At 57.0% G+C, this 57,671-nt stretch carries 44 protein-coding genes (2 of these 44 cut by a window edge); 15 read left to right on the top strand and 29 right to left on the bottom strand.

Features of this window, described 5'->3' with window-relative positions:
• Positions 1–1,084, top strand: partial view of a sulfatase-like hydrolase/transferase gene (locus ACFO5Q_RS06000; protein WP_068152911.1) — the 3' portion only. The gene continues 557 nt to the left of window position 1, outside the view; only the last 1,084 of its 1,641 coding nucleotides appear in the window; the start codon falls outside the window, past its left edge; the stop codon is at positions 1,082–1,084.
• Between the two features lie 47 nt (positions 1,085–1,131).
• Here the strand turns inward: ACFO5Q_RS06000 and ACFO5Q_RS05995 are convergent, their stop codons facing one another.
• The 10 genes from ACFO5Q_RS05995 to ACFO5Q_RS05950 form a co-directional block, all read right to left on the bottom strand.
• Positions 1,132–1,761: a TetR family transcriptional regulator C-terminal domain-containing protein gene (locus ACFO5Q_RS05995; protein ID WP_068152908.1), complete on the bottom strand. Its 630-nt coding sequence runs from the start codon at positions 1,759–1,761 to the stop codon at positions 1,132–1,134.
• A gap of 130 nt (positions 1,762–1,891) precedes the next feature.
• On the bottom strand, positions 1,892–5,035 hold the full coding sequence (locus ACFO5Q_RS05990) for a TonB-dependent receptor (RefSeq protein ID WP_082720104.1): 3,144 nt from the start codon (positions 5,033–5,035) through the stop codon (positions 1,892–1,894).
• A gap of 405 nt (positions 5,036–5,440) precedes the next feature.
• Positions 5,441–6,226 carry a S1/P1 nuclease gene (locus ACFO5Q_RS05985; RefSeq protein ID WP_197421328.1) on the bottom strand — a complete coding sequence of 262 codons (786 nt, stop codon included), beginning with the start codon at positions 6,224–6,226 and terminating at the stop codon, positions 5,441–5,443.
• A 25-nt stretch (positions 6,227–6,251) separates the two neighbouring features.
• A complete protein-coding gene (locus ACFO5Q_RS05980; protein WP_068152899.1) occupies positions 6,252–7,469 on the bottom strand; it encodes a phosphopentomutase in 1,218 nt (405 codons plus the stop codon).
• 4 nt (positions 7,470–7,473) lie between these two features.
• The gene (gene deoA, locus ACFO5Q_RS05975) at positions 7,474–8,811 is read right to left on the bottom strand and encodes a thymidine phosphorylase (RefSeq protein WP_068152894.1); all 1,338 of its coding nucleotides are present in this window, start codon (positions 8,809–8,811) and stop codon (positions 7,474–7,476) included.
• Positions 8,812–8,817: 6 nt separating this feature from the next.
• The gene (locus ACFO5Q_RS05970; protein WP_068152889.1) at positions 8,818–9,237 is read right to left on the bottom strand and encodes a cytidine deaminase; all 420 of its coding nucleotides are present in this window, start codon (positions 9,235–9,237) and stop codon (positions 8,818–8,820) included.
• Position 9,238: 1 nt separating this feature from the next.
• Positions 9,239–10,210, bottom strand: a complete 972-nt coding sequence (locus ACFO5Q_RS05965; protein WP_068152886.1) for an ABC transporter permease — start codon at positions 10,208–10,210, stop codon at positions 9,239–9,241.
• On the bottom strand, positions 10,210–11,316 hold the full coding sequence (locus tag ACFO5Q_RS05960; protein ID WP_068152882.1) for an ABC transporter permease: 1,107 nt from the start codon (positions 11,314–11,316) through the stop codon (positions 10,210–10,212). The genes ACFO5Q_RS05965 and ACFO5Q_RS05960 overlap by 1 nt, the downstream gene beginning before the upstream one ends.
• The gene (locus ACFO5Q_RS05955; protein WP_068152878.1) at positions 11,316–12,848 is read right to left on the bottom strand and encodes an ABC transporter ATP-binding protein; all 1,533 of its coding nucleotides are present in this window, start codon (positions 12,846–12,848) and stop codon (positions 11,316–11,318) included. The genes ACFO5Q_RS05960 and ACFO5Q_RS05955 overlap by 1 nt, the downstream gene beginning before the upstream one ends.
• Before the next feature lie 55 nt (positions 12,849–12,903).
• Positions 12,904–13,905 (bottom strand): BMP family lipoprotein, encoded by a 1,002-nt coding sequence (locus ACFO5Q_RS05950; protein WP_068152873.1) that lies wholly within the window; start codon positions 13,903–13,905, stop codon positions 12,904–12,906.
• Between the two features lie 187 nt (positions 13,906–14,092).
• Here ACFO5Q_RS05950 and upp point away from each other — a divergent pair, with 187 nt between their 5' ends.
• The 3 genes from upp to ACFO5Q_RS05935 are packed head-to-tail and all read left to right on the top strand — an operon-like array spanning position 14,093 to position 16,133.
• Positions 14,093–14,731 (top strand): uracil phosphoribosyltransferase, encoded by a 639-nt coding sequence (gene upp / locus ACFO5Q_RS05945; RefSeq protein ID WP_068153479.1) that lies wholly within the window; start codon positions 14,093–14,095, stop codon positions 14,729–14,731.
• Between the two features lie 5 nt (positions 14,732–14,736).
• Complete coding sequence (locus ACFO5Q_RS05940; RefSeq protein WP_068152872.1) at positions 14,737–15,291, top strand: phosphoribosyltransferase; 555 nt, start codon at positions 14,737–14,739, stop codon at positions 15,289–15,291.
• 23 nt (positions 15,292–15,314) lie between these two features.
• The gene (locus tag ACFO5Q_RS05935) at positions 15,315–16,133 is read left to right on the top strand and encodes a purine-nucleoside phosphorylase (protein WP_068152869.1); all 819 of its coding nucleotides are present in this window, start codon (positions 15,315–15,317) and stop codon (positions 16,131–16,133) included.
• Positions 16,134–16,229: 96 nt separating this feature from the next.
• Here the strand turns inward: ACFO5Q_RS05935 and ACFO5Q_RS05930 are convergent, their stop codons facing one another.
• The 7 genes from ACFO5Q_RS05930 to ACFO5Q_RS05900 form a co-directional block, all read right to left on the bottom strand.
• Positions 16,230–16,571 (bottom strand): helix-turn-helix domain-containing protein, encoded by a 342-nt coding sequence (locus tag ACFO5Q_RS05930; protein ID WP_068152866.1) that lies wholly within the window; start codon positions 16,569–16,571, stop codon positions 16,230–16,232.
• A gap of 114 nt (positions 16,572–16,685) precedes the next feature.
• Positions 16,686–17,570, bottom strand: a complete 885-nt coding sequence (locus ACFO5Q_RS05925) for an acyl-homoserine-lactone synthase (RefSeq protein ID WP_068152863.1) — start codon at positions 17,568–17,570, stop codon at positions 16,686–16,688.
• A 99-nt stretch (positions 17,571–17,669) separates the two neighbouring features.
• Positions 17,670–18,467 (bottom strand): helix-turn-helix transcriptional regulator, encoded by a 798-nt coding sequence (locus ACFO5Q_RS05920; protein WP_068152860.1) that lies wholly within the window; start codon positions 18,465–18,467, stop codon positions 17,670–17,672.
• Positions 18,468–18,702: 235 nt separating this feature from the next.
• Entirely contained in the window at positions 18,703–21,111 is a 2,409-nt protein-coding gene (locus ACFO5Q_RS05915; protein ID WP_068152858.1) for an aldehyde dehydrogenase family protein, read from the bottom strand.
• A gap of 12 nt (positions 21,112–21,123) precedes the next feature.
• Entirely contained in the window at positions 21,124–22,080 is a 957-nt protein-coding gene (gene deoC / locus ACFO5Q_RS05910; RefSeq protein ID WP_082720101.1) for a deoxyribose-phosphate aldolase, read from the bottom strand.
• A 69-nt stretch (positions 22,081–22,149) separates the two neighbouring features.
• Entirely contained in the window at positions 22,150–23,751 is a 1,602-nt protein-coding gene (locus ACFO5Q_RS05905; protein WP_068152856.1) for a SulP family inorganic anion transporter, read from the bottom strand.
• 66 nt (positions 23,752–23,817) lie between these two features.
• The gene (locus tag ACFO5Q_RS05900) at positions 23,818–25,410 is read right to left on the bottom strand and encodes an amidohydrolase family protein (protein WP_068152851.1); all 1,593 of its coding nucleotides are present in this window, start codon (positions 25,408–25,410) and stop codon (positions 23,818–23,820) included.
• Between the two features lie 112 nt (positions 25,411–25,522).
• On the opposite strand from ACFO5Q_RS05900, the gene ACFO5Q_RS05895 reads away from it, so the two are divergent.
• Complete coding sequence (locus ACFO5Q_RS05895; RefSeq protein ID WP_068152849.1) at positions 25,523–26,110, top strand: thymidine kinase; 588 nt, start codon at positions 25,523–25,525, stop codon at positions 26,108–26,110.
• Positions 26,111–26,488: 378 nt separating this feature from the next.
• Positions 26,489–29,374, top strand: coding sequence for a TonB-dependent receptor domain-containing protein (locus ACFO5Q_RS05890; protein WP_068152846.1), 2,886 nt, complete (start codon positions 26,489–26,491; stop codon positions 29,372–29,374).
• Between the two features lie 130 nt (positions 29,375–29,504).
• Here ACFO5Q_RS05890 and ACFO5Q_RS05885 read toward each other — a convergent pair whose 3' ends face one another.
• The 3 genes from ACFO5Q_RS05885 to ACFO5Q_RS05875 all read right to left on the bottom strand — a co-directional run bounded on the left by ACFO5Q_RS05885 (position 29,505) and on the right by ACFO5Q_RS05875 (position 32,762).
• A complete protein-coding gene (locus tag ACFO5Q_RS05885; protein WP_068152842.1) occupies positions 29,505–30,932 on the bottom strand; it encodes an aldehyde dehydrogenase family protein in 1,428 nt (475 codons plus the stop codon).
• An 84-nt stretch (positions 30,933–31,016) separates the two neighbouring features.
• Positions 31,017–31,847 (bottom strand): SDR family NAD(P)-dependent oxidoreductase, encoded by an 831-nt coding sequence (locus ACFO5Q_RS05880; protein WP_068152840.1) that lies wholly within the window; start codon positions 31,845–31,847, stop codon positions 31,017–31,019.
• A gap of 3 nt (positions 31,848–31,850) precedes the next feature.
• Complete coding sequence (locus tag ACFO5Q_RS05875; RefSeq protein WP_068152837.1) at positions 31,851–32,762, bottom strand: alpha/beta hydrolase; 912 nt, start codon at positions 32,760–32,762, stop codon at positions 31,851–31,853.
• Positions 32,763–33,060: 298 nt separating this feature from the next.
• Between ACFO5Q_RS05875 and ACFO5Q_RS05870 the strand changes: the two genes are divergently transcribed.
• Positions 33,061–33,687, top strand: coding sequence for a TetR/AcrR family transcriptional regulator (locus tag ACFO5Q_RS05870; RefSeq protein ID WP_068152834.1), 627 nt, complete (start codon positions 33,061–33,063; stop codon positions 33,685–33,687).
• A gap of 3 nt (positions 33,688–33,690) precedes the next feature.
• On the opposite strand, the gene ACFO5Q_RS05865 is transcribed toward ACFO5Q_RS05870, so the two are convergent.
• Positions 33,691–35,268, bottom strand: a complete 1,578-nt coding sequence (locus tag ACFO5Q_RS05865) for an EAL domain-containing protein (RefSeq protein ID WP_082720099.1) — start codon at positions 35,266–35,268, stop codon at positions 33,691–33,693.
• Positions 35,269–35,562: 294 nt separating this feature from the next.
• Here ACFO5Q_RS05865 and ACFO5Q_RS05860 point away from each other — a divergent pair, with 294 nt between their 5' ends.
• Entirely contained in the window at positions 35,563–37,419 is a 1,857-nt protein-coding gene (locus ACFO5Q_RS05860) for an alkaline phosphatase D family protein (RefSeq protein WP_156432076.1), read from the top strand.
• A 78-nt stretch (positions 37,420–37,497) separates the two neighbouring features.
• Here the strand turns inward: ACFO5Q_RS05860 and ACFO5Q_RS05855 are convergent, their stop codons facing one another.
• Both ACFO5Q_RS05855 and ACFO5Q_RS05850 read right to left on the bottom strand, forming a co-directional pair.
• Positions 37,498–39,273 carry a sodium:solute symporter family protein gene (locus ACFO5Q_RS05855; RefSeq protein WP_068152827.1) on the bottom strand — a complete coding sequence of 592 codons (1,776 nt, stop codon included), beginning with the start codon at positions 39,271–39,273 and terminating at the stop codon, positions 37,498–37,500.
• 4 nt (positions 39,274–39,277) lie between these two features.
• The gene (locus ACFO5Q_RS05850) at positions 39,278–39,553 is read right to left on the bottom strand and encodes a DUF4212 domain-containing protein (RefSeq protein WP_231727358.1); all 276 of its coding nucleotides are present in this window, start codon (positions 39,551–39,553) and stop codon (positions 39,278–39,280) included.
• 132 nt (positions 39,554–39,685) lie between these two features.
• Between ACFO5Q_RS05850 and ACFO5Q_RS05845 the strand changes: the two genes are divergently transcribed.
• The 3 genes from ACFO5Q_RS05845 to ACFO5Q_RS05835 all read left to right on the top strand — a co-directional run bounded on the left by ACFO5Q_RS05845 (position 39,686) and on the right by ACFO5Q_RS05835 (position 45,093).
• Positions 39,686–42,265, top strand: a complete 2,580-nt coding sequence (locus ACFO5Q_RS05845; RefSeq protein WP_068152823.1) for an ATP-binding protein — start codon at positions 39,686–39,688, stop codon at positions 42,263–42,265.
• A gap of 94 nt (positions 42,266–42,359) precedes the next feature.
• Complete coding sequence (locus tag ACFO5Q_RS05840) at positions 42,360–42,809, top strand: YiiD C-terminal domain-containing protein (protein ID WP_068152822.1); 450 nt, start codon at positions 42,360–42,362, stop codon at positions 42,807–42,809.
• A gap of 376 nt (positions 42,810–43,185) precedes the next feature.
• A complete protein-coding gene (locus ACFO5Q_RS05835; RefSeq protein ID WP_068152819.1) occupies positions 43,186–45,093 on the top strand; it encodes an endo alpha-1,4 polygalactosaminidase in 1,908 nt (635 codons plus the stop codon).
• Here the strand turns inward: ACFO5Q_RS05835 and ACFO5Q_RS05830 are convergent, their stop codons facing one another.
• The 4 genes from ACFO5Q_RS05830 to ACFO5Q_RS05815 form a co-directional block, all read right to left on the bottom strand.
• A complete protein-coding gene (locus tag ACFO5Q_RS05830; RefSeq protein ID WP_068152815.1) occupies positions 45,094–47,946 on the bottom strand; it encodes a TonB-dependent receptor in 2,853 nt (950 codons plus the stop codon).
• A 104-nt stretch (positions 47,947–48,050) separates the two neighbouring features.
• Positions 48,051–50,924 (bottom strand): TonB-dependent receptor, encoded by a 2,874-nt coding sequence (locus ACFO5Q_RS05825; protein ID WP_068152811.1) that lies wholly within the window; start codon positions 50,922–50,924, stop codon positions 48,051–48,053.
• A 112-nt stretch (positions 50,925–51,036) separates the two neighbouring features.
• Positions 51,037–52,179: a FecR family protein gene (locus ACFO5Q_RS05820; RefSeq protein ID WP_068152808.1), complete on the bottom strand. Its 1,143-nt coding sequence runs from the start codon at positions 52,177–52,179 to the stop codon at positions 51,037–51,039.
• A gap of 17 nt (positions 52,180–52,196) precedes the next feature.
• Positions 52,197–52,790, bottom strand: a complete 594-nt coding sequence (locus tag ACFO5Q_RS05815; RefSeq protein ID WP_068152805.1) for an RNA polymerase sigma factor — start codon at positions 52,788–52,790, stop codon at positions 52,197–52,199.
• A gap of 279 nt (positions 52,791–53,069) precedes the next feature.
• Between ACFO5Q_RS05815 and ACFO5Q_RS05810 the strand changes: the two genes are divergently transcribed.
• The 4 genes from ACFO5Q_RS05810 (at position 53,070) to ACFO5Q_RS05795 (ending at position 56,399) form a co-directional block, all read left to right on the top strand.
• Positions 53,070–54,671, top strand: a complete 1,602-nt coding sequence (locus ACFO5Q_RS05810) for a methyl-accepting chemotaxis protein (RefSeq protein ID WP_068152804.1) — start codon at positions 53,070–53,072, stop codon at positions 54,669–54,671.
• 99 nt (positions 54,672–54,770) lie between these two features.
• Positions 54,771–55,283, top strand: coding sequence for a hypothetical protein (locus ACFO5Q_RS05805; protein WP_156432075.1), 513 nt, complete (start codon positions 54,771–54,773; stop codon positions 55,281–55,283).
• A gap of 119 nt (positions 55,284–55,402) precedes the next feature.
• Positions 55,403–55,576, top strand: a complete 174-nt coding sequence (locus tag ACFO5Q_RS05800; protein ID WP_156432074.1) for a hypothetical protein — start codon at positions 55,403–55,405, stop codon at positions 55,574–55,576.
• Between the two features lie 91 nt (positions 55,577–55,667).
• The gene (locus tag ACFO5Q_RS05795; RefSeq protein ID WP_068152794.1) at positions 55,668–56,399 is read left to right on the top strand and encodes a nitroreductase; all 732 of its coding nucleotides are present in this window, start codon (positions 55,668–55,670) and stop codon (positions 56,397–56,399) included.
• Here ACFO5Q_RS05795 and fdhD read toward each other — a convergent pair.
• Positions 56,396–57,190, bottom strand: coding sequence for a formate dehydrogenase accessory sulfurtransferase FdhD (gene fdhD / locus ACFO5Q_RS05790; protein ID WP_068152785.1), 795 nt, complete (start codon positions 57,188–57,190; stop codon positions 56,396–56,398). The genes ACFO5Q_RS05795 and fdhD overlap by 4 nt on opposite strands.
• 3 nt (positions 57,191–57,193) lie before the next feature.
• Positions 57,194–57,671, bottom strand: the final stretch of a protein-coding gene (gene fdhF / locus ACFO5Q_RS05785; protein ID WP_068152782.1) for a formate dehydrogenase subunit alpha. 2,363 nt of this gene lie beyond the right edge of the window; the window shows 478 of its 2,841 coding nt (coding positions 2,364–2,841); its start codon lies beyond the right edge, outside the window; the stop codon is at positions 57,194–57,196.

Genomic DNA, 57,671 nt, shown 5'->3' with positions numbered 1-57,671 from the left:
AATATTCACACCTATTTTCGGCCCCCGTCCACCGAACCCATTCGCCCAAGCCTACGACGGGACAGCAAGGCCCAGAGCAGTCAGTGACACCTGGGAAGTAACCAGCCCTAGAAACCTGTTGCTGATCGTCATCGACAGCATGCGCGCCATGGACATGAAGGCTGATCCAACAGTCGCGCCCAACCTGCTACAACTAGGGCAGAAGGGCTATCTGTCCCTTGACCACAGCAGCGTCGCCAACTGCACCCACTTTGGCATGCACACGCTGTTCTCAGGCGATCTGGCCACCACATTCAGGCAAGCAAGGCACAGCGGCAAGGCCCAGGGCATCTTTGCCGCCCTTTCTGGTGCCGGATACAGGTTAAGCTCGGCTGAGGCGCAGTCACTGGACTGGTATGACCTGGCAGCCACCTATCTGCCCGGCACCGCGCGGGATATCGCGCCGGAAGGAACCAATGCCGCGCGGGACGATTTTGTGTCACGTTCAACGGTCGCGCGGCTTCAGGGTGATACCAGCATCCCATGGGCCCATCTGGCCTATTTCAGTGGGCCGCATTTCTCCTATGACGAAAACAAGAATATCACCACAGAGGTCTACCGCGAAATGATCCGCAAAACGGATCAGCGCATCGCCCGAATGGTTCAGGGCCTTGCGGCCAGCGGCTTGCTCCGTGATACGCTGGTGATCATCACTTCCGACCACGGCGAAGAAGTTTTCGAAAATGATACAGTCGGCCACGGTAGCACCCTCAATGACGCGCAGACGAAGGTACCGCTTTTGGTTCTCGGCGCCACGATGCCGACCGGCTGGATCAGAAGCCACCGGGACATCCTGCCGTTTGTCCGGGCGGAACTGGGGGCTGCACCCCTGAGGGCCTTCCCGAACCAGTTGGAAGTCCTGACAGGCTGCGACTATGAGTTCCCCAAAAGCTTCGCGGTTATCGACGAAGATGGCCGTGTGGATTTCCGGCTTCAGGACGGCCTTCTGGCACCAGCCCCATCACCGGGCAGCAGGCAGCCAAGCGATGACCAGATAAGGCGCGCCGGGCTCCGGCTCATCAGATTGTTGAATGAAAATAAATAAGGCGGCTGAATGGCCGCCTTTATTGGTCATGCTGGACGCGTCTGCCGTCAAAGGCCGATGCTTTTCAGAACAAGGGATGTCACGGTTTCCTTGGCGTCCTTGAACTGGCTATCGCTTAATGGCTCACCTTCATTCATCACATTGATCTGCGCCTCGAAATCCGCATAGTGCTGGGTCGTCGCCCAGATCATATAGAAAAGGTAGCGCGCTTTCACAGGCGCCAACTTGCCTTCCGCGATCCAGCGTTCCAGCACGGCCTCCCGACTTTCAAGCCACGGCTTCACCGTGCCGACCAGATAGTCCTGCAGGAATGGTGCGCCAGACGCCATTTCAATCGCCCACAGGCGCGAGCCGTGCGGCCTGTTGCGGGCCAGATCCATCTTGGAGGACACATAGGTGCGGATGGCCTCTGCCGGGTCTTCCGTCTCGTCGAAGGTGTCGGCGGCATGCAGCCAGATCGAACAAACTCCTTCGATTACCCGCTTGTAGAGGTCTTCCTTGGCACCGAAATAATAATAGACGTTCGGCTTTGGCACGCCCGCGCGCTCAGCAATCAGCCCGACGCTTGCGCCCTTGAAGCCCTTCTCCGCAAAAACCGTTTCGGCAGCTACCAGAATTTTGGCAACATTTTCTCTGCGGATGCCCGATTTGTGGCCGTTTTCTTCTTTTTTCGTCATTTTAACAGAGTCCCCCTTCGGCGCTCCCGTTTAAACCACAGCGATGAAAAAAGGTCTATGGGTAAAAAGGTTTAAAAAACAAACGCCCGGGGAGAGGCCCCCCGGGCGTAAAATTTGAGAGCAATCGCCCTTAGAACTTGTACTTAACGCCGAACTGAACGGTCCAGACAGAGTCTACGTCACGGAACGTCAGGAACGGTGCGTCTTCAACATTGGTGTACAGGAACTGGCCAGTGGACTGGTTAACCAGTGCATCAACCATTGCCTGTTGTGCGAAGTTTGATTCGTATACTTCACCCCAACCGTTGTTGATGAAGTTCAGCACGTTCTGCATATCCATCCACAGTTCGATCTTACCGTAGCGACCCACAGGAACTTCCTGGGAGATACGCAGGTCAAGGTCGTTGGTCCATGGAGCACGTTCGCCTTGCAGATCAACAGACTGGCCACGCTTCAGACCGAAGTTGTTCACGAGGTTGTTGAAGTCTGCCTGAACGTCAGAGTTCGCAAATACCACTTTCGCAGTATCAGCACCGGCAGTGCCAAGAACCGCTGTTTCGGTTTCAAGCGGAACGTAAACCAGGTGACCATCACCGCTGTCGATATTGCGATCACCGCCGAACTGCATGAATTCATCCAGGGTGATGCTGTATGGACGGCCGGAGCGGCCAGTATAGAACAGGCTCACAGTTGTGAAGTTGTCTTCCCAGAAGTCTTTACGCATGGTTGCGCCAAGCTTGATCTGGTGTGGGCGCTCGAACGGAGACGTGCCAACTGCACGGTTGTTCCGGTCAAGGTGAGCCGCGAAGTTAAAGTTGGACTGAGCCGTGGAGCTCGTGCCTTCGTTTGCAATGAACGCATCAGTGTAGGTGTAAGAACCCCAAACGCTGAAACCGTTATCCCAGGACTTGTCGAAGGAAACAGCATACACGTTCGAACCGCCACCAGTGTTGTTGGTCAGCATCAGGTCAAACCCGCCTGGTTGGTCGTAGATTGGTGAACCATCCGCGGCAGTGAGAGCTACGGAACGTCGCAGTTCTTTCCAGTCTACAGGGTTCTTGTTGCGGGACCAGATGGCTTCAGCCGTGAAGTGCCAGTCTTCGCCCAGGGCACCCAGGTCAAAGTAGCGCTCAACAGCAAGGTTCATCTTCCAGATCGATGGAATCTTGTAGTCAGGGTCGATAACAGACGTGTTACCGTTACCTGGCTCAAGCGCATCCTGGATCACCTGTGGAATGGAACGGAAGTCCAGGCCGTTAATGATGTCCGGGTCAGTTACGAACTCAGAGTCGATCGTCACGCCGTCCAGCGAGTAGGAGTTGGAAACCCAAACAAGTGGGTCACCACCACCGAAGCGACCTACACCACCACGAACAAGGGTCTTGTCGTCGATGTCATAAGTGAAGCTCAGACGTGGCTGGATCAGGGTTTTGTGGTTCAGCGAAGTCGCGTTTGAGAAACCGTGACGTGCGATGAAGTTCGGGTTCTCGTTTGGCGATTTTTGCTGCGAGTAAACGTCTGCACGCAGGCCATAGGTCAGCGTCAGCTTGTCGTTCACGTCCCAACGGTCCTGCAGATACATGGTGTGCGTCGTCAGGTTGAACTCAGCTGCGCCATCATCCGGATTGTTGGTGATTGCGTTCTGGTAGATCAGGAAGTCAGGCGTGCCGGCTTCGAACTCATCGATCGAACCAAAGCGCCACTCGCCGCGAGTTTCCTGGATAAACAGGTTGAACACGTCAACGCTGTCCAGCTCGTAACCGAAGGTCATAGTGTGGTCGCCAGCCAGCAACTCAGCTTTGAACTTGCCCTGCCACGTAGTGTTGTTCAGGGCGTTTGAGTGACGGCTGTCATCGATACCCAGGTACACGCGGCCACCGCCTTCAGTGTTGATCTGGATCTCACCGATGCCTTGGTCAAGCGCAAGGCCAACCTGGCCAGTTTCGTTCCGCTTGCGGCTGATTTTAACTTCTGTGGAGAAGTTGTCGGTCCAGTCGGAGAAGAGCTGGAAGTTATAAGCCTCAAGCTTTTCAGAGCGGTTATACCAGTGAGACTTGTAGGAGAAGCGGTTGCCGCCGTGGTCGGTCTGGCTCAGGCTGTTGCCGTCAGTCTTCTGGTAGGAAGCGAACGCACGGTGGTTATCGTTGATGTTCCAGTCGAGCTTGAGGAAGATCTTCTCGTCAGTCTCTGGAATACCGCCAGTGTCGCTGAACTGGTTGTCGATGCCGTAAACGCTGCTTGCGATCTGGTCGATACGCTCAACATCGGCTTGGGTTACACCCTGTACTTCAGAAGCGAAACCGGAACCTTCAGCACCAATTGTATTAGGTGTGGAGCCTTCGAACTTCTCGTAAGCTGCGAAGAAGAACAGCTTGTCCTTGATGATCGGGCCGCCAAGGGTCGCGCCGTAGAATTTGTTGGTGAAATCACCCAGATCTACGTCAAAGTCTTCACCTTCAAGGGTTACAGACTTGTCGCCAGCCGTGCTGTCGTTGCGGTACTGGTAGAAAGCGGTGCCATGGAATTCGTTGGTACCGGACTTGGTCACGACGTTGATCTGACCGCCGGTGAACTTACCGAATTCTACGTTGAAAGGCGCTGGAGATACACCAACCTGCTCAACAGTGTCGAGGGAGATTGGCGAACGCTGGGTTGGGTAACCGTTGCCGTTCAGGCCGAAATCGTCGTCCTGGCGAACACCGTCAACAGTCAGGCTGTTGAAACGGTTGTTGCCGCCACCGATGGAGATCGCAGCACCGGAACCAGTGCCGATATCAACAAACGGGTTCTGACGGATGGTGTCTTTAATGTCGCGGCCAATGGACGGCAGCTCAGCAATACGCTCTGAACCGTAGGAGGACGCACCACCTGCACGCATTGCCTGAATGCGGGCAGCCGTTACTTCGATTTCTTCGACGCCAGCGCCTGCACCAGCAACATAAAGCGTCAGTGGCAGAGGCTCACTCACATTCAGGATCAGGCCTTCATATTGAACGGTCTCGTTGCCGTTCACGATAGTAGCCACAGTGTAAGGACCACCTGGACGCAGACCGCGTGCCACGAAGGCGCCGGATGCGTTGGTAGAAAAAGTCGAGCGCGAACCGGTAGGTACGTGGATTACAACAACCTCAACACCAGACTGGGCGTTACCGGATGTATCAACCACCGAACCACGGATCGAAGACGTAATTTCCTGTGCAATAACAGGTACACTTGCTGCCATCGCGGCAAGTGCGACGCTGCTACAAAGAGCAGCTCTCATTTGGCGTTTCATTCCCTAAGCTCCATTTTGCATCCGCACTCCCTGCCGAGAGGCCCCTTTGAGGCGAATGCCTGAACAACTATTTCGCTGTTTAAAAGTTCCCACACAAAACTGCGCGACAGTAAACTTAATCCTGACCAAAAGGTCAACACCAGTCACAAAGCCGCGCAAACCGTGCGTCACGGGACCTTTTATGGGACGTTCATTTCAGTTTTTTGACGAAAGTGTCAAGAATCGCCGAAAGCTTAAAAAGGCATTAACTTTTTTAAATTTCAAAGCGTGGTTCAAAAGGCACAGGTGGTTCGAAAAACCCTTGATTTTCCTTGTGACAAAAAATGCAGGCCCCGGCACCTAGAACAAAGAAAGGAGGCAAAATTGCCTCCTTTCCAATCGATCCGATTATCCGATTCGTTTAGCTTATTCGCTGGCGAACATCTGGTTCAGGTATCCCGCCAGGCGAATCCCGCCCTTTGAAAGCTGCTGCTTGATCACCGGCGTATACTTATAGACATAGTCATAGCTCAGGATGCCGCTACCCACATTATAGACCTCGCCACGCATGGCGATCAGTTCACGCACCCAGTCAAGCGGTTCGCTGTCTTGCCACGTGGCTATATCGTCGGGCTTGATCTTCGGCTCAAGGAACCGCACCCATTCTGAGAATGAAAGAAGCTTGTAGTTGATCAGGTCCTCATCCCATACCTTGTGCAGGTTGCTCATTTCCTCGAACCAGACCACGTCAATCCGGTTACCACCCCAGTCTTCCGCACGGCCTGCATGCAGCGGCTGGTGCAAATCCCCCACAATATGAATGATGAAGCGCAGAGCTTTCTGGCGCTCAGCCAGCGGGGCGTCTTTGTCTTTGACAGTCGCTGTGAAGGCCGCCAGCGCGGTGACCGCATCACCCGCCGGGTTCTTCACGCTTTCCTCATAGGTCTCGCCGTCCGGCAGGTTGATATAATGAAAGGGTGAAGCCGTACGGCGCCAAAACTCGTCCGGGTTAGAGCGCATCTCATCCGGCCAGTTGGCAGCTTCCGCCATGAACTCGTCACCCAGCAGCTCCTTAACAGCCGCTGCCGCCTCCGGGCTCAAGTGCCGGGACGCCAGTTCGGCAATCACACGGTGGCCGGTCGGGCCGTATGCCTGGGCTGCCTGCCCCATCATCACAACAAGCGCGAAAAGCGCCACTAGAACTCGTACCATCATACTCCCCCTTAGAGCGTGTTGATCAGATCGCGCTGGTGCCTGCATCCAGCGGCGCGATCCCAAGATGTGAGGCCACAGTCTGGCCGATGTCTGCGAAACTTTTACGAACGCCCGCGCTGCCCGGTTTCAAGCTTGGGCCATAGGCCACAAAGGGCACATGTTCGCGCGTGTGGTCCGTGCCCGGCCAGGTCGGGTCGCAGCCATGGTCGGCCGTCAGCACCACCATGTCGCCCTCGCGCATACCTTTCAGGAACTCAGGCAGGCGCCTGTCGAAATACTCAAGCGCATTCGCATATCCCGCAACATTGCGGCGGTGCCCGAAGCTCTGGTCGAAATCCACAAAATTTACGAAGGTCAGCGACCCGTCAGGCGCGTTTTCAAGCTTTTCAAGTGACGCTTTGAAAAGTGCGTCAAGGCCGTTAGCCTTTACCTTCTGCGTCAGCCCCTTGTGGGCAAAGATGTCGGCAATCTTGCCAACGGAAATCACTTCGCGCCCGGCCTCTTCCAGTTTTTCCAGAAGCGTCGGCTTTGGCGGCGGAGTTGCCAGGTCTTTCCTGTTGCCCGTGCGCTCAAACTTGCCGTCCTTACCCACGAATGGGCGGGCGATTACCCGGCCGATGTTATACTCATCCACGAGCTCCCGCGCGACTTCACACACTTCATAAAGGCGCTCAAGGCCGAAGGTTTCCTCATGCGCCGCAATCTGAAGCACACTGTCGGCTGAGGTGTAAACGATCGGCTTGCCGCTCGCCATATGCTCGCCCCCGAGCTCATCCAAAATCACCGTGCCAGATGCCGCCTTGTTGCCCAGCACGCCAGGCAGGCCACAGCGTTCCACCAGATTGGCGATCAACTCGTCTGGGAAGCTTGGGAATTCAGGTGGGAAATAGCCCCAGTCGAACTTCACCGGCACACCCGCCATTTCCCAGTGGCCCGAAGGCGTGTCCTTGCCAAAGCTTTCTTCGGCGCAGGCCGCATACATGCCGGTGATCTCACCCGCATATTCCATGCCTTTGGGCTCGCGCCCGGTCGCCAGCTCCGCAGCCTTGCCGAGGCCCAGTTTGGTCATTGTGGGCAGCTTTATCGGCCCGGCGGTCGGGCGCTCCGGCGCCACGTTTCCTGCCGCGCACCAGTCAGCGATATGCCCGAGCGTGTCGGCATCCGCCTCGCCCCACCGGTCCGCGTCAGGGGCGGCGCCGATGCCAAAACTGTCCAGAACCAGAATGAAGGCTCGAGCCATGGTCTTACCCTCCAATTATTTTCGCGACAATCGGGGCCGTTTCAGGTGCCGTGTCACTCAGTGATACGGCGGCGCGCACTGCCTGGATTGCGGCGTCCGCCGCATCATCGCTTTGAGCATACACCACCGCTGCTGGCTGGTCTGCTTCCAGCCGGTCCCCAAGCTGGCAGATGCCCGTGAGGCCCACGCTGTGGTCCACGTCATGAGCCGGGTTGGTGCGCCCGCCCCCAAGCGCTACAACGGCCATGCCGATGGCACGCGTATCCATGCCGCAAACATAGCCTGCCTGCCCGAGCGTGACCGGTTTCACCACACTTGCTAACGGCATATGGTCAGCAGCGCGCTCGATAAAGTCTACCGGGCCGCCCTGCGCGATAACCATCTGGGCGAATATCTCTGCTGCTTCACCGTCTGTCAGCGCGACCTCGGCTTTCTTGCGGGCGGTCTTGAGGTCCGGCTGGGCGCCCGACAGGGCCAGCATGTGCGCCGCCAGCGCCAGCGTGATTTCCTTCAACCGGGCGTCTGCCTGACCCGGGTTCTTCAGGAATTCGATGGTCTCGAACACTTCAACCGCATTCCCGGCTGTTGTTCCCAACACCTGATTCATGTCCGTCAGAAGCGCAGTCGTGGGCGTACCTGCCGCCGATGCCACGCGCACGATACTGCCCGCTAGCTCTTCGGCCTTTTCCATGGAATCCATGAAGGCACCGTTACCGCATTTCACGTCCATCACCAGCGCGTTCAGCCCCGCCGACAGTTTCTTCGACAGGATCGAGGCGGTAATCAGCGGCACGCTTTCAACCGTCGCAGTCACATCGCGGATGCCATAAAAGCGCTTGTCCGCCGGAGCCAGATTGCCGGTCTGCCCGATGATGGAACAGCCAACATCGCGCACGATGCCCGCGAACAACTCGTTGTCCGGATACGGGTTATAGCCGGGGATGCTTTCCAGCTTGTCCAGCGTGCCGCCCGTGTGGCCAAGGCCGCGGCCGGAGATCATCGGCACAAAGCCGCCACAAGCCGCCACAATAGGCGCCAGCATCAGGCTGACCTTGTCGCCCACACCGCCGGTGGAATGCTTATCCACAATGGGCGCATCGGCGTCAAAGCCAAAGCTTTGCCAGTCCATCACGTCGCCGCTGTCGCGCATTGCCAATGTCAGTGCCGCGCCCTCTTCCGGGCTCATACCGTTGAAGAACACAGCCATCGCGAAGGCAGACACCTGCGCGTCAGTGACACTGCCGTCAGTGATGCCCGCAACGAACTTTTCAATGTCCGCGCTGGATATTGTTCCACCATCGCGCTTCTGGCGAATAACTTCCTGGGGAATGAAAACACTCATGACCGTCTACCCTTTGGCCTCGTCAATATTTTCGGGACCGAACGCGTGGGGCAATAGCTCGGCGCTTGTTGTCTCTATAAGGATGTTACCGTCCTTATCGCAAATCGTGATGGGCTTGCCGGATGGGCCGGCGAACTCTCGTATCTTCTGGCGGCAGCCACCGCAGGGCGTGCAAGCCACTTCGCCCGGACCCACAACAACCACATGAGCAATCTCGCGCTCACCCGCCAGCACCATGGCTGCAATCGCGCCCGCTTCGGCGCAAATGCCCAGCGGATAGGCCGCGTTCTCGACATTCGCGCCAGCGAATACATGGCCGTCAGCCGTCAGCACCGCAGCACCCACCGGATGGTTGGAATAAGGCGCATAGGCCGCGTCTCGCGCGCGCATGGCAGCGTCAATCAGCACTTTCAGGTCTGTCGCCATTCTAGTGATCCTTCTCATATGGGACGCCGCTCGCCTTCGGGGCGTCCATGCGGCCTGCGAAGCCCGCCAGGATTATAACAGTCAGAACGTATGGCAGCATCATGGTGAACTGCACTGGGATTTCGCCCAAAAGCGGCAGGTCGACACCCTGAAGGCGGCCCTGCAGCGCATCAACAAAGCCAAACAGCAGGCACGCCAGCAGCGTTGGCACCGGCTTCCAGCGGCCAAAGATCATCGCCGCCAGCGCCAGATAGCCCTTGCCCGCCGACATGTCGCGAATGAAGCCCCCGCCCAGGCCGGTAGACAGCACGCTGCCCGAAAGCCCGCACAGCACGCCTGCAATCACCATGGCCTGATAGCGAAGAAGTGTGACAGAAATACCGGCGGTATCCACCGCTTCGGGGTTTTCGCCCACAGCCCGCAGGCGAAGGCCAAAGCGCGTCTTATAGAGCATCCAGGCCACAGCCGGGATCAGCGCAGCCGCAAGATAGGTAATGAGATTATGGCCTGAGATCAGCTCCGAATACAGTCCCCCGATCACCGGGACGTCCGCGAGCATGTCCGCAAACGGCAGCGTGATGGTGCTGAAGCGCGCGTCATCGCCCAGAAGCGGCGTCTGGCCACCCTTCTGAAACCAGAAGTTCGCAAGCGTGGGCGCGAGCCCCGCCACGGCAATATTGATGGCCATACCGGAGACGATCTGGTTGCCACGCTGCGCGATGGATACCCAGCCATGAAGAAGCGCCAGGAAAACCGAAGCCCCAACGCCAGCCAGCATGCCCATCCACGGCGAGCCTGTAACAGCCGCAGCGGCCGCTGCCGCAAAGGCAGCCGCCAGCATCTTGCCCTCAAGGCCGATATCCACGATACCCGAGCGTTCAGCAACCAGCCCCGCAAGGGCCGCCAGCACCAGCGGTGTCGCGGTTCTGATTGTGCTGTCAGAAAGAAGGATCAGGTCAGCGAAGAATTCCATCACGCGGCCCTCCTTTCCCATACCATTCGGAAGGCGCGTTCCACAGGGTCACGGAACAGATGCTCCATTGCGCCCGCAAACAGGATCACCAAACCCTGGATAAGCACCACTGCGTCTTTTGTGATGGTCGAAATTTCGAACCCGATTTCGGCACCACCTTGATACAAAGCGCCAAACACGATTGAGGCGATGATGATACCCACAGGATGGTTGCGGCCCATGAAGGCCACAGCAATACCGACGAAGCCGTAGCCCAGCGTGAAGTTACCCAGAAGGCGGAGCTGTTCGCCCAGCAGTTCATTCAGCCCCATCATACCTGCGAGCGCGCCAGAGATCATCATCGCTATCACGGTCATGCGGGTCACGGAAATACCTGCAAAGCGCGCGGCATTCTGGTTCTGGCCGACAACGCGAAGCTCATACCCGAAGCGGGTGCGCCACAGCATAAACCACACACCAACCGCACATAGGACCGCGATCAAGGCGGAAAGGTTCAGTGGCCCGCTTTCATAAGTGAAGCCCATCATGGCGAACAGGTCCTGCAGGTGCATCAGCGACACGCCTTCTGGAAAATCAGAGCTTTCCGGCATCTGCCCGCCCGGACGCTGCAGCGGCCCGACCAGCAGGTAGGCGAGCAGCGCCGACGCGATGAAGTTGAACATGATGGTGGTGATCACAACATGGCTGCCGCGCTTGGCCTGCAGGTAGGCCGGGATAAACGCCCAGGCCCCGCCAAAGGCCGCCGCACCAAGAATGGCAAGGAAAACCGCCAGCACGGGCGACAAGTCCCCCACCAGGAACACCGCCAGCGTCAGCCCAAGGCCACCCAGCATCGCTTGCCCTTCCCCGCCAATATTAAAGAGCCCGGCGTGATAGGCGACCGATACCGCGAGGCCGGTGAACACAAAGTTGGTGGCATAATAGAAGGTGTAGCCCACGCCTTCTTCAAACCCGAAGGCGCCATCGATAAGGAGGCTGAGCACCTCCAGTGGGCTTTCGCCCAGTGCCCAAATCACCAAACCAGACACAAACAGTGCCGCCAGAAGATTCAAGCCCGGCAACAGGATGGCATCAGCCCAATAGGGAAGCTTCCTATGCGCAGCCATCAGCTTGCCTCCCGCTTGTCGCCGGCCATCATCAGGCCGAGCTTGGTTTCCGTGGCGTCTTCCACCTTCAAGGTGCCCACGATTTCACCTTCACACATCACGGCGATACGGTCAGAAATCGACAAGAGCTCATCAAGGTCTGCAGACACAACGAGGATCGCCTTCCCGGCGTTCCTGAGCTCTGTGACCTGGTCATGAATTTTGGTAACGGCGCCAATGTCCACGCCGCGCGTGGGTTGGCCGATCACCATCAGCGCTGGGTCGTGCGCCAGCTCGCGCACGATCACCAGTTTCTGTTGGTTCCCACCCGAGAATGACGCAATGGGCAGGTCCGGGTTGCGGGGCCGCACGTCCTGGCTTTCGAAATAGGCAGCCGCTTTCGCTGCAATTGCCTTCAGCTTCAGGATGCCGTGTGATGAAAATTCCGTTTCGCGCTGATAGCCAAGAATGGCGTTGTCGCGTGCGGACATGCTTTCCACCACACCGGTCTTAAGCCGGTCTTCAGCCACATGCGCCATGCCCATGCGCCTGAGCGCGATCGGGTTGGTGACAAGGCGGTCATCCGCGATGATCTCACCGCCCATATGGATCACACCGCTTTGGACTGGCCTGAGACCTGTGATGATCTCCAGCAGTTCCGTCTGGCCATTTCCGGCCACGCCCGCGATGCCCAATACTTCGCCGTCAAAGACTTCGAGATTGATATCTTTCAGCTCAAGCCCGTGGTCCCCCACCGCAGACACGCCGGTAAGCCTTAGGCGTGCGACCTCTGTCTCATGCTGCTTTCGGGCAGTCTTGCGCACCACTTTTGCGCCGACCATCAGTTCCGCAAGTTCCTCGGGGTTGGTGTCAGCCGTTTTGCATTCCGCCACTGTCTTGCCCGCGCGGATCACGGTGACATCGTCGGTGACGGTCATGATTTCATGCAGCTTGTGGGTAACGAACAGGATGGTCTTGCCCTGCTCCTTGAGTTGCCGCACCAGCGCGAAAAGCTGTTCGCATTCCTGCGGTGTCAGCACGGCTGTCGGCTCATCCAAAATCAGGATTTCCGCGCCGCGGTAGAGCGCCTTCAGGATTTCCGCGCGCTGGCGTACACCAACCGAAAGCTTCTCCACCGGGGTATCAAGCGGCAAGTTGAAGCCAAACTGCTCCTCCAGCATCAACAGCTTGGCGCGCGCCGCGTCCTTCGCCGCATCGAGGTTCGCGCTGCCTTCGGCCCCCAGGATAATATTTTCAAGAACCGTGAAGGGCTCCACCAGCATGAAGTGCTGGTGCACCATGCCGATGCCCGCGGCCATGGCGTCTGAAGGGTCGGTGAAATGCTGGATTTGCCCTGAAACAAAAATATCGCCGCTGTCCGCACGATAGAGGCCGAACAGCATTTTCAGAAGTGTCGATTTGCCGGCACCGTTTTCGCCAACGATGCCATGCACAGTGCCGGAAGGCACCTTGAGCGCAATCTGGTCATTGGCCTTCACGTCGCCGAAACTTTTCGACAGCGCCCTGGCCTCAATCGCGAATGCGTTGGTCATAGTTTCCAGCCCCAGTGCTATTCAGCCCCAGCGGGCGTCCCTCAAGAGAACCGGCCTAGTGGCCGCTATTGCTGCCTTCGACGTCAGCCACGACAATTTCGCCGCTGATGATTTTGGCGCGGGCTTCCTCAAGCTTTGCCTTCATTTCGTCGGTGAACAGGTCGGCGTTATGCTCATCCAGCGCGAAATCCACGCCGCCTTCGGCAAGCCCCATCACCGTATGGCCTGGCGCCCACTCGCCAGCTTCAGCCGCCGACATGGCGCCATATACCGCAAGGTCTACGCGCTTGAGCATGCTGGTAAGCACAAAGCCGGGAGCAACATGGTTCTGGTTGCTGTCCACACCGATGGCCAGGTTGCCCGTGTCCTTTGCTGCCTGGATTGAACCAAGGCCGCTTGGACCCGCGGCAGAGAAAATAATATCCGCGCCGCGGGCATATTGCGACCGCGCCATTTCAGATGCCTTGATCGGGTCATTCCATGCGCTTGGGGTCGTGCCCACGTAATTCTCAATGAAGGTCAGGTCACCCTTCACATATTCGGCACCCTGCCTGTACCCACGCTCGAAGCGTCGAATCAGCGGGATGTCCATGCCGCCCAGGAAACCGATGGTGTTTGATTCGGTTTTCATGGCAGCAACCATGCCCACCAGGAACGATCCTTCGTTTTCCTTGAAGGTGATGCTTTGCACGTTTGGCAGGTCAATGATGGCGTCAATCACGGTGAATTTCACATCGGGATATTTCGAGGCCACGTTTTTCACTGCCACCGAATAACCCACGCCCACGGCGATGATCAGGTCTGCCTTGCGGCGGGCGAAACGCCTAAGCGCTTGCTCATACTGGGTTTCGCTGTTGGGCTCGAAATCCTTGTAGCCATGGCCAGTCTCGTCCTTGAAGCGTTCGGCGCCCACATAGGCTGCCTCATTGAAGGACTTATCGAACTTGCCGCCGATGTCATAAAGAAGCACAGGCGTGAAATCAGCCGCCACTGCGGATGAAGCAATTGCAACACCAAGCGCGATCGTTGCGCCAATTTTCCTCAGAAATCCAGTCATGCCCGTTTTGCTCCCCGGCAACATAAATGTTCAATTCTTTTATGCCTTGTTTATGCTGAACGGCGCAAGGGAACCAGAGCGAAGGGACGTGGTCAACCATTTTTGACGATATGGTCAAGATTCGTTCGACATTTGCTTTCAGGTTCCCTATGAAATGGTCAGTTTCAGAAGATCTATGGAGTCAAAGATGGCCCAAAATGTAACCGTGGTCGACCACCCGCTGGTACAGCACAAGCTTACCCTGATGCGCCGGAAAGAAGCCAGCACAGCGGAATTCCGGAAGCTTCTGCGCGAAATCGGCCTTTTCCTTGGCTATGAGGCGCTGCGCGACCTGCCGCTTGGCAAGATCGATATAGAGACGCCCGTGTGCCCCATGGAAGCACCGGTACTGGCGGGCAAAAAACTGACCTTCATTTCGGTCTTACGCGCAGGCGACGGCCTTCTGGGCCCGATGCTGGATCTGGTTCCTTCGGCCCGCGTCGGCCAGATTGGCCTTGCGCGCGATGAAGAAACGCTTCAACCGACAAAATATTTCTTTAAAGTACCTCTCGATACGGCAAGCCGGTTGAACGTGGTTCTTGACCCTATGCTGGCAACGGGGCATTCAGCCGTCCGCGCCGTCCAGGAGATAAAGGACGTCGGTGCGAACGATCTTCGGTTTGTCTGCCTGCTGGCTGCACCCGAAGGTATCAAGACCTTCACCGAAGCCCATCCGGATGTGCCTTTGGTGACGGCCTCGATCGATGAAAAGCTGAACGAGAAAGCCTATATCGTTCCGGGGCTTGGCGACGCCGGCGACAGATTATTTGGAACCAAGGGGGCCTGAACTTAATGAGTGTTACCAAGAGATATGTAACTGCCCAGGAACTCCTCGACGATTCGTTCGAGCTGGGCCTCAAGATTCTTAAAAGCGACTTCCGCCCGAAATTCATCGTGGGGGTTTGGCGGGGCGGCACCCCGACCGGCATCGCCGTACAGGAAATCATGGATTATTATGGCGTTCACACAGACCACATCGCGATCCGCACCTCTTCCTACATCGGCATGCAGCAGCAGAAAGAAGTGAAGGTGCATGGCCTTGAATATATCGTGGCCAACATCAACGCCGAAGACAGCCTGCTGATCGTTGACGATGTGTTCGACAGCGGCCGTTCCATCGACGCCATCATTACCACGCTTAGGGAAAAATGCCGCCGTAACACGCCGGAAGTGATCAAGATCGCGACCGTTTTCTATAAGCCTGAGCGCAATGTGACCAAGCTGACGCCTGATTTTTACTGTCATGAGACCGATGACTGGCTGGTCTTCCCGCATGAACTATCGGACATGACCAAAGAAGAGATCAAGGAACACAAGGGCCTGGTCCTTCCTGAGATCGACGTTTAACCCAGAGCATCGGAGAAGCCGTCATGAGCTTTGAGGAAGTCCAGGAATGCGCGGCGTTTATCCGCAGCAAACACGCGGGCGACATGCCCAAGATCGCCATGGTGCTAGGAAGCGGGCTCAACAGCCTTGCTGATGCGCTTGAGGGCGCGACCGTCCTGTCATACGAAGACCTGCCCGGCTTTCCAGAGCCAACGGTTGAAGGCCATGCGGGCCGGATGCTGATTGGCACGCTGGGCGGCAAGCCGGTGATCTGCATGCAGGGCCGCGCGCACGCTTATGAAGGCCACCCGGCTGAAAAGCTGGCCTTTTCCACACGCGTTCTGTGGGCGCTTGGTGTTGAACTGCTTGTGCTTACAAACGCGGCCGGCAGCCTGCGCGAAGAAGCTGGACCGGGATCGCTGATGGCGATCACAGATCACATCAATTTCTCAGGCATCAACCCGCTGGTGGGTGTCAATGACGACCGGTTTGGCCCGCGCTTCCCGGATGTTTCCGAAGCCTGGGACCGCAAGCTGACAGCAGTGATGCATGCAGCAGCCGAAGAGCTCGGAATCACACTGCATAGCGGTGTCTATATCATGGCTAAGGGGCCGAACTTTGAGACGCCCGCTGAAATCCGGGCGTTCCGCACTATGGGCGCGGATGCTGTTGGCATGTCCACGGTGCCGGAATGCCTGGTGGCGCGCCACTGCGGTATGAAGGTTGTTGGCGTAAGCTCCATCACCAATCTGGCGGCCGGCATGCAAGGCGAGCTGACACACCATGAGACAATGGAATACGGTGCCATTGCCGCGGTTCATTTGGAGAAACTGTTGCGGGCGTTTCTTGCCAAAGCGTCCTAGGAAACAAGCCTCGACCTCTTCACAAAAAAGGCACCGCAATTTGCGGTGCCTTTTTCATTGGATGAACCTGGACCTTAATCCGGCAAGGTGCCCGCGTTAGTAGCTCGCGGTTGCGATAGACCGGATCATGCGCAGGAAATCCATACGGATATCTTCAGGCATATCGTCAAAGTGCTTCACCAGCGCTTTGATCTCATCAGGCTGTTCATTGTCCGTGACACCTTCACATCCCTCGAAGAAGGCGCCGACAGGAACCCTCAGCGCCTCTGCAAGCATTACCAGTTTGCTCGCGGAAATGCGATTGGTGCCCCGTTCGTATTTCTGGATCTGCTGGAACGTCAGTCCCAATGCTTCCCCAAGTTCAGTCTGAGTCATCCCGCGCTGACGGCGATAGGTTCTAACGCTTGCACCGACAGTCACGTCAATCGGATGAGGCATGATTTCCTCCCCACAAACTATCATTGGTAAAGAGATAGCGTAAAAGTTGCGATATCGCAATTAATCCTTAACGCTGCCCTACCTCAAGGTTGTGGGGAAGATGGTTCACCTGCTTTATTGCATGGTTAGCGAATAGCTTGTTGGCGCGACGACTTTTGAAAACGGCGCCTGGAAGCCTGCCATAGCCTCCTCCTGCGCAATTCCGTCGAACACATCAATGATCGCAGCGCGCCTTTCGCTTGGTGAGTCGATAATCATGCTGGACATCGCTGCGATTGTATTGGCGTGCTCTGGATGGTTCTCAAGGAAGTCGAGATACCGGAAGCAAACCTCTGGCGTGCAAGCGACTTGACGGGCAGGCCCCATGTCGCCAATTGGCAATGCCAAATAGGGTTTCTTTATACCCTTCAGGCGCTTGGTGATACGCAGCATCCGTTCGTTGACACCCACATGAACGGCTGCTCCTTTTCCTTTAGGTTCACCATTAATGCCGCCATAGGTCACCAAATTACCCAAGTATTCGACATCCCAAGGCAATGCGTTCAATCGTGGCAACGTGATTGCTTCCAGAAAGCCTGTAAGACTGGAGATACCCCGATCAACTGCATATTCCAGAATTGAGAAGAATAGCTCATAATGAACCGGGTACCCAGCTGGGCTACGGTACTTTTTATCCGCAATAAAATAGCGGGACCATTCGTGGGCATGCTTCCCTACCGGCGCGGGTTTGAAATCGCACCAATCTTTGAAGATTGTACCAAGTTGAGTGTCCACTGTTGTCGGAACAAGCCTCATCCCTCCCAGAATGTTGCTGTTCTCATCCAGTTTCAGGAAATAGGTCGTATCGTCTGTATCGAATTGATCTCTTTCGAGGCCATCGTCTTGAGCCAATTTATTCCAGCCTTTTTGCTCCACGAAAATTTTGTGTCGCAGCTGAAACATATTGTGCAACACATCGCTATAAAACTGTCGATTGTACTTGTTGATAATGTGGATCATGGGGAAGCTCCTCTTGCTCGCTAAGTCTATGCAAGAAGAATATCCACCGAAGAGACTGTTGGTCATTCCTCATAAAGAATGAGAGATACAATCATTGGTTTATATAAACACTTTATGGCGGTGAAGTGCCGTAATCATTTCAGTGGTGCTACCAAACCCGTACCGACGCTTAATGTTGCGCAGATGTGTAACCACTGTCGTACGCTTGATATCCAAGATATCAGCAACTTCGCTTGGCTGCTTTCCCTCAATGATCCATGCGAGGATTTCTCGCTCCCTTGCTGTGAGGGTCGAAAAGTCCATATTTGGGCCAACCTGAACGATATCCCGTGCAAAACCACCTTTTGCATCCTTGAGGTAAATCCGACGAGCAGTACGGTGTGCAGCGACAGACAATAGCCGAATAACATTTTCCAGTTCATCTGACCTATGTAGCTCTCCACCTGCGCTTACGTAGGCATACTCCAGCACTTCGTCTGTTTCGTCGTTCACGCGAACCGGCAGTGGAATGACCACGCCTTCCTTGAGGCCATACCGAAATGCTTCCTCAAATATCTTGCGCTGGGTTTTGGTAAGGTCCTGCGTTGCAACAAATTCAGACCACCAAAAGGGTTCACCCCAATCCTTGAGTTTCAAGGCGTGGTTTGGCAATGCGTCGTCCACATAATAGTGATTTTTCGCGTAATGCGTGATCCAGTCGTTGTGGAGAAACCCGAACATCAGCTTCCGGTCCTGGAGCGCAGGCATTCCGAAAGCTGAAATACAGAGCAAGTGCTTGACGCCCAGCAAGCTCAGCGGCTTTTTCAAGCTATCGCTGAGAACATTTATCGACGTTATTTTATCGACCTGGCCCATAAAAGCCGCAATGGCCCTATAAGCTTCTGGCGAAAAAGACATAGCTGACCCCGATCATACTGCTGACTGCATATAAATAGCTCTGGAGTAGCACTCTACAACCATTTATCTACAATTACTTAGTAAATAACAATATAGCTTCCGCTACATTCGGTGCATAGCCAGCCCAACAAATCTAAATGATAGATAAGTTGTAGTCGAAGGCCTTTCTGGGCACTATCAAAGCAAGCCCGCACCAAAAAGAGCGGACTTGCTTTTATTTGGAAATGCAAATGTATCAGTAAGACTTGCCGCCCTCGTTGGCGTCGCCGTATGGGACCCAGATGTTTTTCACTTCCGTGGCGCGTTCCATTAGGCCGCGGGCGCTCATCTGCTCTCGGCTCGTGAAGTCATAGGCCTTGCCATAGTTCAGCCAGACGCGCTTCATGTTGTCGGCCGCCGCTTGCTCGATTTCGGCGCAGCCCTCGCGGGAGCCAAAATACCAGATACCGTCAACGCCATAATGCTTGGCCATTGGCATGGCCATGGCATCGCGCGCGCCAGTGACGATATTGACCACACCCGCCGGCATGTCGGAGGTTTCCAGCACCTGATAGAAATCAGTCGCCAAAAGCGGATAGCGCTCACTTGGGATCATCACAGCCGTGTTGCCTGCCGCGACCGCATAGGCCATCAGCGTCACAAACGCCAGCAGCGGATGCTCATCCGGGCATACGATGCCCAGCACACCCACAGGTTCATTCATCGCCAGCGCCACACCGCGGATCGGTGGTGTATGAACACTGCCGTCATGCTTGTCAGCCATGGCAGCTGCACTAAAGAGCCGCTTGACCGAAAGCTCCACCTCGGCTTCCGCCGCCTTCTGGCTCGCGCCCGTCAGGTTTTTCAGCCGGTCGGTGAACTCTTCCGCGCGCGCACTCAGATTTTCGGCCACATAGTAAAGGATCTGTGCCCGAAGGTGCGGCGTGGACTTGCCCCAGCCTGCAGCCTTCGCAGCCGCCTCAACCGCGTTCCGGATGTCCTTATAGTTGCCCTCGCCCACAAGGCCCGCGAACGCGCCTTTTTTGTCGGCAATCGCCACACTGTCGCCGCCGTCTGGCCGGGCCTGCTTGCCGCCGATATACATTTTTGCGGTGCGGTCGATATGGTCGAGGCCGGAGCCTGCTTTCGGCATGGCCACCTCGGCTGGTGCCGGAATTGGCGCCCAATCCTTGAGCGCAGCCTCATACCGGGGCCGCATGTAGGCTAGCATGCCCTCGCGGCCGCCTTCGCGCCCGAACCCGCTTTCACGCCTGCCGCCGAAACCGGCGGCTGCATCGAACATGTTGGTGCCGTTGATCCACACAACACCCGCCACAAGGGCCGGTGCCACCTCAAGCGCGCGGCTCAGGCTTTCGGACCAGACAGTCGCGGCAAGGCCATAGCGCGTGTTGTTCGCCAGCGCCACGGCTTCAGATTGCGTGCGGAAGGTGATAGCCGTCAGCACAGGGCCGAAGATTTCCTCGCGGTACAGCGTATTGTCCGTGCCCACGCCGGTCACCAGTGTTGGCGGGAAGAAGACGCCCTCTTCCGGCATCTCGCACGGTGCTTTCCAGACCACGGCGCCCTGGCTTTCGCCGTCCGCCAGCAGGCGTTCGATGGTGTCTTTTTGGCTCTCATCAACCACGGCACCGATGTCGATGCATTTATCAAGGCTGGTACCCACACGCAGGGTTGCCATGCGCGCTTTCAGCTTCTCAAGGAACTTGTCGGCGATGCCTTCCTGCACGAGGAGGCGGGAGCCCGCGCAGCAAACCTGCCCCTGGTTGAACCAGATGGCGTCCACAAGGCCCTCAATCGCGCCGTCAATGTCGGCGTCCTCGAACACGATGTAGGGCGACTTGCCGCCGAGCTCGAGTGTCAGCTTCTTGCCTGAGCCCGCGATGGAGCGGCGGATGATCTTGCCAACTTCCGTAGAGCCAGTGAAAGCCACCTTATCCACGTCCGCGTTCACAACGGCAGCACCGGTTTCGCCCGCGCCAGTCACGATGTTCACGACACCCTTCGGCAGGCCTGCTTCAACGCACAGTTCCGCGAATTTCAGGGCTGTCAGCGACGTAAATTCGGCGGGTTTCAGCACCACTGTGTTCCCGGCCGCCAAGGCTGGCGCCACTTTCCACGCCAGCATCAGCATCGGGAAGTTCCACGGGATCACCTGCCCCGCAACACCCAGCGCTTCATGGTCGGGGAATTCCTCGTCCATCAGCTCTGCCCAACCGGCATGGTGATAGAAGTGCCGTGCCACGAGCGGGATGTCGATGTCCCGGCTTTCGCGGATCGGCTTGCCGTTATCCAGGCTCTCTAGCACCGCCAGCACGCGGCTGTGTTTCTGCACCAGCCGCGCCAGCGCGTATAGGTATTTCGCCCTGCCGTGGCCACCGATCAGCGCCCACTTGCCTTGCGCCTTACGCGCGGCGGCAACGGCTGCGTCCACATCATCCTCTGATGCTTCCGTGATGTCAGCCAGCTTTTCGCCCGTTGACGGCGCATAGGTCGCGAACTGTTTCGCGCCCTTCGGCTTCACCCACTCGCCATCAATGAACAGGCCGAAGGACCGGCCATTGGCATCCAGCCACTTGTCGGCGTTGGTACGGCTTTCAAGGGCTGGGCTATAATCCATGCTTTCAAACTTTTCTTTTACAGTCATGTCACACTCCCCTTAGCCCATCGCGTGGCGATAAGACGCCGAATAGCCACCAAAGGCATGATACTCGAGCTGGCGCTCAAGATCACCCAGAAGGCTTGAAGCCCCGAAGCGGAACAGCTCTGGCGAAAGCCAGTCGCGGCCCAACTCTTCCTTCAGGAGCGTCAGGTACGCTACAGCGTCCTTGGCCGTCTTGATGCCGCCCGCAGGCTTGTAGCCAACCTTCATGCCCGTCTCGCGGTAGAAATCGCGGATTTGCCGGATCATCACCAGGCTCACGGGAAGGGTCGCATTCACACCTTCCATGCCGGTGGAGGTTTTGATGAAATCGGAGCCCGCCATCATGGCGGTCATCGATGCCTTGGCAACTTGCGTCAGGTTACCATGTTCGCCAGTTGCCAGAATGGTTTTCATCAGCGCCGGCCCGCAAGCAGCCTTGAAGGCTTTAACTTCATCATAAAGCGCCTGCCAGTTGCCCGTCAGCACGTGGGCGCGGGTGACGACGATATCGATCTCGTTGGCGCCAGCCGCGACAGACCTTTGGATTTCCTCAAGCCGGGTTTCCATAGGCGCGAGGCCCGCGGGGAAACCGGTTGAAACCGCCGCGATCGGCACACGGCCTTTCAGGGTTTCAGCCGCCTCCGGCACCATGGAATGATACACGCACACAGCGCCGGTGGTCAGGCCCATGTCTTCCATACCGAACTGGGCCAGGATGTCCCTACGTACCGGATTCATGGCCTTCTGGCACAGCCGCCGCACACGGCCAGGCGTGTCGTCGCCCGCCAGCGTCGTCAGGTCAATGCAGCTAACGGCTTTAAGCATGAAAGCGATTTGGCTGTCTTTCTTTACAGCCCGGCGTCCGCCCAGAGAGGCGGTACGGCGCTCCACCGCACTTTTGTTGACACGAATACCGTCCAGCCAGTCGGCGTGGAAGCTCGTGCCCTGATTAACAAGTGGCTCAGGTGTCATTGCTCATTCCGAATTTAAAATAGTCCCGCCCTTAAAGCCAAATCCTGACCTTGCGGTCAAGATTTCTTTTCAGGAGGCAGGCTTATTTTTGATGAAGCCTGCCAGATACAACATGATTGCTGCCACCACATAACCGACAGCCAGGCGGTGAGGCAAGACCTCAAGGCCGCCCATTTCAGGGATGGCCCAAGGCAGATACATCTCAGATGTTGGCATTACCGAATGGATCACACCGAATTCTGTGAAGATGGCCGCAGCAAGCGCCGCCATGGCGGCCCGCACCATCTTGCGGTCGATAATCCAGACAATCAGCGCGCCCCAGATCAGGCTTGTCAGGATATAGCCGCGCGCCATGGCCCCAAGAAGCAGATAGCCCTGCATCCAATCGGAACTGATGGCGTCACCCGCCGTAGTGGCCACCCTGCCATAAAGGTCAGACACCTTCGTGTGGGCGTAATTCAGGATCGCAGGAACCGTGGCGAACAGAAGCGCGGGCGCGTGCCGAACGTCGCCACCAGAAAAAGCCAGGCGGAGGATATCACACGCCACGACAACAAGGATCGGTTTCAGGACCGCTTCCGGGATCATCTGTGACGCCAGCGCGATCACGCCCAGGAAACCGCCAACGGTGATCACACCCGCCGCGCCCAGGGCATAGCCCGTACGCGCGCCCATCCGCTTGTAGGTGGCGTGGCCGAAGTATGGCGTGGTTTGCACCACACCGCCAAAGAGCGCACTAATGGCCGTGGCGGCGGCGTCCAGGCGCACCACCTTGCCCGCGTCAAACTCATCGCCTGTGATGCGCGCACCTGCGGTTACGTTCACAGCACTCGCAGCAATCAAAAGCGCGAAGGGGAAGATAATCCCCAGGTAATTGGTCGCATCTCCAAAGATCGCCATGGCGCCGCCAAATGTCGGCACTGGAAGCGCTGGCACAAGGTCAGGCATCTCCTTGACCACATAGCCGTCGCCTGCGCCGCCAAACGCCAGGATATAATAAAGCACCGTGGCTGCCACGATGGCCAGAATAGCGCCAGGCATATTGAATGGCAGCCGGTGACCTGCGATCAGGGAGAAGCCCATGATCACAAGCGAGACGATACCCACTTCCGGCAGGGCAAACACGCCCAGGAGCGCTTCCGCGCCCAGCCAGACGGTAGCAATACCGGCCATGGCGCCCACAAGTGCCATCTGCGGCAACTGGTGCTGCATCGCGCGGCCAAAGAAGGACAGGCAGAATTTGATGGCCGCCATCCAGAAGGTGCAGGCCATGCCCAGAACCCACGCCTTGTCAGCGGCGGCATCCACGCCCATGGTGTCCACATTGGCCGCGTACGTCGGGCCGATGATAAAGAAACACATGCCGAACACCGACGGCAGGTCGAGCCCCAGCGGAATACTGGTAAGCCCTTCGTTACCCGTAGCCTCACGTGTCTTTTTCGTCAGCCAGAAGAAGGCCAGGTTACCCACCAATATGCCCGTAATGGCACCCGGGATGATCTTGCCGAACATATATTCCGCCGGATAGCCAAACGCGCCCATCAGCACGCCTGCCAGCACGAACATATTCACCACAACATCAAGGAAAAACGCCACACCCGCGTTCGTATCTGCCGCCAGTTGCGACGACGGCGCCGCAACACCGGCCAGCATCTTGTTGGTTTCAGCCATAGCCCCCCACACTTCCCTTCTAAATTACTTACTGCCGCCCTTTCGGACATTTCCCCTTCCCGGGGCTTATTTGAACGAAGTCCGCTTCCGCTCAGGGATTCGCCGCTCGTCCTCAAAAACGCGAAGCCGTTCCTCCAGTTCCCACTGCAGCTGCGCTTTTTCACTTGTCTTTAGAAACGCAGCGCATTCTGCCCCGGCTTCAGCCCCCGTTTCCACATCTTTTTTACATGCCTCAGATTCCCACAGGCTTCCGCCCGGCAGGAAGCTGTATGTTAGCGAATTGCGCGCGCTGTGCCGCAGCTCGAAATAAGGCACGCGGTGCTCCGTATAAAGTCGCATATACTCGTGTGTCAGGTCGATGCGCGAAACGCCTTCATCATCGGTCGAAAGCGCATAAGGCACCTGCATGTCACGGTACATAACCAGTGGATGGTCTTTGCCCTTCACACCCAGGATCGTGTCGTTGGAGGTCAGGTTGATCTCAACCATGATGCCCTCATCGGCCATCTTCTCCAGAAGGCCCTCGGAGTCGCGCTCATGCGCGATGGCGATGCCGTGGCCGATACGTTTGGCATGCCCAACCTCAATCGCCTCCCGGATATGGAAGGTCAATTGCTTAGGACGCACGAGGCCCATCGTCAGTTCGCCCGCATGCAGCGACACATTGCGTGGGCCCAGATTGTTATAAAGATGGTCGATCATGCGCATGTGCAAGCGGTAGTCCCTCAGCGCCACATGGCCGTCCTCTGGCGCCACAAGGTTCATGCCCAGAACCTTGGGCTCGTCCTTCATCAGCGCCCAGCCCAGAATGAATTGGCCATATACCATGGCCGGTTCAAACTCGCGGATCACCTGATGCAGGAAGCGGATCTTCACATCGCACCCCACATCCGCCCGGTCCGTGCCGCACCGAAGCAGCTGGTCCTTGCGTGCCATGGCCGCTGAAATCTGGGTGCGCGCAGACGCCACCAGTGTGGGCATCGCCTGCCCGAACGGGCCTGACATCAGCATCTGGTAATCAGCCGCCAGATCGCCTGAAAGCTGCACGCCCGAGAGGAGCGGAAACAATTCGGGCAGGATGATGGTTTCCATCAGTTCCAGATACTGGATATTCTGCCGCCCGGCGCGGGAGGCCACATTCGCCAGTTGGTCCCCCAATCGCTTAGGCGAAACATTGATGCGCGCGAATGTCGCAAAGAAATCATTATGGCCGGACCAGTTGAGCGTGGGCACATAGGACCGGTTCGAAAGCGAATTGATAAGCGCGCGGCGGTGCTCCTCATTCGCCTGCGCCTCTGCCGCGGTCAACCAGCCGGAGGCCGCGCAGCTTTCCTTCGCCTTGTGCTTCAGGGCCGGCACGCTCATGTCGGCGCACAGGCCGTCAGCGGCCGCCCATTCGATCCAGCTTTCGGCATAAATGGCGCCGCGCAAGTGGGTGTGAATGTCACCCCCTTTGGGGAACTCTTCCATGAATTGCCTGAGCCTGCCGTTTTCAGCTGCCCATGAAAGCGCCGTGCCCGCCATGCGGGCCTTCAGGGCGCGCTGGTCATCACCCTGCGCAGTCGCGGGTGTGGCCACCGCCAAAAGCATGCTGGCCAAAAGGCTGCCCTTCAAAAAGCGAACCACCTGCCCGGTCAGGGATTTTTTTCCATCACGCATTTTTTCCTCCCCAAAAGCTTGCCCAAAGTCGAACTACTCAATAGGCTCGCCAAAACTTTATCCCAATCAGGGATCAATGAACATAGGCACCCAGTGACAAGGTAGTCAGGCCATGGCCAAGCTGTATTTTTACTATTCCGCGATGAACGCAGGCAAATCCACAACCCTTTTGCAAAGCAGCTTCAACTACCGGGAACGCGGCATGAACACCATGCTGTTCACCGCCGCCATCGATAACCGTTTCGGCGAATGTGTCATTGCCTCGCGCATCGGCCTGGAAGCTGAAGCTCACATATTCGACACAAATCTTGACCTATTTGTCAAGATTACAAACCAGCTGAATGAAACCCCACTCCACTGTATTTTGGTGGACGAAGCCCAGTTCCTGACAAAGGACCAGGTGTTCCAACTGGCGAGCGTCGCCGACCGCCTGGGCATCCCTGTGCTTTGCTACGGTATTCGCACCGATTTTCAGGCCAATCTTTTTGAAGGCAGCCAATGGCTGCTGGCCATCGCGGACGAGCTTCATGAACTCAAGACCATTTGCAAGTGCGGCGCGAAAGCCACCATGAACATGCGGGTGGACGCAAAAGGCAATGCCGTGAAGGAAGGCGCTTCGATCGAGATTGGCGGCAACGACCGCTATATCGCGCTATGCCGCAAGCATTTTCACGAAAAACTGCGCGGCCCGCAACTTTGACATAACCCATAGTTGCAGCAATAACGCAGCATTCCTGCCATATTTTTTGCATCTGCAGTTAAACTTTTGTTCCAAAATATTGTAAAATACAGGATTCGAAAGCTAACAAAGTGTAATTGGCATACATTACTGACTAATATATCAATAAGGCTGCGGCTTTTCAGTCACACAACTGTAATATAGTTTTCAAAATTAACCTTATTTACGACTTTTCGTTACCCAGCAGCACCACCATCGGTTTTACTGCTGCTGTGGGGTCGAAATCACAAAAAAAATCGGCCCTATACCGGGGAGGATACACATATCTTCAGGCCTTAATCAGGCCTGCGTACGTTGCCGCCCCGGCCTTTGAGAGGAACAAATAAGGGAGATAAGGCAATGAAACAGTCAATTGCCCCTATGCGAAAGCTCCAGCTGCTTGCCGGCTGCGCTGCCGTCGCTGTAACTTTTTCTACACCAACCATCGCCCAAGACACGACAGTCGACGAATTTGAAGAAGTCGTGGTAACTGGTTCGCGCATTCGCCAGAACCCGCTTGAGGCACAAAACCCGGTTCAGATCCTGTCCGCTGCGGATATGGATGCATCCGGTCAGGTTTCCGTTGCAGATTTCCTGCAGCGCCTGCCGATTGCTGGTTCGGCCATCAACCGCACCAACAACTCGTCGGGTAACCTTGGCTTCCCGCCAGACGGTTCCGGCATCGGCGCCGGCGCCAGCCAGATTGACCTTCGCTACCTGACATCCAAGCGCGTTCTTGTGCTTGTTGATGGCAAGCGCTGGGTTCGCGGCTCCTCTGCCTCGGGTGTTTCGGGCGCAGTTGACCTGAACACCATTCCTGCAGGCATCATCAAGTCGATCGAAGTGCTGCAAGACGGTGCATCCACCATTTACGGTTCAGATGCCATCGCCGGCGTTGTCAACATCAAGACACGCGACGACTATGAAGGTATCAAGGGCTCGGCATATTACGGCCTTTATGATGAAGGTGACGGAAAGACACAGGAATATGACGTTTCCTGGGGGGCCCAGAATGACCGCGGGCGTGTCCTTATCGACGTAAGCTACACCAACCAGGGTGCGGTTGAAGCAGCAGACCGTGACATTTCGGCCTATGCTATTCCGTTTGAAAACCTGGGTGCATCTTCAGGCACGCCGCAAGCGCGCCTCGTGTTTGCCAACGACTGGGGCGATATTACCCTGAATGACGGCGTAACCGGCCTTCCAAACTTCGACCCGAACGATCCGACCGGTGCGGGCTCAGACTATCACGCCTTCACCCTGCAGGACCGTTTCAACTATTCGCCTTATAACAAGCTGTCCACGCCGAACGAGCGTGTGAACATCTTCGCCAAAGCCGAATACGACCTTACGGACACCATTACCCTGCGCACGACGGCGGCCTACAACAACCGTCAGTCCGTCAGCCAGGCAGCGCCAGAACCGCTGTTCTTCGGCCCTGGCGCAGGCGCGGGTTTCTGGATGGACAATATGGTTATCTCCGCAGATAACCCATACAACCCGTTCGGTGTTGATATTGACGAAACAAACTTTGTCTTTGGCGGCCGCCGTCCGATTGAGGCTGGCCCGCGTATCTTCCGCCAGAATGTTGATACTTGGTATGTGTCCTCCACGCTCGACGGTGACCTGAATGTCGGTGACCGGACCTGGTTCTGGGATATCAACGCCACCTGGTCGCAAAGCCAGGCAAACCAGCAGAAAACCGGTGCATTCAACGCCCGCAAACTGCAGGATGCCCTTGGTGATCCGGACGCATGCGCAGCCATTCCGGGCTGTGTGCCGTTCAACATCTTTGGCGGTCAGGGCGACGGCAGCGGCACGATCACACAAGCCATGCTTGACTATGTGACATTCGTCCAGAAGGACGAAAGCCGCCAGAAGCTGATCAACTATTCCGCCAACATCGGCGGTGATGTGGTTGACCTGCCTGCAGGCCCACTGGGTATGGCATTTGGTTGGGAATACCGCGAAGAAAAAGGCAGCTTCATTCCGGACAGCGTGGTTTCAAGCGGTGAAACCGCTGGTGTACCAGCAAGCCCGACTGAAGGCGAAATCCACGTGAAAGAATTCTACGGCGAGATCAACGTGCCGCTCCTTTCTGACGTGGCAATGGCCAAGAACCTGAGCCTAAACGGCGCTTTCCGCACCAGCGATTACAGCACCTCCGGCAGCAACACGGTGTTCAAAATCGGCACGGCATGGCAGGTGAATGACGACCTGACCGTCCGCGCCAACTGGTCTGAAGGTTTCCGCGCACCAAACATTGGTGAATTGTTCAACACCGGCTCACGGTTCGACAGCTCGATTACCGATCCATGTGACGTTGTTGCAAATGGCGGCACGCAGCACCCGAATTGTGCCGCACTTGGCGTTCCTGCAGACCACCAGCAGCCTAACGCGCAAATCAGCGTAACAACTGGCGGCAACCCGAACCTGACGCCTGAAACGGCTGAAACCTGGACCGCCGGCGTGACCTACAGCCCATCAGCGCTTGCTGACAGCATGGGCCTTGCGGGTATCACGTTTGAGGCCAACTATTACAACATCTCCATGGAAAATGTGATCCAGGCGCCAAACGCGGCTGACGTTCTCCAGGGCTGCGTTGAAACGCTGGCTGACGTGTTCTGTAACAATGTTCAGCGGACATCCACTGGTATCGTGACCCGGATCGATGGCATCCTGACGAACATTGCAGCCATCGACACCGACGGCTTCGACTGGTCGATCACCGCCGAAACCGAAGCTGCAGACTGGGGTCAGTTGCGCTTCAAATGGATGAACAGCCACCTGTTCAAGTTTGAAGAGTCTGTACCGAACGCGTCTGGCGGCATTGATGTCGTTGACCGCGCGGGCACCGAGCTGGGCTCGCCAGAGCGGGCTTACATCAAGTTCAAGTCTTCGCTGTTCATTGACTGGACCAAAGACCAGTGGACTGTGGGCACGACGTTCCGCTACCTCGGCAGCGTGGATGAAGGCTGTGGCGGTACTATCGGCGGCTTCGGCTTCACCCAGTACTGCACGAACGGCGCTGACGGTAACGAGCTCGGCAGCACCTTCTACACCGACCTGCAGGTTACTTACCGCCCAGAGTGGTTCGAAGGTGAAACTTCGATCACGCTTGGTGTTCAGAACCTCCTGGATCAGGACCCACCACTGTGTACAACATGTGACCTGAACAACTTCGACGGTACAGTGCATGCGCTGCCAGGCCGCTTCTTCTACGGCCGTGTAGCCTTCCAGTTCTAGGAACCGGAAAAGCCAAATAAAAAGGCGTCACCCTTCGGGGTGGCGCCTTTCTTTATTGTCTCACTGAAGCCGGTGTGTCAGACCTAGCCCTGTTCCCTTTGGTGTGTGGCTCAGTCCATCATCCTGCCTTTTAAGCGTTGTAGCCCAGGATCGATTTGACCTCGAGGAAGTCAGCAAAAGCATGATCACCCCACTCGCGCCCGTTGCCAGATTGCTTGTACCCGCCAAAGGGTGCCGAAATATCGCCGGCCGCACCGTTGATGTAAACCATGCCAGTGCGCATCCGCGCTGCCACTTTGCGGGCTCGCTCCACATCGGCGGAATAAACCGCGCCCGAAAGACCATAGATGCTGTCGTTCGCAATACGGATGGCGTCTTCTTCCGTGTCGTACCCAATGATCGAAAGCACAGGGCCGAACACTTCTTCGCGCGCGATCATCATGTCAGGTGTCACATCCGCGAACACGGTTGGCTTGACGAAGAAGCCTTCCTCACAGCCTTCCGGGCGGCCAGGGCCGCCAACTACAAGGCGCGCACCTTCATCAATCGCTTCCTGCATCATGACGCCAACCTTTTCGAACTGCTGGCCGTGGGCGATTGGGCCCATTGTGGTTTCTTCCTTGGTGGGGTCACCCGTAACCACGCTTGACGCAGCCTGATGCGCAATTGCAGCCGCTTCATCCATGCGGTCTTTCGGTACCAGCATGCGCGACAGCAGCGTGCAGGTCTGGCCGGTGTTGCGCATGGCCGAAAGCGTCTCGCGCGCCACTACCTCTTCAAGGTTTGCATCGTCCAGAATAATGTTCGCGGACTTGCCGCCCAGTTCTTGCGCAACCCGCTTGATGGTGGGCGCACTTGCCGCCTGCACAGCCGCCCCCATGCGGGTGGAACCGGTGACCGACATCATATCAATGCCCGGATGGGCCGACATGGCTTCGCCCACGCTTGGGCCTTCGCCGTATACAAGGTTATAGACACCCTTCGGTACGCCTGCGGCGTCCATGATTTCGGTAAACAGCTGTGCGCTATAAGGCGCCACTTCGCTTGGCTTCAGCACCATAGTGCAGCCGGTAGCGATAGCAGGCGCCACCTTGCAGGTAATCTGGTTGATCGGCCAGTTCCACGGCGTGATCATGCCCACCACGCCAATGGGTTCCTTGGCGATGCGGGTTGGGCCACGGTCTTCGTGAAATTCATAATTTTCCAGAACCCTGGCCGCCGTCATCAAATGGCCGAGGCCGCTTGGGGCATGCGCGCGTTCCGCAAGTGTCTTGGGCGCGCCCATCTCAAGCGTGATCACTTCGGCCATGTCGGCCATGCGTTTCTTATATTCCGCGATGATGGCGTTAAGGAGCTCCAGCCGCTCCTCACGGCTGGAGAATGCGAAGCTCTCGAATGCTTCACGCGCTGCGGCAACAGCCTTGTCCACGTCGGCGGCGTTCCCGAGGATCATCTCACCCGACTTTTTCGCTGTCGCCGGATTGATGAGGTCCCGTGTCCCAAATTCCGTGGGCTCTACCCACTGTCCACCGATATAATGTTTGTAAAGCTGGCGCATATCGCGTCTCCCTCATCTGAACTCTTGTTTGATCTGAAGGATAGATGGGCACGCGCCGAAGTCAAACAACCCTATGGGGGTATATTAAAATGGGCTTTTGCCGCTGCGGTCTGTCATCTTGTTCATGAACATCTTGCGCCAGCGGTTCGGCATCCAGCGCGACAGCCTGTCGGCCCAGCGCGCATCCTTACCAACAAGAATGCGGTACTCGCCGCGGTCTACACCGCCCAATATGATGGCCGCCGCCTGGTCCGGCGTGGTGATCGCCAGTTCCTGAAACCGCTCCTGCGTCTCACCCTCGGCGATATCCCCTTCGATATTATGAAGGTGCTTGCCCGAACGCACGATGTTGGTGTCCACCCCGCCGGGATGCACGGAATGTATCTGTACACCGGTGCCCTGAAGTTCATAAAAAAGGCTTTCATTGAAGCCCTTCACCGCGTGCTTGGCGGCACAATAGGCCGACTGGCTGGGGATGCCCACCAACCCAAACAGGCTTGAGATATTGACGATATGCCCGCGCCCGCGTTCCAGCATGCCGTCCAAAACCGCTTTGGTGCCATGCACAACGCCGTAGAAATTGATATTCATCACCCACTCAAGGTCGGCATATGTCATTTTTTCAACAGTATCGGAAAGGGATACGCCAGCGTTATTGAAGATAATGTCGATGCCGCCCATTTTGGCTTCGGCGTCCGCGACTGCGGCCTCGACCGCCCACCGGTCAGACACATCAACCTTGGCGGAATATACGTTCACCTGCGCGGCTTTCAGGCTAGCGGCTGCCTCCTCAAGAGCAGTCTCATTCACGTCTGTCAGATAAAGGGTTGCACCCCGTGCAGCGAGGGCGCGCGCAAGCGCCAGCCCGATCCCGGACGCGGCGCCAGTGATAAATGCCGTCTCAAGCTTGGCCATGATCTAATTCCCCCAATGATGTTCGAAGAAGGCGGCCATATCAGCGATGGCGCGCTTGCCTTCGGGCACAATCCCTGCCTGCATGTGCCAGACATGATGCATCTTCTGCCATACGTCCAGATGAACTGAAACACCAGCCGCCATAGCCTTTTCATGGAAGCGCGTGCTGTCTGACAGCAGGATTTCTTCCGAACCCACCTGCACTAGCGTGGGCGGCAGGCCTGCCTGATCGCCAAACAAGGGCGATGGACGCGGGTCTTCTGGGCCAAGCTCCCCGCTATAGACCTGCCCGGCGATTTTGATACCGTCAGCTTCCAGCATCACTTCCTTTTCGCGGTTGGCTTGGACACTTTCGCCCGAGCCGGTCACATCCAGCCACGGCGAAATCAGCGCCAGCGCGACTGGGTTTGTCCTATCGCTGTCCCGAATGGCATGGGTCGCCGCAAGCGTCAGCCCGCCGCCAGCGCTATCCCCCGCCATCGTGATGGGTACACCCGGATTGTTTTTCGAAATCCAGTCATAAGCTGCCAGCGCGTCATCGATGGCCGCCGGGCACTTGTGCTTGGGTGACAACCGATAATCCAGCAGGAACACGCGCGCCTTCATGGCACGTGACAGGCGCGCACCCAGGTCGCGATATTGTTTTGGCCCGCCCCAGACATACCCGCCACCATGATTGAACATCAGGATTCGATCTTCCCGTGCGCCCGGGACGCTGATCCATTCACCCTTGACCACGCCTTCATCCACGGTTTCAACAACAGCATCGGATGGTGCCCCCGGCATCTTGCTTTCCGAGGCCTTCAGCGCCACTTCAAAATGCTTGAGGCGCGCTTCCTGCGGCGCGTTCGCGAGTTCCCTGGGCCGGAATACAGCCCGTATTTTCCGGCGTACAAGCCAGGCTCTGATTGACATATGCTCTCCCCTTGCCTGCCCCGGTCAGCCCCCAATGGCGCTTTGAACAAGCCTCTTGCCAAGCATATTAATGATCTTCATTATGCAGTCAAACACTTCGGGACCCGCTCGGGGAATAGCCTGTGTCCATGAGAGTGCTCAAGATGCAGCTCACAGCTTTCCGTATGTTGCTGCCCACCGTGGACAGGCCACCAGAACAGTCGTTAAATCCAACAAGCGTTCAAATTATTCGCTTGCGTATATTAATGGTTTTCATTAATCAGAATGATTGGGGAAAGGTAACTGCGGGAGAACAGGGGTGAGCCGCCAGCAAGACGGTAAAGCAAAACGCGCCGATGCCACGAGGGCTGCGCTGATCAGCGCAGCTGAACGGCTGATTGCGGAAAAGGGCCTCGCGTCCGTTTCGACAAGAGAGATACTCCAAGAAGCCGGGCAACGCAACCAGTCTGCGCTGCAGTATCATTTTGGCTCCAAGGAAGGCCTGATGCGGGCCACCATCAGCGAGCGTACACGCCAGATCGACGAAAAGCGCCTGAACCTGATGAAAAGCTGGAAAGGCAAGCCCACCTTGGATGAGGTGTTGGAAGTGCTGATCCTGCCGCTGGCGGAGCTCGCGGAAGAGGAAATCGGCGGCAAGCACTATATCCTGTTCTTGTGCCAGGCCATCACCCAGCCCGACTGGGACCTGAGGCAAGCCATCAAGGACTTTGAACTGATCGGCCTCGGCAAGGCTTATGAATATTATGATGAATTGCTGGCTGACCTGCCAGAAGAAGCGCGCATCGTGCGCCAGGAAATCGCCTATGATGTGGCGATCCTGACGCTCAAGCGCTGGTGCATCCGCGAAATGGAACTGACGCCAAAGCAAATCACAAAGCTGGTGATCCATGCTAACAAGGCGATCCTGGAACCGCCAAAACGCTAGGCGCTAAACCGCCTTCACGGGGTCAACGAGGAAATTGGGGCTGGGTTTGCCGAAGAAATAGCCCTGGCCATAATCAACACCCATGTCGGTCAACAGCTTCGCATATTCCTGGGTTTCGACCCATTCACCCACCGTCACGATCCCAAGATCCCGGCAGAGCGAAACCATAGATCTAAGGTAGGCGCGGTCTTCACTGTTATTGATGGCGTCCCTGATATAGTCGCCGTCGATCTTGAGCGCATCGACCTTCAGCTTTTTCAGATACTGGAAGCCCGCAGCACCCGCGCCGAAGTCGTCCAGATAGACCTTGAAGCCGATGGTCCGCATTTCCTGAACGGCAGCCCCAAGCGCATCCAGGTCATGGATTTTAGCGGACTCGGTAATCTCCAGCGAAAGATACTGCTTCAGGTCCTTGTTGCCGCGCAGGAGCGAGATCAGTTCAAGCATGAATTCAGGGTTTGAAAGCGACCGGCCTGACAGGTTTACAGCAATGCCTGGCGCACCACCCTTTTTCAGCATTTCCCGGATCTTGCGCACAGCGCGCGTGACCACGGCATAGTCAAAATCGTCAATCAATCCGACATCCTCAGCGAAGCGGATCATTTCCCACTGACTTTTAATCATGGGCGGCAGCTCAAACCGCGTCAGCGCCTCAAAATGATGCACCGTGCTTTTCTTCAAATGCACGATCGGCTGGAACACCAGCGAGAAGGCCCCCTCTTCCAGCACCTTGCGGAAGGCTTTAACCCGCTCTGTGGTTTCACCGATCAGCGTTGCGCAATTCTTCTTGATATCCGCAATCGCCCCGCTGCCTGTGTCCCGCGCGAAATTCTGTAGGCTGAACACCAGCGCTTTCAGGTTATCCTCTTCGCTCAGGTTGGATTCTGAAGCATCAATGGTCGCCGAAGACAATTCCACCCCCGTGGCCTTCTGCAGCTGGGCTGCCAGATCCACTTTCTGGGTTTTCTTGTCCGTCTTGTCATGAACCAGCGCGAACTTGTCATCTGCCAGCATGGCTGCATGCGATCCGCCAACAGAGAATGATTTCAGGTATTCTTCAATCACCTTCTGTTTTTCCGGATCAATCGACTGGCCACCGCCAGCTTGCAGCACGGTCACCAGCATATTTTCCGCGGCGTCCGGGTTGCCTTCGAACAAGCCTTCAAGGCGCTCGAAGAACTGCTGTTTCTTGTCTTCCACTTTCTCGGGTGCCTGTTTGCCTTTTACGGCACCAATGCGATAAGGCTTGGACAGGACAGCATAGATGCGATCGTTCGCGGTGGGCAGTTTGGCGATGAAGACAGCATAGTCTTCCTTCTTTCCGTCTTCCTTGCCAATGGATACGGTGAAGGGCCCAAGCCGATTGGCGCCCGTCAGGGTTTTCGCTGCACTTTCAATAATGCCGCGGCCTTTTTCAGTCAGAAGGTTCAGGAAATTGGTCTTGCCACCGCTGGCCACAGCGCCCAGCGTGTTCTTAATCGCCCCGTCTGCGCTTTGGATATTGAACTCGAGATCCAGCTCAAGCAACAAATCGCCTACGCAAAACGCGTAACCCAGAAATCTACCCGGTACTTTGCTCATAAAAAGTCTTTAATACCCGTGACATACGTCACGCCAGTTACTTCCCCACCCCTTGTATCGCACAGATACGTTAGCAAAACGTAACGTAAATTCTTTTTAATTGCGACAATTAAAAAAGCAAAAAAGGAAGGTATTTTTCCCATATTTCAGGGACTTGGGCGTCATTAACAATATTGTCAAAATAGGAACACAAATGTATTGCTAAACCAAGGGCGAGAGGAAGACGGCCGTGTTACGCGGTTGTATTTTCGGCAAAGGAACCCGCTGTTCTCAGAGGGTGAAGGGGAGATTTTGATGAGCATTTTCGAAAAGGCCAGCGTTAACCGTCGCCATATACTCGGCGGCATTGGCGCGGGGCTTGGACTGGCCGCCGTGCGCAGCACCGGGGCAAGCGCCCAACCGGCGCACGGTTTCACCCACAATGTCGCAAGCGGCGATCCCCTTGAAGACCGGGTCATCCTCTGGACCCGTGTCCTGCCGAAAGGCGGCCCGGCAAGCAACGTGTCTGTCGACTATCAGGTGGCGACAGATGAAGGCTTTACCGACATTGTCAGCCAGGGCCAAACGCGCACCGGGCCGAAACAGGATTTTACGGTAAAGGTGGATGCACGCGGCCTTAAACCCGACACCCGCTATTATTACCGCTTTCTGGCGGAAGGACAGACGAGCCCGGTAGGCCGCACCCGCACCCTGCCCGGCCACGGCGCCCAACATGCCCGCATGGCCGTGATTTCCTGCTCCAACTACCCGCAGGGCTTCTTCAATGTTTATAGGGAACTCGCGGGCCGTGACGTAGACATGATCCTGCATCTTGGCGACTATATCTATGAATATGCCGATGGGGTCTATTCCAACGATGCGGCTGTCGCCCATGGCCGCGCCGTCAAGCCGAAGAATGAACTGGTAGCGATTGACGACTACCGCACCCGCTATGCGCTTTACCGGGCAGACCCTGACCTGCAGGCGGCCCATGCCGCCCACGCCTTCATCTGTGTGTGGGACGATCACGAGATCGCCAACAACACCTGGAAAGGCGGCGCGGAAAACCACAATGATGGTGAAGGTGCGTTTGAAGACCGCAAACAGGCCGCGGTACAGGCCTACCATGAATGGTTGCCGATCCGCGAGGGCGGCAAGGGCAAAGACCATATCAACCGCACGTTCGACATTGGCGGGCTCGCCAGCCTGATCATGCTTGATACCCGGCTTGTGGGGCGTGACAAGCAGCTGGACTATACCCAAGACCTGCCGATGACCACGATCCCGTTCGACTTTTCTGACAAAGCGAACCCGAAGGCAGTGCTGGATACTGATGCGCTGAAAGCGCTCCCGGAAGCCGCAGTCAAACATATCCCGGTGCCGTTCGATATGCGTGCTAAAAAGCCTGTGCCGATGACGGACTATGCCCAGATCAAGGCGCTTGACCCCAAAAAACTGCCGCAGGGCTTCAGCTACCTGCCAGACGTGGAAAAATTCCGGCGCGACATTCTGGGCGCTGAAGAGCGCACTATTTTGGGCACCAAACAGGAAGAATGGCTGACTGCCGAGTTCCAGAAATCCAGTGAAGCGGGCGTCCCCTGGCAGATCTTGGGCCAGCAATTGCTGATCGGCCGCGTAGGTATCCCCATGCTGACCGACGAGGATGTCGACTTTGAGAAGTCAAAGTTCATCAGCCGCGAACGCTTTGATGCCATCCGCATGCTGGGCAGCATGGGCATGCCGCTGAACCTGGATTTCTGGGATGGCTACCCGGCCTGCCGCGACAGGGTTTACGCATCGGTCAAGGCATATGCCAACAATGCCGTGTTCCTTTCTGGCGACACGCACAATGCCTGGTGCTTCGAGTTGACAGACAAAGACGGTGACAATGTCGCGGTTGAGTTTGCGACGCCAAGCGTCAGCTCGCCGGGCATGGAAGCCTATATCCCCGCCGACCCAGCGCGCGTGCGCGAGGAAACCATGAAGGCAAGCCCGGAACTGACATATTTCAACAGCAAGGACCGCGGCTGGCTTGAGCTGGACATCACGCCGGAGAGCATGTCTTCGACCTGGCATTATGTCTCAACGGTGCTAAGCCACGACTATAGCGTGAGAAAGGGGCCAACGCTGGTTACACGCGCGGGCAGCCACACGGTGACCATGGCAGCCTAATCGCTCACGTAAAGCAGGCATGAAAAAGGCGGGTTCTCCCCCGCCTTTTCTTTGTCTTATCCCTGGTGATCCTGATGTCTAATGGTCCTGGGCACCAGTTGCCCCGATGGGCACCCGGATGTCCTCCACCAGATGCTGGACTTCCTCAGGCGGCGCGGGCGTGAAGCGGTCCACGGTGAAAGCCACCGCGAAATTCAGCACCATGCCCACCATGCCAATGCCTTCAGGTGAAATGCCGAACAGCCAATGGTCAGCTGTGTTCATCTCAGGCGAAACAAATTTGAAGAACACGATATAGGCGGCCGTGAACAAAAGCCCCGCCAGCATGCCGGCGATGGCGCCTTCCTTGTTCATCTGTTTGGAGAAAATCCCCATCAGGATCGCCGGGAACAGGCTCGCGGCCGCCAGCCCGAAGGCAAAGGCCACCACCTGGGCCACAAAGGCCGGCGGGTTGATACCCAGGTATCCTGCAATCATGATCGCAACCGCCGCGGCAATGCGCGCCGCGCGCAGCTCCTGCATGTCGGAAATCTCCTTCATCCAGGTTTTCTTGAGAAGGTCGTGGCTGACAGCCGTGGATATCACCAAGAGGAGCCCGGCCGCGGTACTGAGAGCTGCCGCAAGCCCGCCTGCCGCCACCAGTGCGATCACCCAACCCGGCAACTTGGCGATTTCAGGGTTAGCGAGCACCATGATATCCCTATCCACATAGACCTCATTTGCGGTATCCGTGGTAGGGTTCACCAGCATACGCTCGCCGTGATCGCCGCGCTTGTCACCGTCGAACGCCGGTTTGCCGTCGAACGGCGCGCCCGGACGGTACTGTACCGCGCCGTCGCCATTCTTGTCCTGCCAGGCGATCAGGCCCAGATCTTCCCAGTTCTTGAACCACTGGGGCGTTTCGGCATACTCAGTCTCGTTGACCTCTAAAATGAAATTCAGCCGCGCAAACGCCCCCACCGCTGGCGCCGTGGTATAGAGAATGGCGATAAACACCAGCGCCCAGCCCGCAGAAATCCGCGCATCTGACGCTTTCGGGACGGTGAAGAAACGCACAAGAACGTGCGGAAGGCCTGCCGTGCCCACCATAAGCGCGGCTGTGATGGCGAACACATCGATCGTTGATTTGGTGCCGTCCGTATAGGCGGTGAAGCCAAGGTCGATGAGCGCGCTATCAAGCTTTTCCAGCACCGTGAGGCCGGAGCCGTCAGCAACCTCTGCACCCAACCCCAATTGCGGCACCGGGTTGCCTGTGATCAATAGCGAAATAAAGATGGCGGGCACGGTATAGGCGAAAATCATCACACAGTATTGCGCCACCTGCGTGTAGGTGATGCCCTTCATGCCGCCAAGCACCGCATACATGAACACAATCGCCATGCCGATGATCACACCCAGGTCCACCTCGACTTCCAGAAAGCGGGAAAACACGATGCCCACGCCGCGCATTTGCCCTGCCACATAGGTGAAGCTGATGAAAATCAGACACAGCACGGCCACAAGCCGCGCGGCATCGGAATAATAACGGTCGCCAATAAATTCGGGCACCGTGAACTTGCCGTATTTACGAAGATAGGGCGCGAGAAGAAGCGCCAGGAGCACATAGCCACCGGTCCAGCCCATCAGGTAAACCGACCCGTCATAGCCAAGGAAGGCAATCAATCCCGCCATGGAAATGAAAGACGCCGCGCTCATCCAGTCAGCTGCTGTCGCCATGCCGTTCAAGACCGGGTGCACGCCCGTGCCGGCGACATAAAATTCGCTGGTGTTGGCCACGCGCGACCACACGGCGATACCGATATAAAGCGCGAAGGACAGGCCCACGAACAAGTATGTCAGATTTTGTGCATCCATGGCCCTAGTCCCCCACGCCGAATTTTCGGTCCAGCGCACGCATGCGGAACGCATAAACGAATATCAGGACCACAAAGGTGAAGATGGACCCCTGCTGGGCGAACCAGAAACCAAGCTTGAAGCCGAACAATCGATATTGGTTGAGCCAGTCTTCCAGCAAGATGCCGAATCCGAAAGACACGACAAACCAGATCACCAACAGCATAGCGAGCAACTTCAAATTGGCCCGCCAATAGGCCTGGCGGTTCTGGCTTTCGCCACTGGGCATGTTTTCAGCCATATGCATTCCCTCCCCTGAATTGCCCGCACAGCTTGAAATATCGCATCCTCAAGGTCAATTTTTTGTTGGATTGTTAACCTATTGGCGTCAAGATCAGTGGGCGCTGAGGGGGCGACAATGTAGTTCGGTGTCGTGAACAGATTCAGACGTTTCAAAAGATCGCTGGCTTATTCCGCCCTTCTGGGGCTTGGCTGGCGCGTGGCCCTGGTTATCGGTTTCATCACCGTTGGCGGCTTCCTGATCATTAGCCGCGCGCTTGAGGACAACAAGCTTGAAGAGCTGGCCATCTTCATCCAGGAACGCGCTGAACGCGAAGGCGCAATTTTCCGAACCATCAGCAAGGCCCACACGCAGGCGGCCGCTTCCCTTCATCAGGCACTGGCCCAGGCCGACAATGAGGGACCGGACGAGACCGCATTCCTTGAGGCATTCGACCGCTATTTCCCGCTGCAGCCGGATGGTACGCGGCGTTCTGCCGATTTCCTGTTCGAAGGCGCACGCCAGGGCGTTACTGGCTGGATCAGCGGCATGGGCGCCTTCATCAAGAATGGCAAAGACCTGACAGTTGCAGACAAGCGGCTATTGATGACCGCGTTTGAAACCGCCTATCACGTAGGCCAGGCCCAATTCCAGGACTTGCCGAGCCTCTACTTCTTCACACCGAATAACGAGCTTCTCATTCATGCACCCTCGCGCGCCGACAGGCTGATGTTCTACCGCAAGGAAGCGCCCGCCTCTTTCGATTTCACGTCGCAGGAACTGGTGCAGATCACCTTGCCGGAGAATAACCCCGAAGGTGAAATGCGCTGCACTAGCCTGCGCCCCATTATTTACGACCAAACAGGCACAACCTGGACCACCGGCTGCCACACACCAGTTTACCTGAATGGCACCCATGTCGGCGCCTTTGGCAGCAGCATCCTTCTGGATAAACTGCTTGAAAATGCCATCGCCGATGTCCCCCTGGGCGCAACCAACATGATCATCACGGCTGACGGCAAGCTGATAGCCCACCCCAGCTTGACGAAACAGGGGGAAGCAAACGACCGCATGCTGGATATCCCCGCATCCGCCAACACCAACCTGAAGGCAATCTACAGCGCCATCCAGGAACACCCGGATGATGATGTTTTCGTCACTACCGTTGAGGCGACGGGTCACTATGTCGCCATTGGACGCATCAAGGGGCCTGATTGGTATTTCGTCACCGCTTACCCGCAGGACCTGATCCTGGCAAACGCGCGCGAGAACGCCACCATCCTCCTTTATGTCGGGTTCGTCGGCCTGCTGCTGGCGCTCGCAAGCCTGTTGGTTGCCATTCGGTCCGATATCGTCGCGCCGCTGAGGGCGCTGGTGCGCCATAATCAGAATATGGCCCGCGGCGATTTCAGCGCCACGCCGCCGACCATCGCAAAGGGCAGTGCTGGCAACGATGAGCTGGGGCAACTGGCCCGGTCTTCCGCCCGCATGGCCCGCCGCCTTTCTGAAGCCTTCAGCACGCTTGAGCAGCGCGTGGAAGAGCGCACGCACGACCTGGCCGCAGCCAAGACCCAGGCGGAGCGGGCCAACGCCGCCAAATCGGACTTCCTGGCAAATATGAGCCACGAGATACGGACCCCGCTGACAGGTATTGTCGGCATGCTGGATATCCTGTCTGGCGAACAGCTGCCGGAATCTGCACGCCCCTATGTCTCTATGGCCCGCCAATCAGCCGACATGATGCTGGAACTGGTCAACGACATTCTCGACTTGTCGCGCATTGAGGCAGGCAAGATGGTTCTCAAGCCAGAGCCCACGAACCTTGGCGGCCTATTGAACCGAACCGTCCTAAGCCTCGCACCCCTGGCTTCCCAGAAGGATCTTGAGCTCACCCTCAAGGATGACACGCCCAAAGACCTGTGGCTAAAGATAGACCAGAAGGCGCTCCGGCAAATCATGATCAACCTCATCGGTAACGCCATCAAGTTTACCGATAGCGGGTCTGTAATCATTTCCGCCAGCGCCCGGGCTGTCGAAGGCGGTCAGCAGTCAGTCACCCTGAATGTAAAGGATACGGGCAAAGGTATTCCGCGGGACGCCCAGGCCCGGCTGTTCGACCGGTTCGAAACTGTGAAGGAGAACCAGATCACCGGCAAATCCACCGGACTTGGCCTTGCGATCACTCGGGAGCTGGTGCAACTGATGAAAGGCTGGGTCGCCGTGGAAAGTGAGGTTGGCAAGGGATCGACCTTCGTTGTGAGCCTGCGCCTCGATGAAGCGGATGCACCTTTGGATGCTGGCCTGGATGCCGCCCCCGGTCAGGACCGTGACCTGACGGGCCTTAAGGTGGTCGCCGTGGACGACAACCCGGTGAACCGCGCGGTACTCAAGAAACTTTGCGAAAGCGAAGGCTTTGAGGTCAGTGTGCTGTCAAGCGGCGAGGAAATGATCAGCCGCATTGCCGCGCTCCAGAAAGAGGGTGCCCCACCGCCCGATATTTTCCTGATGGATATCAACATGCCCGGCAAGGACGGCATGGTAACCCTGCAGGAAATCCGCGCACTAGGCGGTTGGGCCCGGGATATACCGGCCATTGCCTTCACCGCCCACGCCGTGGTGGGCGTGGTTGATAACCTGAAGGCTGGCGGCATGCAGGGCTATGTGGGCAAACCCATCGACAGGAAAGCCTTCCTGGCGGAACTGCGCCGCTGCCTCAGCGAAGGCGTACGCTAGGCAGTCAGCTTGACGCCAACTCTGGAACTGAGGGCTTGCCATCTCTTGCCATTTTCCTGAAGCTAAGGCCCGACAGCAATTGACGAGCCGGACCATGGAAAGCCCCGAAGCCCTTGAAGCCTATCTCTATAAAAATATCCCAATCTCGCACGTCATGGGCGTTCGGGTGACCTTCGCCAGCGCAGAAAAGATATCGCTGACAGCACCGCTTGCGGCCAATATCAACCACAAGCGCACGGTCTTCGGTGGCAGCTTGCAGGCGGTTGCTACACTGGCCTGCTGGACGCTCTTGCACGTGAACCTGCGCGAGGACACAGACCCGTCGGAGATTGTAATCACGAACAGCAATATCGACTATGTTCGCCCCGTGACATCGGATTTCACAGCCACCGCCAGCCTGCCGGACGCCGCGCGCTGGCAGCAGTTCCTGAAGACATTCGACAGACACGGTCGCGCCCGTATCCAGATGACAGCCCATGTGATGCAGGATGAGGAAGTTGCGATTGATTACACAGGGACCTTCGCTGCACTCAAGACAGGCTGATCCACAGGCCATACCTCAAAAAAGTGAAGGCGGCAGCCGGGTTTGACCGGCTACCGCCATTCATAAGCACATGAAAGATGGGTTGGAAGGTCGGTCGTAAGCCCCAGACCGAAAGACATGTCCTGCCCGCTCTGCCGCCAAAGGAGGCGCCCACCACTGAATGGCAGCCAAACGAGCCCTTCACTTTCATGGCTTTGAGCCCGCCAGCCCCATTTGAGGCCGACATTCTCAACGCAACGCCAGCACGATATGCATTCCTGACTATTTGGTCAATAACCATTTTCGCATTTTTATTGCTTTTTTCGCGCCTTGCTATCGACGGGTACACACCATGCGGCATAAGGTGATATCGAGCACGCCATACGGGGGACTAATCATGAGCGGAAATCCACTTTCCGACGTTGACAGCTGGCTCTATCACCTGGGTGATACTGACACCGCGCGACTGCAGGAAATAGGCGACAGTACGGCCGGTATGGTGGTGATCGAATTCGCCAATTATGCTGATGTGGAAACGCCCTATACCGCCGCTGACCTAGACATCATGCGCGGGACGAATGACAAGCTGATCGTCTCTTACCTCAGCATTGGTGAAGCGGAAGATTACCGCTTTTATTGGGACGATCCCGATTTCATCGCCATCCGTGACAGTATCATCGAAAACGAAAACCCCGAATGGGTGGGCAACTTCAAAGCCCGCTATTGGTTGGATGACTGGCAACAGGTGATCTTCGACTATGTCGAACGCATCATCGACGGCGGCTTCAACGGCCTCTATCTGGATATCATAGACGGCTATGAATATTGGGAAGAGCTGGAGCCAGATGCAAACATTGATTACCGGCAGGAAATGGCAAACTTTGTCGCCGCCATCCGCGCCCACGCCGAAGCCTATCTGGCAGAAGTAGACCCCGACCGCACCTTTGTCGTCATCGGGCAGAATGGTGAAGAACTTCTGGAGAACAGCACCTATCTGAATGCCATCGATGGGGTCGGCAAGGAAGACCTGCAGTTCTACTATGAGAACACGAACCAGAGCGACTTCCACGTGCAGAGCGCCGAAAGCGTGGCCTACAGCCTGGCGCTGCTGACACTGGCGGAAAACGCAGGCAAGGAAGTCTTCCTGATCGAGTATCTGAACGGCACCCGCCAGCAGGCGTTCGAGGGTGTTCTTGAAGCGCTGGCCGAACAAATGGATGACCTTGGCATCCCGCTTTATGTGGCGGAAAGCCGGGCGCTGGATGAAGTGTTCCAACAGCCTGACTTTATCAGGATCGTCGATGATCTGGTTGGCAGTGAGGCGGGTGAGACGCTGCGCGGCGGCTTCGGTAAAGACGTCATCGACGCCCTTGGCGGCAATGACCAGATATGGGCTGGCCCTGCGGACGCAGGCGATGACCTTTTCATAGGCGGCGCGGGGTCTGACGTCATCGGCGGCGGCTCTGGCGACGATTTCCTGATCGGTGGCGGCGCGGATGACGGCAATGTTCTTGACTGGCTCACATCAAACGGCAATTCACTGGATGATGGCGCCGATATCCTGTTTGGCGGCAAGGGTAACGATACCCTTTTGGGCGGCGGCTGGGACGATGGCCTTGTAAACGACAACGGTATCTATGATGACGGCGAAGCCATCATTTCCGGCACGGCCGCCAACCAGATATGGGCAGGCCCCGGCCAGGATTTGCTGATTGGCGCAGCAGGCGATGACGAACTGGGCGGCGGCACAGGCGATGACACCATCTTTGGGCATGACGGCGATGACATGATCTATAGCGCGCTCGGGCTGGACCAATTGTTCGGCGGTGCGGGCGCGGACATATTGTTTGGCGGCGCGGGTGACTATGCGGACACGCTTTGGGGCGAAGCCGGCGATGACACACTGTTTGGCGGTGCGGGGGGCGACCGCCTTCAGGGCGGGCTGGGCGCGGACGAACTGTTCGGCGGCCCAGGCGACGATACGGTCCGGGGCGAAGGTGGTGCAGATGTCTTGTGGGCCGGTGCGGGCGATGACCTGCTGACCGGTGGTCTGGGCACCGACACCTTTGCGTTCGCAGCCAACAGTGGTGCTGACACAATCACGGATTTTGACCTGAGCAACGATGCGCTGGACCTGACGGCCATCACCACGCGCTTCGCAGACATCACAGCCCTTGAAACTGCAGCATCGGAGGTTTTGCAGGACAATCAAGAAGGCTTGTTGATCGACCTTGGCGCCAGCGGCAGTGTATTCCTTATCGGCCTCGTGCTTGATGATTTGGATACAATAAACGTGCTCTTGTGATCAGAAGCTGAAGCTGAGGCGCGCATACCAATAGCCGCCGTTAAAGCCAAATGGTGCAGCCCGGCGCGAATAGGTGAACACCCCTTCGGACGACAATATACCCGGCAGATCACCCGCCCCTGCCTGTCCGATCAGATTACGGTCCGGATACTGGCCCAGGATATTGTTGGCGCCGATGGTCGCAGTAACGCCGTGGCGTTCAAATTCATAGCTTACTTGCGCATCCAACACCCATTCCGCGCCGAAAGCCTGTACATTGCGCCCGTCGCCCGAAAGCTGGTCGCACGTCCCTTCGCAAATTCGGTAGCCACCAAAACGGTTGGCACGCAACAGTAGGCTGACAGGCCCGGTTTCATAAGTTGCTGCCAGCATCACACGGCTTTCCGGCTGCCAGTCCTGCAAAATGGAGATATCCTGCGGGGTGAACAAAGGTACCGCCAGCGTATCGCCAATGGTGGTGCGGATGCTGCCATCCTTGACCACCGTGCTGTTCCAGTTGGCCGCGAGCGAAAACTCAAGGCTGTCGTCCCCCGAAAGCGGCCAGTCATATACCGCCACTATATCCGCGCCCTTGGTGACCGTGTCAGCTGCATTGAAGAAGAACTGCCCGTTCGTAATGCCCATCCGGCTGCTGACATCCGGGAACAGGCGGGCAATATCCACGCTACCTGAAATGGCGATCCGGTCTTCGATATCGATATGATAATAGTCTGCCGTCAGCGTGAAGTTCGGCAGGGTCCAGACAAGCCCGGCGCTGACATTGATGGCTGTTTCTTCCTTCAACTGCGGCACACCGATGGCAACGGCAAGTGCGCTATCGTTCCGGAAGGTGCCCCGTTCCTGCGCAACGGTAAGGCCGCCGGCATCGACAAACTGTGTGGACACACTGTTGAAATATTTCTGCTGCACAGAAGGTGCCCGAAATCCCGTGGATAAAGCCCCGCGAAGCGCCAGCCCCTCTGTCAGCTTGACCCGGCTGGTCATCTTTCCAGTCAAGCGACTGCCGAAATCGTCATAGTGTTCGAACCGGGCAGCAGCTGACAGTCGCCAGACGGCAGTAACCGAAAGGTCCAGATCGCTATAGAGCGCGAAACTATCCCGTTTGCGGTCCACCGCATTATCGGGCGAAAAGCCACGGAACACCTGGAAACCCTGCTGGTAGCGAACGGGGGCCACGTCACAACCCGGGCAATTGGTATTATTAAGGCCGCCATCACTATAGGAAGCATGCTCCCCTGCCCTGATCTCATACCGGTCGCGCCGGTACTCCGCCCCCATTGCCAGCGTCACGTCCCTGCCCCCCAAGCTCCCTTCCCGAACAGCATCAAGCGACAGCACAGACTGGGAGAAAAGCAGGCTGCCTGCATCAGCTTCAAACGGGCTGTCAGCCCCCAGCGACGCATTCAGGCTGTTCTTGATGCGGTAGGCGAATTCGTTACGCCCATGGGCAAAACCCAAATCCACATGCCATCCTGCCAAGGACTTCAGCACCAACCCGCTTGCAGCGGATACATCAGTGATTTCGGTATTGATCAGGGGCAGGAAGCCGTCCGGATAAAGGCTTGCAACCGTGCGCTCTGGTTGGGTAACCCGCCTGTAAAACCCAGCCGACATGTTGTCGCGGTCGGAATAGGTCGCGAAGCCATACCAGTGGCCCACATCACCGAACGGGATTTCAGCATTGAAGACGGCGGCAAACTGTTCGCTTGCTGCGTCGCCAATGCGGAAATTCCGCCTGTCGAACGTATATTCGCGCGGGTCATAACAACTGGCTGGATCTGGCGTAGCAGCACAGTCGCTTTCGCCATTTGCGCCAAAATATTGCTGGTTCGCGCTCAACCCCGCCCGGTTCGTTGGCGCCCGGTCACGGTATTCAAGGCTCAGGTTCACGAAGCCACGGCTGCTGACCGGATAAGCGATGAAGCCGTTCACCGTCGTGGTATCACCGTCACCCGCATATGTTGCGCCCCTGCTGACGCTGATCCTGCCGCCTTCCCTGTCGCGCCTCAGGGCAAGGTTGATCACGCCGGCGATGGCGTCCGACCCATATTGTGCCGCCGCCCCGTCCCTGAGCACCTCAATGCGCCCCAGCGCTATGGCGGGTACAGCATTCATGTCGGTGCCTGCTGACCCACGCCCAACAGACGTGTTCACATGCACCAGTGCGCTGGCATGCCGCCGCCTGCCGTTCAGAAGCACCAATGTCTGGTCCGGGCTCATGCCCCGAAGCGTGGCCGGTCGGAGGGCGTCAGTGCCGTCCGACACGCTGGAACTGGAGAAATTGAAACTGGGCACAAGCATCTGCAGCATGCGTCCAGTCTCCGCCTGCCCTGTGGATGCAAGCGCTGTGGGTGAAAGAACATCAACAGGCACAGAGGTTGCCCCAACCGTACGCCCCCTGACGCGTGTCCCGATGCTGATGATCTCCTCAAACGAAGCCGGGGCAATGGATAGCTGGTCGATATCCTGTTGCCCCGCTGGTTTTTCTGGCCTCAAGGGAGGCTCCGGTTTCACTTTTTGCCGTCTGACGGTAACGGTATTGCCGCTTGAAAAATGATACTCGAGCCCGGTACCCAAAGTCAGCCGCACCAGGGCTTCTTCCGCTGTCATCGTGCCGGTTACGCCCCGGCTGGCCGGGATGTCCTCTGTATCTGCGGCAAGGATCAACTGAATCCGCGCCTGTTCTGAAAACTCAAGAAGCGCCTGCCGAAGCGGCTGAGGCGCAATATCAAACCGGATTTCCGGTGTATCATCCGCTGTTGCGGACACTGACATAACAAGCCCAAGTATCAGTATTACCATCAGCCGCAGCAGCCCATCCGAGCTACCAACCACGGCTGGTCTCAGGGTCATATGTGCCCTCCTTCCTTTATATGATTGCATAAATCTACCAATGGTTGAGACGAGTGCGCGATGGGATATGAGAATATTTTCACGTGCTCAGCCCACTTTCACGGTCAGAACTCAAACGCCATCCGCGCATAATAATAGCCACCCCGAATGCCCCAGGGCATAACCACCCACGGGTAGCGGAAGTTGCCAAAAGCACCGATCTGGCGCCCTTCAGATATCCAGCGCGACATATCATTGTTCACGAGCTCATCCGGGTAGGTATTGAATAGATTGTTGGCGCCAATGGCGAGCGTCAGGTTTTCCCCAACATCATAGGAAATCTCCAGATCCACGATGGCAGCTGTGCCCGCCTTCGTTGTGGGGCTGTAGTCAAGCCCCAGCACATCAACAGCAATGTCCTGCGGAATATTGTTGCCAAGCGGCGTATAGAAAGCCGATTCCGTATTGCCATAATAGTTCACCCGCAAAATTGCGCCGATCCGCCCTTTCCGATAATCCACCGTGCCTGCGGCGCGGAACCGGGGCTGACCACGTTCCACATTCACCCTTTCGGCAAAGGGAAAGAATTCGTCCTCCGACACACCTTCCGGGGCATTGATTTCCCGAATGGTTGTTTTGGTCAGGCTGAGCGAGCCTACAAAGTCAAGCGAAGCTCCGTCCTTCAGCGTCATCTCATAGCAGGCCACAAGATCGGCCCCCACTGTGCGGGTATCGATGCCGTTCGAGAAGAACGACCCCGCCTCTATGGGCCCCAGGTTAAGCCCTTCCGGGATCGGTAGGGTTGGCCCCAATACGATACGGTCGCGAATATCAATCCGGTAAGCGTCGATTGTTACATTCAGATCACTGTCTGGTTTCCACACAAGGCCAACAGACATGTTGGTGTTGGTCTCATGATCCAGCTTGTTCACCCCGTATGTGCGTGGGATGACATGGCCTTCGGGTGCCACCAGGGTCTGCGTAAGTCCTTCAGCACTGGTGTTGGTGATAACCGACGTAAAGGCCCGCTGCGCCAGCGCAGGCGCCCTGAAACCGGTGGATATTGCGCCCCTGAGCGCAAGCCCCTCTGCCGCCTGATACCGCGCGGACAATTTCCCGGTAATCTTGCTGCCGGTGCGACCGAAATTCTCATAGCGGGCCGCCGTGGTGAAAAACCAATTGTCGCCGGGCTCCCATTCCGTATCCACATAGAAAGCGTAGCTGGAGCGCCCAAGCTCCCCCGACACATCGGGGCTATAGCCCGGGAAGCCCTGGAACCCACATACCGCTGTCACCTCCGGGTCCAGAATAGACGGGGCAAATTCGCCATTTACCCTACCACAGCTGTAGGAGGCCTCGTCCCCCTGCTCAATCCCGTATAGCTCGTTCCTATATTCAAAGCCGTAGGCCAGGTTGAACGGAACATCACCGACCCAAGCCCGCCCTACCGCATCAAAGTTCGCTGTCAGCTGTTCGAACTCAAGCGCCCCTGAAAACCCTTCCGTGAAGCTATAATCCAACGGGTCCAGGCCGTTATAGAATGCCGCTGACGCCAGCGACACATTCACCGTATTTTCGGCCCCAAAGGCAAACCGCGTGCGGCCATAGGTGGCGCTCAGGTCATATTGCCAACCGTCGTCGGCATCGAAGCGGAAGCCCACGGCCTGACTGAAATCGCTGACATCCGTTCGCTGAAGCGGCAAAAAGCCTTCAGGGTAAAGCTGAGGCACAGACCGCGCAGCCTGATGGGCGTGGCGGTAAAATCCGCCGGACACGCCATTGCGGTCCATAAAGCCGCCAAAGGCATAAAGCTCGCCGCCACCGCGGCCCGGCAAGGCCATATTCCACATGACCGCCGTTGCATCCACATCGGTCTCACCAATGCGCATCACCACATCGCCCGTGATGGAGGATGGATCAGCCCGGTTGGTTGCCTTGCGGTCCTGATATTCTGCCGTCACATTGAAAAACCCACCAACCCCAAGCGGTAGTCCAGCAGTGCTGGACACGAAGAACGTGTCACCGTCGCCTTCGTAGGTCTGCCCCCAACTGGCGGCGCCCGAAAAGCCGTCGTCATAGTCCTTGAGGACGATATTCACAACGCCTGCAATGGCGTCGGACCCATATTGCGCTGCCGCCCCGTCACGCAGGATCTCAACCCGTTTGATCGCGCCCACCGGAATGGTGTTCATATCGGTGCCTACAGCTCCTTTGCCCACCGTATTCTGAACATTGACCCATGACTGGCTGTGGCGGCGCTTGCCATTGACCAGCACCAGAACCTGATCCGGCCCCAGCCCCCGCAGCGTGGCCGGGCGCACGATATCCGTTCCGTCTGAAATCGTGGTTTCCGTGAAATTAAAACTGGGCGCCAGCGCCTGTAACAGCCTCCCTGTCTGGGTATAGCCGTTCCGGTGCAGCGCCGCGGAGCCGATGACATCCACCGGCACGGCGGTTTCCGTAACAGTACGCGTGCGGTTTCGCGTGCCAACAGTTACCAGTTCTTCAAGATAGGGTTCTTCCGCCTCCTGGCGCTGGGACAGGGTCTGTTCTTCAGATTTGTCCTCACTCTTATTGGAATCAGCCGACACCGGAGCCACAGGAACCCCAAGGTGAACCTGCCGGCGCACGACAACCGTGTTTTCACCTGTGAAGCTGAAGCTGTACCCGGTTCCCGCCACAAGACTTTCCAGCGCCTCGGCCACGTCATGTAAACCCCGCAGGCTGCGACGCTGTGGGTCGGAAGCCATGTCACCGGGCAGAATGATCTGAATACCTGCCTGCTCTGAATAGGCGAGAAGGGCGTCCTGAAGGCGCTGGCTTCGAATATTGAATTCGACTGTGCGGGTGGCTTGGGGCTGGCCATCCTGATAAACCATAGCCAGGGAAGGTGCTGAAACGCCAAATGCTGCCGCGCCAAAGGCCGCAACAGCACTGATGGTCAGGACTTTACGCTGCCTGACCAAATTCGGCCCGGCGGTGCGCCCCCTAAACTTCATACGATCCTCCCGCTACTCTGGCAGCGCCAAAGCAACCTCGCCCGTATTCTCGGACGTCCCCACCTTGTTATCCTGATTTGTGCCAGCTGCCTACAGGATTATTGCAGCGGACTTATGTCCCGGCCTGTTCTTCATCAAACATCAAAATGGTGCTACCGCCCAAACGCACCACTTCAATGGGATAGCCCTGCTGCAGGCCTTCAAGCCAGGCGTCAACCTGGTCCGGATAGACTGTTCCGGTGAAACGCATCGTGCCAACAGCTTCATCCCCAATGGTGATTTCGTCCGTCAGATACCGGTTCAGCTCCTGAATAACGTCGGCGATCGGCCAGTCAACCATGGTCAACACACCCACGCGCCAGGACAGGCCCTCATGCACGTTGGCTTCAATGATTGGCATCATGCGGCCAGCAGGCGAATATGCCGTCTGGCGACCGGCGGTCACCAATGCCACTGGCTGCGTCACAGCGCTTGAGGCATCCCGGCCACGGCTGCGACCACGGTCAGCCGTATCGTCAATCGGGCGCACCGCAACCGTCCCTTCAAGCACCCGCACCTCGACATTAGTGTCAGACTTGCGAACATTGAAGACCGTACCAATAGCGGTCACACTGCCTTGGCCCGCGCGCACGATGAAAGGACGCTTCGGGTTCTTGGCAACCGTGAAGACAGCTTCGCCCTGATCCAGAGTGAGAGACCGATCTTCTTCAGAATAGGTTACCGACACAGAGCTACCTGCGCCCAATTCAACAATCGATCCGTCAGTCAGGTTGATAACGCGTTGCTGCCCGGCGGCAGTTTGATAGTGCAAGGTCCGCACAGCCTGCCCGCTTTCAGGCGAGCCCATGAGGAGGAAAGTGGCAACAAGAACCGCCGCGAAGGAAGCTGCAATAGCCCCCACCCAGGCGTACGCAGGCTTTTTGCGAACTGAAGGCTGTTCAGTCGCTGGCGCCACCATGGAAAGGATCGATCCACCCGCTGATGGATGAACCGCTACAGTTGCCTGCCCCTCCCCTGCTGCCATATCGGTTTCGGTCTGCGCCGCAAGATCCCGCCAGTCATCTGCCTGAGCTTCACCCAGAACACCCCAAAGGGTTTCCATGCGCGCGAACGCACGGCGATGGTCGCCATCTGCCGCCATCCAGCCTTGCCAGGCTTTCAGCTCCTCAGCTCCCATGGTGCCGTCCTGCAGGTCCAGATAATATTCTGCGGCCTGATCCAGCACTTTCTTCTCAATTTGGCGGCTCTTGGGCATCTACCAATATCCTTAACTCAAAGACTCCACGCATCCAGCTCGTCGCTCATCTTGTCTGAGCAGTGCACAAGCGCGCGTAACACATATTTTCTAATCATGCTCGATGTCAGGCCCATCTCCTGGGCGATGTCATCGTAGCTGCGGTTCTTGAACTTATACTCCACAAACGCGTGCCTGCATTTGGGCGGCAGCGTGGATACACACTCCAGAACCCTGGCAAGCGCCTGCTTGGCTGCGATCGAGCGCTCAGGCGTAAAGCCGAACATCTCATTGACCTGTTGCGGCGCTTCCTGATCCACATAGGACTGGGCAAGCCCCTTCCGCCGGATGCGGTCTATCGCAATATTCGTCGCCGTGCGGAACAAAAAGGCCCGCAGGAACCCGATGGTGCTGGTGTCGTCCAGCCGTAAAAGCCGGACATACGCTTCCTGCGCCACTTCCACCGCCTCCTCGTGCGACTTCAGGCGGCTGGTGAGATAGCGCACCAGTTCTTCATTATGGTTCTTGAAGAGCGCTTTGATTTCGTCCTGAGAGAGCGCGCGAGCGTCATCCGAAGGGCTTGCCCCTTCAGCTGTTTCCTGCTCGTCTTTCTGCCTCTCTGGCGACGTCATGAATGTCTCCTCAGATCAAGGACGCACAGCTTACCGAAATTGGGAATTTTTTTGACCCATTAATTTGATAGACGCCGAAAAACACAATCAAAACGTGTCCAAGAGCACATCTATAATAGAGCAACCCCCTCAATCTGTCATAAAAATGCAATATTTAACAATACCTTAACTTATCAAGATCAAGATTCTTGTCGTCCGGGTAACGCAATCTAACTTTGCGGCACACCAGTTTCGAGTGGGGAAACAGACCTTGGGGGATCGAGACAGGATACAGGCAAAATGTTTAATAAACTGGGATTCAAGACCGAAGTTAAAAGTACAAAAGCCAAATCAGAAGACAATGAAAACGCACTTGAGGAAGTGACTGAGACTAACGTCCTCGATTCACTGCCAAACAATATTATTGTGTGCGACCCTAAAACCGGGATCATCACCTATGCCAATCCGGCCAGCAGGGAAACCCTGCGCACGCTGGAGGACTATCTGCCCATCAAGGCAGATGATATTGTTGGCACCAGCATTGATGTCTTCCACAAACATCCAGAACACCAGCGAAACATCCTGGCTGACCCGAAAAACCTGCCCCACCGGGCGGTTATTTCGCTCGGCCCGGAAAAACTGGAACTTCGGGTCAATGCCATGCTGGACAACAATGGCAACTATCGCCGTGCTGTCCTGTCATGGAACAAGGTAACGGAGCGGGAGAAATTCCGGGCGGACGCTGACCGGCTCAAGCAGATGGTCGACAAGATGCCCATCAACGCCATGATGTGTGACCCGCATACGCTTGAGATGACCTATATGAACGAGGCCAGTCGCAAGACGCTTCAAGGGCTGCAGAAATATCTGCCGATCCAGGTAGACGACATCATCGGCCAAAGCATTGATGTGTTCCACAAGAACCCGGAGCACCAGCGCCGCATCCTGCGTGATCCGAAAAACCTGCCATTCAGCACCCACATCAAGCTGGGCCCTGAAACGCTGAACCTGCAGATTGCCGCCATCATGGGCGAAGACGGCAGTTATCTGGGCCCAATCGCGACATGGTCGGTCATCACAGCCCAGGTACAGGTTGAAGAAACAGTAGCCCAGTCAACCCAGGACGTTGCCGGCGAAACCGCATCGCTTGCGGACCAGGCCACGATGATGGCATCGATCGCTGAACAGAACATTGGCATCTCATCCAAAGTCGCGCACGCATCGAGTGAAGCGACAGACAATGTGCAAGCGGTTGCCGCAGCGACGGAAGAACTGGCAAATTCGATCGCCCAGATCGCAGACCAAGTTGCCCATGCCAGCAAGATTTCCGATAACGCAAGCGAAAAAGCCGAACAGGCCAATTCGGTCGGCCAGGAACTTTCCGAAGCGTCCGGCAAAATTTCCGATGTGGTTAAACTGATTAACGATATCGCTGACCAGACCAACCTCTTGGCGCTCAATGCCACCATCGAGGCAGCGCGTGCCGGCGAAGCAGGCAAAGGCTTTGCCGTTGTGGCAAGCGAAGTGAAAAGCCTCGCGACCCAGACCGCCAAGGCGACGGAAGATATCTCGCAGCAGGTGGAAGCCATCCAGGAACAGTCACGCCGCATGGTAGAAGCCATCAGTGAAATTTCCGGGATCATTGGCGAAGTATCTGCGATTGCCACCGAAATCGACGGCTCCACCAACCAGCAGGGCGCAGCCACGCAGGAAATTTCCCGAAGCGTGGACCAGGCGGCCCAGCGCACCCGCGAGGTGTCAGACAACATGGGTGAAGTGGAGCAGGCTTCCCGCAAAGCTGCTGATGTTGCCCAATCGGTTCAACAATCTGCGGACCGGCTGACCGAAGTTGCGCAAGGCCTGCAGAAAGAAGTGACCAACTGCCTGAAAAACATCAAATGATCACAGGCCTGATTATCTGAGAAAAGAAGCGGCGGGGCTTATGGCCCCGCCTTTTCTGCTATATGTCAGCATCATACGGATGGACGAAAAAGGGTGGCCATGAAACAGCTTGCATTGGCTTTAATGATTTTTTCATCAGGCGGCACCATAGCGGAATGCCCCACACTGCCCCCACTGCCGAAAGTGGATATTCAGGACCGCCACGAGGACATGATCTGCCGCGCGGCGGAAGTGGACTGGAGCGCGGTGACCCTGACAATTGCACAGCTAAAAAAAAGCCATCCAACATACAAAAGCATGTCCATCCGGGATTTCATTATCCAGACCTACTGCGCGGCTGAATATGATGAATATATCAGCCTCATCAAATACACCGCCACCCACAGCAAGTCTTATTCAAACGCGGCCAACACCATGCGCGCGGTCGCAGCTGCTCTGGGGCCGGACCTCCTTAGGGTCGATTACAACAATTGGACCCATATTGAATGGGCCATGGCAATGTTTGAAGAAAGCACGGATGACAGATATCTGGCCTTCTCCAACGTGGTGGAAAGTGAACTGAAACGACACGGTGTACAGCCTGACCGGATCAAGGCCTGCTCTGTAAGGTAAAATATGGGCGCGGAAAAGTGGGCGGAACAGCAAAGGCCAATACCGCCCAAGTCGTGGGTAAGCGAGAATTACCCTGAAAAATTCCGCGATTTAAAAATATCTGGTCAGGGCAGCTTCACGTGGCTGCCACGCCTGAAACCGTAAGGAAGATTGCCGTCATCCGTATTCATGAAAAATCGGCTTTCAACCTCACCATCCCAACTTTCACCAACCGGTGCGCCCTTAGCCTGCGTGGCGTCAAGGCGCTCGAGATCAAAACCCACGGCCAGCCCAAGCTGAAACCGTCTGAATAGCAGGCAATTCATATTCGTTTGGGCCCCAACCTTGCCCCGCCAATGACACGCCCAATATGATAGAAGGCAGGAGAAACGGGAGGACGCAGCAATGACGGAAAAAGGGACTGTAACCCAGGCACTGGCAAACAGGCGCAGTATTCGCGCCTTCAAGCCCGACCCCGTGCCGGAAGCCCTGTTGAATGAGGTTATTGAGGCAGCCCTTCAGGCCCCGTCATGGGGCAATGTGCAGCCCTACCGCGTGGCTGTGGCCTCTGGCGACACGGCGAAAGAGATCGCGGCTGAGCTGACAGCCCGCTTCAACACCGCTGCCAAGGTCCAGCGCGCGGGGCTATTTGCCAAGTTTGGCGCGCTTCTCAAAGGCGGCGTCAAGCCGGACGGCGACTATAACACCATCATGAAATACCCGGCTGAGCTGGGCGCGCGCTACCGCGACACCGGCCATGGCCTTTATGGCATGCTGGGCATCGAACGTCACGACAAGGCAGCGCGGCACGCCCAGATGGCCCGAAACTTCAGCTTCTTCGGCGCGCCCACGGCCCTGTTTGTTTTCTGTGAGGACAGCCTTGGGGCCTATGCCGCACTCGACACCGGCATTTTCATGCAGTCTCTGGCGCTGGCAGCCGAAGAACGCGGCCTTGGCACCTGCATGCAGGCAGCACTGGCCACCTGGGCCAGCCCGGTGAAAGCACGGTTCGAGATTCCGGAAAACTACAAGCTGATCTGCGGTATCTCGATCGGCTATAAGGCTGACGACAAGGTCAACAGCTTCGCACCCAAGCGCAGGCCGCTGGATGAAGTTCTCTTGAAGCCAAAGCGCTAAAAAGTAACGAGCCCGTCGCGAGACCAGTTGGCGAGCGTGAGGTTGGCCTCATGCGCCATGCGGATCGCAAAGGCCGTGGGCGCAGACAGGCACACAAGGGCCGGCACACCCACCGCCACGCATTTTTGCACCATCTCGTATGACGCGCGACTTGAGATCAGCACAAAACCTGCCTTCAGGTCTGCGCCATCCTTAAGGAGCGCACCTAGGAGCTTATCAAGCGCATTGTGCCGCCCGACATCCTCGCGAACAGCCGTGATATCGCCCGCTTCCGTCACCCATGCCGCACCATGGACAGACTTATTCAGTTCTCTCATTGGCTGCCGGGCGCGGAAGTCATCCACGGCCTTTCCGGCTACCTGCGGGTCAAGCTGTACGGGAGCGCTTGCGACAGGCCGAACCTTCTGGAACAGCTCTTCCATGCTATCAATACCGCATAAGCCACAGCCGGTGCGGCCGGTCATTGCCCGGCGGCCCTGCTTCAGCTTGAAGCGCTCAAGCGCGGCGTCATCCAGGGTGACCAGCAGGTCTATGCCCCGGTCTTTTTCCACCACTTCGATCTTGCGAATGTCCTCCGGGCTGCGGGCGATGCCCTCAGTTACAGTGAACCCAAGCGCAAAATCCTGAAGGTCTGCGGGCGACGCCAGCATCACCACATGATTGATGCCGCCGTATACCAACGCCACCGGCGCTTCTTCGGGCACATGCCAATGAACCGCAGCGTCCCCACACTGGCCGGTCACTTCAACGTCAACCGACCACCCGCGTTTGCTGGCATACGTCAGTGACACGCCCTACTCCGCCGCCGTGGGCGCTTTCACCCGCCGCATGGTCGGCGCTTCCGCCGCATAATGTTCCTGCCACGAAGACTTATGGTTCGCCAGCCCAACATCCACCGCCGTCACCTTATATTCGGGGCAACTGGTGGCCCAGTCACTGAGCTCGGTGGTCACCACATTGGTGCCGCTTTCCGGGTGGTGGAAGGTGGTGTAGACCACGCCCGGCGCCATACGTTCTGAGATTTCAGCCCGAAGCGTCGTCTCGCCTTTGCGTGATTTGACAGACACCCAGTCACCGGTCTGGATACCGCGCATTTCCGCGTCAGACGGGTGGATTTCCAGCACGTCTTCTTCCATCCAGCGGTTATTGTCGGTCCTGCGCGTCTGCGCGCCAACATTATACTGGCTGAGGATACGGCCGGTCGTCAGGATCAGCGGGAACTTGCGGTTCGTCTTTTCTTCCGTCGGCACATATTCCGTGACCACGAACAGG

This window comes from Kordiimonas lipolytica, from assembly GCF_042651265.1.
Lineage (GTDB): Bacteria > Pseudomonadota > Alphaproteobacteria > Sphingomonadales > Kordiimonadaceae > Kordiimonas > Kordiimonas lipolytica.
This window is presented reverse-complemented; position numbering and strand designations above follow the sequence as displayed.

Coding starts and splice junctions, on each gene's coding strand:
- ACFO5Q_RS05890 (WP_068152846.1), top strand. CDS start 26,489: ATGAAACAGTCAATTGCCCCTATGCGAAAGCTCCAGCTGCTTGCCGGC.
- ACFO5Q_RS05955 (WP_068152878.1), bottom strand. CDS start 12,848: ATGACCAACGCATTCGCGATTGAGGCCAGGGCGCTGTCGAAAAGTTTC.
- ACFO5Q_RS05970 (WP_068152889.1), bottom strand. CDS start 9,237: ATGGCGACAGACCTGAAAGTGCTGATTGACGCTGCCATGCGCGCGCGA.
- ACFO5Q_RS05920 (WP_068152860.1), bottom strand. CDS start 18,467: ATGTCTTTTTCGCCAGAAGCTTATAGGGCCATTGCGGCTTTTATGGGC.
- ACFO5Q_RS05895 (WP_068152849.1), top strand. CDS start 25,523: ATGGCCAAGCTGTATTTTTACTATTCCGCGATGAACGCAGGCAAATCC.
- ACFO5Q_RS05965 (WP_068152886.1), bottom strand. CDS start 10,210: ATGGAATTCTTCGCTGACCTGATCCTTCTTTCTGACAGCACAATCAGA.
- upp (WP_068153479.1), top strand. CDS start 14,093: ATGGCCCAAAATGTAACCGTGGTCGACCACCCGCTGGTACAGCACAAG.
- ACFO5Q_RS05880 (WP_068152840.1), bottom strand. CDS start 31,847: ATGGCCAAGCTTGAGACGGCATTTATCACTGGCGCCGCGTCCGGGATC.
- ACFO5Q_RS05825 (WP_068152811.1), bottom strand. CDS start 50,924: ATGAAGTTTAGGGGGCGCACCGCCGGGCCGAATTTGGTCAGGCAGCGT.
- ACFO5Q_RS05820 (WP_068152808.1), bottom strand. CDS start 52,179: ATGCCCAAGAGCCGCCAAATTGAGAAGAAAGTGCTGGATCAGGCCGCA.
- ACFO5Q_RS05850 (WP_231727358.1), bottom strand. CDS start 39,553: ATGGCTGAAAACATGCCCAGTGGCGAAAGCCAGAACCGCCAGGCCTAT.
- ACFO5Q_RS05915 (WP_068152858.1), bottom strand. CDS start 21,111: ATGACTGTAAAAGAAAAGTTTGAAAGCATGGATTATAGCCCAGCCCTT.
- ACFO5Q_RS05990 (WP_082720104.1), bottom strand. CDS start 5,035: ATGAAACGCCAAATGAGAGCTGCTCTTTGTAGCAGCGTCGCACTTGCC.
- ACFO5Q_RS05830 (WP_068152815.1), bottom strand. CDS start 47,946: ATGACCCTGAGACCAGCCGTGGTTGGTAGCTCGGATGGGCTGCTGCGG.
- ACFO5Q_RS05885 (WP_068152842.1), bottom strand. CDS start 30,932: ATGCGCCAGCTTTACAAACATTATATCGGTGGACAGTGGGTAGAGCCC.
- ACFO5Q_RS05950 (WP_068152873.1), bottom strand. CDS start 13,905: ATGACTGGATTTCTGAGGAAAATTGGCGCAACGATCGCGCTTGGTGTT.
- ACFO5Q_RS05875 (WP_068152837.1), bottom strand. CDS start 32,762: ATGTCAATCAGAGCCTGGCTTGTACGCCGGAAAATACGGGCTGTATTC.
- ACFO5Q_RS05935 (WP_068152869.1), top strand. CDS start 15,315: ATGAGCTTTGAGGAAGTCCAGGAATGCGCGGCGTTTATCCGCAGCAAA.
- ACFO5Q_RS05865 (WP_082720099.1), bottom strand. CDS start 35,268: ATGAGCAAAGTACCGGGTAGATTTCTGGGTTACGCGTTTTGCGTAGGC.
- ACFO5Q_RS05860 (WP_156432076.1), top strand. CDS start 35,563: ATGAGCATTTTCGAAAAGGCCAGCGTTAACCGTCGCCATATACTCGGC.
- ACFO5Q_RS05960 (WP_068152882.1), bottom strand. CDS start 11,316: ATGGCTGCGCATAGGAAGCTTCCCTATTGGGCTGATGCCATCCTGTTG.
- ACFO5Q_RS05995 (WP_068152908.1), bottom strand. CDS start 1,761: ATGACGAAAAAAGAAGAAAACGGCCACAAATCGGGCATCCGCAGAGAA.
- deoC (WP_082720101.1), bottom strand. CDS start 22,080: ATGACACCTGAGCCACTTGTTAATCAGGGCACGAGCTTCCACGCCGAC.
- ACFO5Q_RS05925 (WP_068152863.1), bottom strand. CDS start 17,570: ATGATCCACATTATCAACAAGTACAATCGACAGTTTTATAGCGATGTG.
- ACFO5Q_RS05900 (WP_068152851.1), bottom strand. CDS start 25,410: ATGCGTGATGGAAAAAAATCCCTGACCGGGCAGGTGGTTCGCTTTTTG.
- deoA (WP_068152894.1), bottom strand. CDS start 8,811: ATGAGTGTTTTCATTCCCCAGGAAGTTATTCGCCAGAAGCGCGATGGT.
- ACFO5Q_RS05835 (WP_068152819.1), top strand. CDS start 43,186: ATGAGCGGAAATCCACTTTCCGACGTTGACAGCTGGCTCTATCACCTG.
- ACFO5Q_RS05940 (WP_068152872.1), top strand. CDS start 14,737: ATGAGTGTTACCAAGAGATATGTAACTGCCCAGGAACTCCTCGACGAT.
- ACFO5Q_RS05855 (WP_068152827.1), bottom strand. CDS start 39,273: ATGGATGCACAAAATCTGACATACTTGTTCGTGGGCCTGTCCTTCGCG.
- ACFO5Q_RS05905 (WP_068152856.1), bottom strand. CDS start 23,751: ATGGCTGAAACCAACAAGATGCTGGCCGGTGTTGCGGCGCCGTCGTCG.
- ACFO5Q_RS05980 (WP_068152899.1), bottom strand. CDS start 7,469: ATGGCTCGAGCCTTCATTCTGGTTCTGGACAGTTTTGGCATCGGCGCC.
- ACFO5Q_RS05840 (WP_068152822.1), top strand. CDS start 42,360: ATGGAAAGCCCCGAAGCCCTTGAAGCCTATCTCTATAAAAATATCCCA.
- ACFO5Q_RS05810 (WP_068152804.1), top strand. CDS start 53,070: ATGTTTAATAAACTGGGATTCAAGACCGAAGTTAAAAGTACAAAAGCC.
- ACFO5Q_RS05795 (WP_068152794.1), top strand. CDS start 55,668: ATGACGGAAAAAGGGACTGTAACCCAGGCACTGGCAAACAGGCGCAGT.
- ACFO5Q_RS05930 (WP_068152866.1), bottom strand. CDS start 16,571: ATGCCTCATCCGATTGACGTGACTGTCGGTGCAAGCGTTAGAACCTAT.
- ACFO5Q_RS05815 (WP_068152805.1), bottom strand. CDS start 52,790: ATGACGTCGCCAGAGAGGCAGAAAGACGAGCAGGAAACAGCTGAAGGG.
- ACFO5Q_RS05985 (WP_197421328.1), bottom strand. CDS start 6,226: ATGGTACGAGTTCTAGTGGCGCTTTTCGCGCTTGTTGTGATGATGGGG.
- ACFO5Q_RS05805 (WP_156432075.1), top strand. CDS start 54,771: ATGAAACAGCTTGCATTGGCTTTAATGATTTTTTCATCAGGCGGCACC.